Origin of the sequence: Lunatibacter salilacus, assembly GCF_009797935.1 — a bacterium.
GTDB lineage: Bacteria > Bacteroidota > Bacteroidia > Cytophagales > Cyclobacteriaceae > Lunatibacter > Lunatibacter salilacus.
The window spans coordinates 115,344-173,014 of the sequence record NZ_VOLC01000004.1; the positions used below are offsets into that span (position 1 = coordinate 115,344).

The following is a 57,671-nucleotide window of genomic DNA, read 5'->3' on the forward strand; positions in this document are numbered from 1 at the left end:
TAAGACCACTTCCGGAAACAAATGCCATAGCCACAGCCAATCCGAATCCTAACATATTTCCCACATACGGCATCAAGGATAGGACTGCTGCCAATACTGATATTAATAATGCCTGCTCTATTCCTGAAATGGACAATCCTGTTGTATACAAGATTGCGAGAAAAAGAATGAGTAGAAGTCTTCCAGAAAGATAGTTTTGTGAAATAAGAATGATTTCGCTTATGGTTGCTTTTGTTTTTTTTTGTTGATTGTCGGGAGCCATTTTCATCAATGAGGTAGTAAATTTTTTTCTATACAATAGAAAGAAAAAAACGTAAATAAAAGTCAGTATGAAATTCCCGAACACACTAAAAAAGGATATTGCATATTCACCTATGGATTTCACCGTGGACCCATCCAAACCCGTTGCAGAGGACTGCTCCTGTTCCTTTGAGGAATGATTTTGCGCTGACTCTCCGGTAGTTGATTCTGAGTTATTGCTTTCTTCTACGGACTGAGATTGTTGGGGGCCAAAGATTGTTTCTTTCTGCTCCTGGGGGGAAATCCCGGTTTTGTCTTCAACAAATGCCTGAAGCTGTTCTATCTTTGGATCGATCCGTTCTTTGATCTGTGGCCATTCGTTGGTAAAGTTCTTAACTTGCCAAGCTACAATGCCTATAATCACGACAAAAAATGATAAGATTAACGCAGTAGAAAAAAATGCTGCAAGTCCCCGTGAAATACTCTTTTTCTCAAGCCATTTAGAAACAGGTAATACCACCATTGTTAACAAAGCGGCTACCGTTAACGGAGCAAGAAAGGATTTGGCAGTGAAAATTCCCCAAAAAAATAGTGTAAGGCTAACCACAATCAGGGTAAAATAGAGTAGAATTCGTAACAGTTTGTTTTCCATAATGTCAAATAGATAGCATCTTTCTTCCTACAGGAAGCATTTTCGTTTAATCACTCAAAAATAAAGCCCTTCACAAGGTAAACCGAATATTTTTGTTTTTTTTGCATGGAATATGGTAATGAAATCAATTTGATTTATGATAAAAACTACACCCAAAAGCCAACCATTACTGTTTTGTCTTTTCTTGCTATTTCTGCTATCCTGTTCTAAAGCGAATTTCGAAAAACCGAAGGACCCACCCAGCAACAATAGGCTTAACAACCACCAAGATTGGGGGATCTACAGAGGACATTCTTCCGGTATCCAATACTCCAGCTTAGATCAAATCCACACCGGAAATGTTCAGCAGCTGCAAAAAGCCTGGGAATATAACCATGGAAATCCGGTAGGACCGGGCATGTACTCCAATCCCATTATCATTGATGGCCTACTATATTTCACCACTCCGGAGGTAAATGCCGTCGCATTAAATGCTGCCACGGGCAAGGAAGTATGGGTATTCCGCCCGGATGAGTACCGAAATGACGAAAGACCCTTCCGTGGCAGAAACAGGGGCCTTACTTACTGGGAAGATGAAAATGGGGAAAATAAACGGATTCTGAATTTTGTAAAAGACCGGGTATATGCCATTGATGCACTTACTGGTACCCTGATCACATCATTTGGAGAAAACGGGTGGATTGACTTACGAAAAAATTTACCCCAAGACCCTTCGGAGGTTGATTTTGAAGCTACCACGCAGGGGATGGTTTATAAAAATTATCTCATCATAGGAGGCAGGACCCCAGAAGGGGAACCTTCGTCACCTGGAGATGTGCGTGGCTATGATGCCCTAACCGGGGAATTCAAATGGATATTCCATACTATTCCCCAGCCGGGGGAGCTTGGATATGACACATGGGAATTTGAAGAAGGGGTGAGCTACGGTGGAACCAATCCCTGGGGTGGCTTAACCGTCGATGAGGAAAGGGGATGGGTTTTCTTCGCCACAGGTTCTCCCGCACCTGATTTTATTTATGGCGGCATGCGCAAAGGAGAGAATCTTTTTGCCAACTGCGTCATAGCCTTGGATGCCACAACGGGCAAACGAATTTGGCATTACCAAACCCTACGCCATGATATCTGGGATTACGACCTACCTCCGGCACCCATTTTGGCTACGGTGACTGCGGATGGGAAGACTAGGGATATCGTTGTGCAGTTGACCAAACAAGGCTTAACCTTCGTTTTGGATAGAGAAACTGGGGAACCGATTTTTCCGGTGGTCGATCTGCCTGTTCCCCCTTCCAAGGTACCGGGTGAGGAAGCTTGGCCCACCCAACCATTTCCCCTCAGGCCGCCCCCACTCAACCGAACGACGCTTCGGGAATCGGACCTAAGTAATATTACCCCCGAAACCCGGGAATATGTTTTAAACATCTTCCGGCAACATGAAACCGGGACCCTGTATACCCCCGCTTCTATGGCAGGTGTGATCACCATGCCCGGACATCAGGGCGGTGCCGAATGGGGTGGTGCGGCATTCGATCCGGCCACAAATGTGATGTTTGTAAATATCAATGAGGCCCCCACCATTCATAGCCTGGTACCCTTGGCCGGAAGTCTGGATACAGCATCTGCATCTCCATTGGACCGGGGAAAAATGATTTATAATACTGCCTGTACAGCCTGTCACGGGGTCAACAAGGTGGGCAACCCTCCATTATTTCCCCCACTTCAAAACCTAACTATAAGCAAAGATTCAATCAAGTCCGTATTGACCTATGGACGGGGAATGATGCCTGCTTTTAATCATTTTTCAGAAAAGCAACTGGATGATTTAGTGCTATATTTGGAAAACAAGGCCGTACATGTAGAGGAAATTCAACCTGATAATTCGGATACTGGATCTTCAAAAGCACCCCGTTATGCCAATGTGGCTCCCTTCTTTGTTGACCAGGATGGGTATCCCGCAATTGCGCCTCCATGGGGAACCCTAAATGCCGTGGATTTGGATAAGGGCGAGATTCTCTGGAAGGTCCCGCTGGGAGAATATCCTGAACTTGTCGCCAGGGGTATTCGCCATACAGGTTCCAAAAGCTTTGGTGGTCCTGTAGTGACTGCTGGCAATTTGGTATTTATTGCGGGAACCCCGGATGAAAAAATCCGGGCATTTGATACATTTACCGGACATGTATTATGGGAATATCAACTGCCTGCCGGTGGTTATGCCACACCCAGCGTGTACATGATTGATGGAAAGCAATATGTGGTCATTGCAGCCGGTGGTGGTGGAAAAAACGGAACCAAGCATGGAGATTCGGTTATCGCCTTCGCCTTGCCTGATTAATAATCGTAATGCTAATTAATAAAACGACATACCCAAAACCTATAGCCATGAAAAAATATAAGCTTCCTTTTATACTTCTGTTGTTTATCGTTTTTCAACCGTCATCTGTTAGGGCCCAGGAAGCCGCTTGGCGGAACCTTTTCAATGGGAAAGACCTCAGCGGCTGGAAGGAACTTAATGGAAAACATATCTGGGAAGTGAAAGACGGCATGATTATAGGCAGGACAGTTCCCGGTCAGCCAAATGGGTTTCTTTGTACTGAGGAGGATTTTGGTGATTTTGTGCTAGAATTGGAAGTGTCCATCGATACCTTGATGAATAATTCCGGGATTCAATTCCGTTCACAGAGTTATCCGGAATTCAAAAACGGCCGGGTACACGGCTATCAGATGGAAGTCGATCCAAAGCCCCAACAATGGAGTGGGGCCATCTATGAGGAGGGAGCAGAACGGGGTTGGATTTATCCACCGGAAAAGATGAGCCAAGCGGCTAAAGATACCTTTATCAGAGACAATAAAAAGGGCTACCAGTGGAATCACTACCGGATCGAAGCAGTAGGACCCATCATGCGGACTTGGATTAACGGCGTTCCGGTATCCCATCTTGTGGACGACCGATATCTCAAAGGATTTATCGGCCTACAATTGCATGCTAACAACGAAAACGATCCCCAAGGTAGTTTTTCCATCCGATTCCGGAACATCCGGATTCAACAGGGAGACTTGAGTCTATCTCCTTTAAATGATGGAGTGAATGTGGTAAACCTGCTTTCCAATTCAAGTATTCAGTTAAATAAAAGTCCCAACAAATCACTCCGCATCGTCCAAGATATTGATGCTAGCAGCATGGCTGTTTACTCTGAAAGTAGCCCCAAACCCATCCTTACCCAAATGGCAAAGCCGGATGAACGTCCATATATTCACCCCATTGTTGCACCAGATGGAAATGGCATCCTGACGGAATACCGCCCTGACCACCACCCACATCAAACAGGAATTTACTGGGGATTAAAACGGGTAAACGAACGGGACTATTTTATGCAATGGAACAAGGATTATTGGCGTGGGGTATCGGCAACCGTAATTGAAGGAAAGGGAGGGAAAGTAAAATGGCAGACTGTGTATGATATGCTTGACGAAAATGGCAAGACACTTATGGTGGAGACCCAAAACTGGACCATGCAGCAAGTGAATGACACCTATATAATGGACCTGGAATGGAAGGGTGAAGCAAAAGCTGATGTGGTAATGGGGAAGTTTTACGTGGGAGGACTTTTTATACGCATGCCCTGGATACCGGAAACAGTCGGTGAAATCATCAGCGCTTCAGGACATCAGGGAATGGAGCTGGAGGGGAACCGTGCGATTTGGAGTGATATTGGGATTAAATTGGATGGACGTGAGGATTTTGCCCATATAGCCATTTTTGACCATCCTAGCAACAAAGCTTTTCCAACACCCTGGCGGGTAGACAGCCAAATGGGTATGGGTCCATCCCGACAGATTTTGGGTGACTGGAAAATTGCCGCCGGCGAATCGGAAACGATCAGATATAGAATGCTGGTTTACAACGGGGAAATGGGCAAGGCAAAGTTGGTAGAAACTTGGAAAGATTTTTATAGAGGAAATTGATCTAAAATTCTTAAAAAAAATTAAAAGAATTTACTTAAATTCTGACGGATGTTTTCCCCCGAACAAGGGAAGTTTTACCACATAGTAACATAGTTCACATAGGGTTTTCCGAATAGATTATTTTGCTTTTGGATAGATACTTGGAGATATAAAGCTTAAAATGATTATCAGGTTTATAATTTCCGTGAGTTTGGTGATTCGCCGAATAGCGGTTTTTTTTATCTGCTCCATTTTAAAAACTATGTGGTCTATGTGCCCTATGTGGCAAATCAAACCTAACTGGTTTTTACCACATAGGAACATAGTACACATAGGGGTTAATATTCGCCTAGTCTATTTTACTTGATTTAACTTTTTAAATGAATTTATTTGAAATTTAATGAAGATCAACAACCATCGGGTTCTATGGAATAAGCAAGGTTGACAATTTTCCATCCCTCATTGGTCCTCAAAAACGTAAATACATCCACCCCACAGTGGGAAAACTCCTGGTTTACATGCAGCTTATAAGGTACCCAGGCTACGGCGATGTCATGATGTATTTTAATATCAAATCGCAGGGCACGTTCATAAATTATTTGCTTGGGGTCAAAGTGTTTTGTGTCGTCACTGTATTTTCGATGTCCAATCCGGACACTGTCCTGTTGCCTCCTCACCGTCCAAATCCCGGCATCCGCATAAGCCAAGCTATTAAATAAAGTGGTATCCTGCATTTCCAGGGCTTCAAAAAACCGATTGACCTTTTCAATTATCGCTTTTTCGCCAATATCTTTTGTTTCTTGGGCACGGCAGTAAAAACTTGCTAATAGCAAAACAACTAATATCGCATTTTTCATTTTCTTCCATTTTGCTTTAAAACTGCAAATTAATAATTGATCTTCAAGACGTTCAGGTCTACAATAAGTTGATAGGTCGATGGGTTGATAGGTTTATAAGTTGATAAGTCGATGAGTTTATAAGTTTATAAGTCTATGGGTGGAGTTATGGGTGATGGGTTATGAGTTATGGTAATTCGTAATTTGAATCCCTCCGACTCAAAACTCCCGTCTCAGGTCTTCAATCTCCCTTCTCTAAGTCCCATATCACCACCAATCCCCCATCCCTTCCCAACAAAGGATCATTTTCAGGTAAAGGTACCTTTGCAATGTTTTGATCCGCTTTTGGCCGTTCTCCTTCTTCACCTTTCATAAGGTCGGGCTGCATGCCATTGGGATAGGCGCCAACTACCGTAAATTGGCTATCGTGACTCAGGCATTTGTGTCCAACTCCGGCAGGTATGATAAGGACATCCCCGGGTTGTACTTTGACCTTCTCTCCTTTTTCACCTCCCAACAAAATCACCGCACTTCCCTGAAAAACCCCAAGAACTTCATGGGCGTTGCTGTGGTAATGGTGGAAGTCATACACCCCCCACCGCCAGCTATTTGTCCAACCATTAGAGGCGAATTTCTTCTCCAGCCAGGTAGCTGCTTCATTTCCAGTGGTGTCCAATACATTTTGGTAATAAAGCAATGGCAAAGGAGAATTGGGAATACTGCCATCATCGGTGAAAAAGAGTTTCTTAGGTGGATACATTGGATTATGGGTTTAATGATATGGAAGAACTATTTTCTTTTAAACTACCTATTATTCGGTAATAATCTTGATTTTCAATACCAATTTCAATTGTTTTTATTCATTTTTATTCAAAATAACCTGACTTATGGATTTATCCAAATCTGAGGATTGGTCCTATAAAGATAAACTTATCGCTTATTTTTAATCTCCTTCTGCATTTCCTTGACAGCCCTAATCAGCTGCTGAATGTCCGTTTCCGGTTCGGGGATTTCCCGGCTGGTGTAGGCGTGAAATTTCCAGATTTCAAGCACATCCCCCGCAGCTACGGTATAAGGTTCAAAGATAGGATTTAAAGACCTAAGCAAAAGCGTACCTTCCGCTTTGAACGTTACCAGCTTAAACACAAAGTCCTGCTGTCCGCTTAGAATAACAATGCAGGGGGTATTTGTTTTGAGCCCCGTCCAGTCTTCCACGTATTGGGTCACGATGTCACTTCCGCCAGGTATGGGCAGCATGGAGTCTCCAATTGTAGGAAAGATCCTGTAAGTACCCTGCTTGGGCATGTTGGGTAGGGAAAACTTGGGCAAGGAGGCAATAAACTCCGGGTCGTTATATCCAGCCATATATCCTGCCTTGGCTTTAATCGGTACATATTCCACATGCTCGTTGTTACCCTTGTCCACACTGATTGCCAACACCCGCAGGTTTCCACCCCGGATATAAACATCATTGCCTGCCTCCAGGTCCCGCAGCTTTAGCTCCCCAAGTCTGGAGAGATCCACCCGGATCAGACTGTCTATGCTGATGCCAAAAAATCCGGAAATACCCAGGAAATCCTCCGGGGAGGGAGCCTTGGTCTGTCCGGATTCCAGGGCATTGACCTTGGATCGAGTCAGGCCTAAAGATGTTGCCAGTTCCTGCTGCGTGAATCCCTTCCGCTCCCTGAGAAATTTTAGATTACTTGGGAAAAAGTTATTTGCCTTTTTCATGAATGTTTGTTATAATTAAAGTCAACAGTTTGACATTATTCGTGTCAAATATAATGCTTTTGCCGGAAATATGGAACTGACATGTGAGAAAATTGATCGGCTGCGCCAGTTAAGGAAAGATGTAATGGCGCTGGAGGGGTCTATTCCCAACAAGGGAACACGTGGCGACTTCTCTGTAAAGCTCGGCCCCATGGAAGCAGCTTTTCCGGGTCGTACATTTCCCTTGAGTGTTAACCATGAGTTTATAAGCACTACTGCTTCTGAGGCAGCATCCACCCAAGGCTTTGTGGCTGCCATGCTGGGGATGTTGTTGCGTAAAGGTGGCTATAGCCTTTGGATAGGCAATAGCAGAAAGGCTTTTCCTCCAGCCCTTGGACTCTTTGGCGTAACGCCTCAGCAGGTGATATTTGTGGATGTAAAATCGGAAAGGGATGTGCTTTGGACTATGGAGCAGGCACTCAAGTGCAATGCGCTTGTGGCGGTAGTGGGAGAATTGCGGGAACTTGATTTTGCCCAGTCGCAGCGACTGCAGCTGGCCGTGGAACACAGCAGGGTGACGGGTTTTATACATCGCCATCAGCCAAGGAGCCTGCATGCCTTAGCTTGTAATACCCGTTGGAAAATTTCCCCGATTGCCAGTCAACCGGAAGAGGGTATGCCTGGGTTGGGTTTTCCTACTTGGAATGTGGAATTGCTGAAGGTCCGCAACGGTAGGCCTGGTGCATGGCAAATGGAATGGAAAGAGCAAGGCTTCTGGCCACTTTCCGGGCGGAAACCTATTCCAATTAAAAAGGAGGAACGTCAATATGCATAAGCGATTTATGTCTATATGGTTTTGCCACCTGACCACGGACAGGCTGGTGATTAGAAGACCGGAGCTTAGGGGAAAACCCTTTATATTGGCTTCACCCCAGCGGGGTAGGACAGTGGTTCAGGCTTCTAGCAGGGAAGCCCTTGCCTTGGGCATCTATCCCGGCACGGCCCTTGCCGATGCCCGTGCCATCTATCCAACCTTAGACGTTTTTTCGGATAAACCCAATTTGAGGGATAAACTACTTTACCACCTTGCCGAATGGTGCATTCGATATACACCTCTTGCCGCCCCTGATTCTCCATCCGGACTGCTACTTGACATTAGTGGCTGTTCACATTTATGGGGTGGGGAAAAGGCATACTTGTCGGATATTTTGGCAGTACTGAGTACCAAAGGATACCGTGTACGTGCAGCAATTGCGGACACCATAGGCGCTGCATGGGCATTGGCCCGATATGGATCAAATAGCGATTTTATTGCGAAAGAAGGAAAACAGCGAGAAGCTTTGCTCTCCTTACCCCCCATTGCCCTACGGTTAGAAGCAAATGTATTGGAGGGGCTGGAAAAGCTGGGATTTCGCCAGATCAGCCAATTTATTGACATGCCGTCTGCTACATTGCGTAGGCGGTTCGGTGATGGCTTGCTGCTTCGCCTAGCGCAAGCGGTTGGTAGGGAGGAGGAAACCTTCAAGCCAATTCAGCCAAAGATCCCGTATGAGGAGCAATTGCCCTGCTTGGAACCCATCAGTACCGCAAAAGGAATTGAAATTGCGCTTCGCCATGTGTTGGAAAGGTTGTGCCTGAGATTGGCCAGAGAGGGTAGGGGACTGCGAAAGGCAATTTTCCGGGGGCTGCGCATAGATGGAATTACGGTAAAGATTGAAATTGGAACAGGTAGGGCATCCAATAACCCTGAGCACCTCTTCCGTTTGTTTGAGCTGAAAATCCCATTATTCGAGCCGGCTTTGGGAGTGGAACTGTTTACCCTGGAGGGCTTGCTGATTGAAAAAGTAAAAACCGCGCAGGAACAGCTTTGGCACCGATCAGGTGATCCTGCTGTAGTTGCCGAATTGCTGGATAGGGTAGAGACAAAGATAGGTCCCAACCGCATACATAGGTATTTACCCCAAGAGCACCATTGGCCGGAGCGTTCCATACGTGCTGCCCAATCGCTGGATGAGGAGCCCACTACTATCTGGCCCGAAAAGCCTCGTCCTCTACATTTGCTTCCTGATCCAGAACCCATTGAGGTGATGGTACCACTGCCCGATTACCCTCCCCTTCATTTTAGGCATCAGGGTAAAGTGATTCAGGTGTCCAAGGCCGATGGACCGGAGCGGATAGAACAGGAATGGTGGCTGGAAACGGGTCCGCCGAGGGATTATTACTGCGTGGAGGACACTTCTGGCGCAAGGTATTGGCTCTTTCGGTTGGGGCTTTATGGGAATGGTCAGCCCCGGTGGTTTTTGCATGGGTTTTTTCCATAAGCCGGTGTTTTCAAAAAATACATTTAGATTTTATCATGAACACAACTGATTACACGGAACTTCAGGTAACGACCAACTTCTCCTTTCTTCGGGGAGGTTCCCATCCGGAGGAGATGGTATGGAGAGCAAGCCAGTTGGGTTATGGGGCTATTGCGGTGACTGACCGCAATACACTGGCGGGGATCGTAAGGGCACATGCTGCAGTCAAAGATTCCGGACTGCGTTTTATTCCTGCATGTCGCCTGGATCTTCTGGACGGCCCAAGCTTATTGGCCTATCCTAAAGACCAGGAGGCATATGGACGTCTATCATCCCTACTTACGGTGGGCAACCTGAGAGCCGAAAAGGGAGTTTGTCACCTCTATAAATCTGATGTGTATGAACATGCCCGGGGAATTATATTCATGGTGGTGCCCCCAATTGGATTAAATGCCGCTTTGGATTTTGAATTGGACTTTTATACCGCATTAGGAGAATATAAAGAGGCTTTTGGAAATAGCCTTTATATGGCTGCGGCTTTTTACTATGCCGGCAGCGACCATAAAAGGATGTTCAGACTGTTGAAGGCTGAGAAAAAATTTGACATTCCAATAGTAGCCGTGAATGACGTCCATTATCACGGCAAGGGAAGAAGGGCACTTCAGGATGTGCTTACCTGCATTCGGGAAAAGTGTACAGTGGAAAGTGCGGGGTTTCGGCTCCATCCCAATGCCGAGCGGTACCTCAAGGACCGGGAGGAGATGTACCGTTTGTTTCGGGAATATCCCGATGCCCTAAAAAGGTCAATTGAAATTGGAGAATCCTGTCAGTTTTCGCTTGATCAGCTAAAATATCAATATCCAGAAGAAATCACCAGTGGGGGGCGCAGTCCGCAGGAAGAACTGGAGATGCTGACTTGGGAGGGGGCAAATGCCAGCTTTGGTGGAAAAATTCCCAAAACCATTTATGATACAATTGTTCACGAACTTGAATTCATCGCCCGAAAATCCTATGCCTCCTATTTTTTGACCGTGTACGACCTGGTGCGGTTTGCAAGAGAGCGGGGCATACTCTGCCAAGGTCGGGGCTCGGCAGCTAATTCAGTAGTCTGTTATTGCTTGGGTATTACCTCCGTTAATCCTTCTAAGTTTAAGTTGCTCTTTGCCCGCTTTATGTCCGATGCCCGTAATGAGCCACCTGATATAGATGTCGACTTTGAGCACGAGCGCAGGGAGGAGGTGATGCAGTATATTTATGAAAAATATGGCCGGGACAGGGCCGGGATTGTCGCTACAGTTACGCAGGTACACTGGAAGGGAGCGGTAAGGGATGTGGGCAAAGCCATGGGATTGTCACTCGATTCCGTGGATCGGCTGTCAAAATCAGGCCATGAACTTACAGAAGAATGGCTGGAAGGGCAAACAGTATCCTCCCATGGCTTTGATCCTAGTGATCCGCATCTGCGTAAAACGCTACGGCTTACCCGACAATATATGGGATTCCCGCGGCAGTTGGGTCAGCACACGGGTGGATTTGTGATTACCCGGGATAAGCTCTCCAACTTGTGTCCGGTGCTTAACGCCCGCATGGAAAACCGAACCTGTATCGAATGGGACAAAGACGACATCGATGCACTAAAATTTCTGAAAGTCGATGTGTTGGCTTTGGGCATGCTAACCTGTATACGCAAGGCCTTTGACATGGTCAGGGATCACTATGGAGTTCACCTCACGTTAGCAAACATTCCCCAAGATGATCCCGAAGTATATGAGATGATTTGCCAGGCGGATACCTTGGGTGTTTTTCAGATTGAGAGCCGGGCGCAGATGTCCATGCTTCCACGCCTACAGCCAAGAACTTTCTACGACCTGGTGATCGAGGTGGCCATAGTACGACCTGGGCCAATACAGGGGGATATGGTTCATCCCTATCTTAAACGGCGCAGGGGGGAGGAGCCCGTAGTTTTTCCTTCCCGGGAGTTGGAAGAAATTTTGGGTCGTACACTTGGGGTGCCGTTGTTTCAGGAGCAGGCCATGGAGATTGCTATTGTAGCTGCCGGATTTACTCCTGCTGAGGCAGACGGGCTCAGGCGCAGCATGGCCACCTTCAAGGCCCATGGGCTGGTGAGTCAATACGAAAAGAAACTGGTGGGGGGCATGGTTGCCAGAGGATACGAGGAAGATTTTGCCAAACGTGTGTTCCGGCAATTGGAGGGATTTGGCAGCTATGGTTTCCCCGAAAGCCATGCCGCAAGCTTTGCCCTGCTGGTTTATGTATCCTGCTGGCTGAAGTACCACTATCCGGACGTCTTTGCCGCTGCCTTGTTGAACAGTCAGCCCATGGGGTTTTACAGACCAGCCCAGATTGTGACCGATGCACGCAAACATGGGGTAGAGGTAAGGCCTGTGGATGTAAACCACTCGCAGTGGGACAATATCTTTGAGGAGAAACCGGGTAAATATTGGGCGATTCGGTTGGGGTTTCGGCATGTTAAGGGGTTAAACCAGGAGGATATGGAGAGCTTAGTAACTTGCCGGGATAAGCCTTATGCCCAGATCACTGAATTAATGATTGTTGGGGTTCCAAAAGGTGCGCTAGAGCGACTTGCGGATGCCGATGCATTTCGGTCTTTGGGGCTTCACCGCAGGCAGGCACTTTGGGATGTGTTGGCCTTACAGGGTAGGCCGGTCGGTATTTTTGAGGGTCAGGTTCAGGAAACGCCTTCCGAGAAGGAAGTGGTTCTACCTGAAGTATCTCAAATGGAGCACGTGATGCGGGATTATGCAGCCACCACACTTTCATTGAAATCCCACCCAATAAGCTTTGTTCGGGATCGGCTGGATAAGATGGGCGTAATACCCACAGCTCTATTGGGAAAAGCGAAAGACGGGGCATTTATCAAAGTAAGTGGACTAATTACGGTACGGCAGCGTCCGGGGACGGCAAAGGGTGTACTCTTTATCACCATTGAGGACGAGACAGGATTTGCAAACCTAGTAGTTTGGGCCAAAACCTTTGAGCAATACCGATCAGTAATATTACAGTCCAAGTTGCTGATGGTGGCAGGAAAGGTTCAAAAAGAGGGGCAAGTAATCCACGTAGTAGTACGCTCCTGCCATAATCTGAACAGCCTACTTACCGTTGATGCACAGGCACGTAATATAGGCTCGGTTGAAAAAAAGCCGAAGGTGACAGTAAAAAAAACCGTAGAAAGTACACCAATTTCCCCTACCGTAAAGGCCATGCAGGGCGAGTTATTCCCTTCAAGGGATTTTAAGTAGGTAATTAAACTTGTAGATATCAGTAAACAATTTGTGTATTTTTTCACCTCTAATTGTTGATAATAATAACACTTATTTATTATAAAATATAGTAAATTGATTAAAAATAGGTTATAGAATGATCTAATTATACTTTTAAAAGTTTGGCATAAATTATGAACATTGTTGATTAAATTGAGGTAGAAACCTACTTTAATTAAACTTAACCAATTTAATCATTTTATTAATCCAATTATTTTATGAAAACCAAATTAATAATTCCAGCAGTAATTGTAATGGGGCTTGCCTTTTCTCCCATGGCAGCTATGTCGAACACGATTGATCCTGTTACAGAAGTTAATTTCATTCAGGATACTGAAAAAACAAAAATTGAAAAAGAGAATTTGCCTGAAGTGGTAAAAGAATCTATCAAAAATGATGAGAAAACCCGTGATGCGGAAGTAAAAGAGGCTTGGCAAATGACGGGTGAAGATGGCAAAGTGTATTATGCTATCAAATTCGATCATAACGGTACAGAAATATCCAAAAAATATGACGCTACCGGCAAGGAAGTAAAAGAGAAGAAAGACTAAGGTTTTAACTTCACCAACAAAATAAAAAGCATCGATATTATCGGTGCTTTTTTTTTTTGTTTCGATCCAGAGTTTACAAAACTAGCATGACCAGAATACCGAATCAATCCGTTTCCAATTACAAATTGGAAGAAATATTCGGGTGTAGTTACAAGCTACACCCAGTTGGGAAATCAAAGGAAAACCAATACGATATATTGTCGTATATTTGTAAAAAACTTAATATATGAAAGTTACAGCTATAATTCCTGACGAAATGATATCCGAAGCGATGGCAATGTCCAAGACGAAAACGATCACGGAAACGCTAAAGGTTGCCTTAACTGCCTACATTAGATCGCAAAAGATCAAGCAGCTTGGATCCGCTGTTTTGAAAGAACCATTGGAATTCAATTATTCTGCTAAGCAACTGCGTAAGATAAATCGTGAATGAAAGGTTTAGTTTTCGATACTTCCATTTGGATTGAATATTTAAGAGGGAATCCTGAATTCTTTGATACTTGCCAAACGCTTCTTGAGAATGGAGAGGTATTCGGCCTAGAACTTATTTTTGCGGAATTATTGCAGGGTGCAAGAGGGAAAAGGGAGGTTGACCTCATCTTGGCGTATTTCTCTATAGTTACTTCTTTGGATGAACCTTTTCTGATTATTGAATCCGGTTTACTTTCCCACAAATCTGACTTTATCCATCATGGAGTTGGATTGATTGATGTGATCATCGTAAAGGCAGTTCAGAAAAATGATCTCTTACTATGGACCTTGGATAAGAAATTGAGGAAAATTGCGGGCTATGATTTTTTGTTTAATCCTTAAAAAAACAAGACTCCCTTCCCACCACCCTCCCCTAGGTTTAATATTTCACTACACTTTTCTATCTGAGATCTGCTTATGAAATTCAATCTTTCAAAAGCCATTTGCAATGGCCATCTACGAACCCAATTTCTGGACAACTGGAATAACTTGTTTTTTAATTATCCGCATTCCAAATGAAAGGGATATTTGTGTGTATTTGCATACTACACACAGTCCAGGCCAGTTAGCAAGTAAATTTTTAAAGCTTGGGTTCAATTATTTTTCCATTGCTTTTAGAATGTGTCAAATAAGAAACTACTACAATGGTTATCAAACCGGATAGCATGGCAAAGGTTCTAAAGGGAAACAGAATTCCTTCTACAGGATCATTCATAGGATAGGGTAGGAAAGGAGGGATGCCAAAGAGGGGTTCTCCACCTCCAAATCTTAACACCAAAGCCATCAGGATGCCTGCGACTGCCCCATATTGGTTACTTTTTTTGAAATAGAGAGCTAGTAGCAATTGCGGAAATAATATTACATAAACCAAGTCCGCACACAGGTACCAAAGGTCATAGACACTTTGCAAGGTCAAGGCCAACCAGGTGGCCACCGCCCCAGTGAATAAAATGGCCAATCTTATGGTCAACCGAATTTGTTTGTCCGTGCAGCCCGGGTTTATAAGGGGCCGGTATATATTCCAGGTAAACATGGAAGATGCAGAGAGTACGGAAGAATCAACAGAGGACATCACTGCGGCCGCTACGGCACCTAAGCCTAGAGCCGCCACAAGTGGCGGGGTCATTTCCAGTAACACATAGGGCAAGACCATGGTTGCTTCAGGTGCTGTACCCAACCCAGAACTACTCCAGTCAAACCCGGCCCCGGCAATGCCAATCCATATGGCTGGAATGGCCATCAAAGCACAACAAATCCCCCCGTAAATGGAAAGACGGACAGCAGATCGGTCAGATTTCGAAGAAAGTACTCTTTGGAAATACACCTGCCAGGGAATACCTCCCATAATCAGGAGAAGCGCAAAATCCATCCACACCCAAATTTGGTTGCCCCAATTGGGATCATTTCCTAAAAATGCCTGTAAAGGTGGGAAAAGGGTCAAGCCGTTTTTCATGCTCTGGTCATACAGGTCAAGTGCCATCTCAAAGCCGCCGATTTTTTGGATGGCAAAGGGAATGCTGATGCCCAAACCTACAAGGATAAAGACCAATTGAACCACATCCGTATAGGCCACGGACCATAGCCCCCCCACCATTGTATAAAGTATGGCAATGCCGGCAGAAACAAGGATGGAAGTTTCCAAGTCCAATTCAAAAATGGTGGCGAAGGTTATTCCCAAGGCAGCTAGTATGGCTGCACTCCAAAATATCTCCCCAACCAAGGCAGGTATGAATAGGACCGCAGCAGTTTTTTTTCCGTATTTCTGTTCAAAAACATCAATGAAGGTGGTAAAACCATAGCTCCGGATTTTTTTGGCAAAAAACAGACCGCCTAAAATAAGGCTCAAAGCATACCCCCAAGGTGCTTGGGCCCATACCAGGCCACGGGCACTGTCATAAACGGCCTCACTGGTACCGATGATGTAGCCGCCACCCACCCAGGTGGCCGTCATGGTAAATATCCCTATCCATGCCGGCATCCTCCGGCCTGCCAAGAGCAGTCCCTGGGCACTTTTGTCTCCCGATTCTTTCCTGCTGGCATAGATACCCGTCAGAAGGATCAGCAAATAAAAAAAGATGGTGACGATTATTCCGAGCGTCCTGGTATCGATAGCAATGGGGGTTTAGGATTTGCTTCCAAACCATTGCAATGGCTGGGGCTTAAAATTTTGATAGACGTGTTTAATTTCTGTATATTCCTCCAGGCCAATGCGGCCTAGCTCCCTCCCCACCCCGGACTGTTTATAACCTCCCCAGGGGGCTTGGGTAAAATAGATATTGAAGTCATTGACCCAAACGGTTCCAAAGCGGAGGGCCTTGCTGACCCTTTCGATTCTTTCCGGATCATTGCTCCAAAATCCCGCTGACAGGCCGTAAATGGTGTCGTTGGCATGCTGAATGACATCATCTTCTGTTTCAAATTGCTCAATGTGAATTACTGGACCAAAAACTTCTTCTCTAACAATGGACATTCCCGGATGGCAATCAGTAAGTAAGGTGGGTTCATAGAAAAAACCCTTTTTCAAGGATTTATCGGTGGGTCTTTTGCCGCCACATACCAGTTTGGCTCCTTCCCTCACCGCCAGATTTACATGTTCCTCTACTTTAAGAAGTTGGGCTTCGGAAATAAGGGGACCCATTTGAGTCCCCTCCTCCATGCCGCTTCCCAACTTGATTTTTTTTATCCGGTCGGCCAGTAAGGCGACCACCCTGTCATGTATGGAGGCTTCCAGCATGACCCGGGTTCCGGCAGAACAAATTTGTCCGGCGTGGAAAAACACGCCGTTCATGATAAAATCCACAGCCGTTTCCCAATCCGATTCGGCAAAAAGGATATGGGGGTTTTTACCCCCCAGTTCTAGAGCGATTTTCTTCACATTCCCTGCGGCGGCCTGCATGATTTTTTTCCCTGTTACTACCCCTCCGGTAAAGGAAATCATATCCACGTCAAGGCTTTCAGCCAGTTCCGCGCCAACAGATTCCCCGGGTCCTGTCACCGTATTTATCACGCCATGGGGGAAGCCGATTTCTTCCGTAAGTTTAGTAAATGCCAAAGTGGACAAAGGTGTCAGTTCACTGGGTTTTATCACCATGGTGCAGCCTGCAGCCAAAGACGGGGCTATTTTCCAAGCGGCTTGTAGTAGGGGATAGTTCCATGGACAGATCAGGCCTACTACGCCCACAGGTTCCCTTTCCAGACGGCTATGGCTATTGGGATTGGGACTTTGTATTACCTCTCCGCCGATCTTATCCGCCAATCCGCCATAATACCTGAATATCCCGGCAATGTCGTCCATATCCCATAGGCTCTCTGTATAGGTTTTACCGGTGTTTAGCGTTTCCATTTCAGCCAACTGGGATCTGTTTTTCTCAATTAGATCGCCCAGTTCATACACCATTTTCCCACGTTTAGTGGCTGAAACGCCGGACCATTCTCCTTGGTCAAAGGCCTTTCTTGCGGCATTTATTGCCTTTTTGGTATCCCCTCGGTCTGCCTCGGATACTTCTGCAATTATTTCTTGATTATAAGGATTGATGATACTTCGGTAGGCTCCTTTTAGAGCGGGAACCCAATTACCGTCGATGTAGATCTCATGATGCTCCATTTAATTGGAAAATTGGTTTTTTACTGTTATTTTATTGTGATGGTAAAAGGGGACTTCTTCAGGTGGTGCGGGTGTATTGCCCAGTAGAATGTCTGCAGCCTTTTCGGCGATCATGATTACGGGGGCATAAATGTTGCCATTGGTGACATAAGGCATTACTGAGGCATCCACTACGCTTAGGTTGGATATGCCATGGACGCTGAGGTTTTTGTCTACCACTGCCATATCATCGTAGCCCATTTTACATGTACAACTGGGATGGTAAGCACTTTCTCCTTCTCGCGCTACGAATTCCAGAATTTGTTCGTCCGTTTCTACAGCACTTCCGGGAGATATTTCGTCGCCTCTTAAGTCATCAAATGCCGGTTGGTTGATCAGGTTTCTTGTGCAACGGATGGCCTCTATCCATTCTTTTCTTTCCTGTTCTGTAGAAAGGTAATTAAAAAGTATGCTGGGATATTCGTTCGGATCTGCCGATTTGATTTTGACATGCCCTCTCACATCGGTATTCATGGGGCCCACATGCAATTGAAATCCATGCCCTTCATTAGGGGCTGACCCATCATAGCGGATGGCGATGGGTAAAAAGTGGTATTGAAGATTAGGGTAGGTCACATCGTCATTGCTTCTGATAAAGCCACCCGCTTCAAAATGGTTGCTAGCCCCTATGCCTGTTTTGTTAAAGAGCCATTCTAGTCCGATTTTGGGCTGGTTATAAAATTTTAGGGAAGGGTAGAGACTTACCGGTTTCTTGGCTGCCCACTGCACATATACTTCCAGATGATCCTGGAGGTTTTCACCCACACCGGGAAGGTCCGCCACAACTTTAATTCCATGTTGGCTGATCTCTTTGCCATTGCCTATGCCTGAAAGTTGCAGAACCTGCGGGGAATTGATAGCACCGCCACAGCAAACGACCTCGCCTCCATAGACTTTGTGGAGAGTTTTTCCTTTTTGGAATTCAACACCTATGGCTTTTTTACCTTCAAAAAGAATGCGTGTAACATTTGATTTCAGGCTGATGGTAAGGTTCTTCCGCTGCTTTACCGGATGTAAATACGCCCGAGCTGCATTCCACCTTTTGCCTTTATATATTGTGGCGTCAAATTTCCCAAAGCCCTCTTGCTGGTAACCGTTGACATCGTCCGTTAGGGGATAGCCAGCTTGCTGTACCGATGCGAAGAAGGCGTCAAACAAGGGATTGTCACATTTTGGTGTGGTAAGGTGAAGCGGCCCTCCCTGACCCCGGTATTTATCAGCACCGGCAAGTCGGTTTTCCAAACGCTTGAAGTATGGGAGGCAATGGCTAAAATTCCAATCTTCTAAGCCATCCTCTTCGGCCCACTTTTCATAGTCCAGCGGATTCCCACGGATGAAAATCATACCGTTAATGCAGCTTGATCCCCCCAATACTTTCCCTCTTGGTTGGTAAATTCTTCTACCTCCCATATAAGGCTCAGGATCTGACTCGTAGGCCCAATTGTAAAACGTGCCACTAAGGGGATAAGTCAGGGCTGCGGGCATGTGAATCCGGAAATCCCAAATATGGTCCATGCGTCCAGCTTCGATAACCAGGACATTGTTGTTTGGATCCTCGCTGAGCCTGTTGGCTAAAACACTACCGGCTGAACCGCCGCCAATAATAATAAAATCGTACTTTTCTTCAGGCATTATAATTCTATGTTCGGGCTGGCAATTGGTCGTTCAAAGTCTATTTGAACACCAACAGGTTTATGTGAATCCTTGCCAGTGATAAGGATACCGTTATATTTCTATAAACATATTTTCAGTGGAAAATTTGGAATAGTTGCTATAACAGTGAATAAAAGAGACCTCTAATTTAAACGTTAATTTCATCGGATACAAGTTTAGGGAGTGTAGCTCTGCATGACAATAGCCAGTTTTTGGTTTTCGTAGGAGATGGAAAGAACCGGGTAAATTTATTGGAATGCCTTCCTTATTTTTCTATCCGAATAGATTCCTAACCTAATAAAAGAAGACTTAAATTAATGGTTTTCAGTTGAATAAAAATATTTTGTTTCAAGTAGCAGGAAGCTCTGATAATTTATTTGGAGTAATAATGCAAGGAATTCCAGAAGCAAAAGTTCGGTTGACCTTTCAAAATCTTATTTGAGATCATTGGTGGGATAAACTCGTTTTGAGAAGGATTTAATTTCAGATGAAACAGTACGTTATTTTTTAATTGGTAGGTTAAATATGATATAAACAATAAATTTTATGCATTTTCATTCTTGTTTAAATTTTGATAGCTTTGCTATACTTACGTCAAACAAGGAATATATGCCCTATTTGTTATTTTTGATTTTGCTTTTCGGAAGTAACCTAAAAGCGGAAACAAAAAAGGATTCTTTAACCCACAGTAAGAGTAGGCAGTTTGTGGTAACTGGTCAGGATTATGGTACTAATAAAGGCACCCTTGAATTACCTGCCACAAGTCGTACTGAATTCCTAGATAGGGACACTACCTGGCTTAAAGTTGGAGGGGCTTTCCGGCTTAATAATATATATGCCCACTATGAAGGCCAGACTTTTCCATTAGGAACGTTTTTAAGAAACGAATGGACATGGGATACTTGGAGGTTAAATGTAGATGCGTATAGTGACGGCATTCAACTATCCTTCGAATACCGGTTTTACCCGACCTTTAATACACACTTCCTGAAATACGGTTGGCTGGGATACCGCTTCAATGAAAAGACCAGTTTTAAAATGGGTGTGACCCAAGTTCCTTTCGGGTTGTTAACGTATGCCTCGCATAGCTGGTGGTTTCAGTTGCCGTATTATCTGGGGTTAGAGGACGATCATCAGATGGGGTTTCACGTTTCCCATGAATGGGAGGGCTGGCTACTGGATGGAGCCTATTTTCTGTTATCAGAACCCAGAGGAACGAATGATGTTACCTTTGGGGCTTTTTCTACAGCTAGGTATTCCTATGACGTGGTCCCAATTCCGGGAAATTCAAATATTGAGCGGCATCAAATAAATCTCCGGGCAGTCCGAAAATTGCCCGGTCATGAACTGGGACTGTCCCTCCAAAGTCACGAATTGTACAATTTACAAACTAGTCATTCAGGGTACCAATGGGCAGCAGCACTTCACCACGAGGCGAATTGGGGTAAGTTGAACTTGAAATCAGAGGCAATATATTATACATATAATGATGTGAGAAATGATGACGGGATAGTGTTGGACGTGGTTCAAATGGGGGCTTATGGTTTTGGCACCTATGATGTCGCCAACAGAGCCGCACTTTATGTTATTGGTTTAGCCTACGACATTCCGCTTAGCTGGGGTCCGATACGCAATGTTCAGCTATACAATGATTATACGTTGATGCAAAAGTTAACCTCAGGCCAGGGAGGCCCTGTGTTTTCGTACAGGAAGTCTCAGCAAAATGTCTTTGGAGCGCTTGTTTCAGCAGGTCAGGTATATTCCTATTTCGATGTGGCAATGGGTTACAATCATCCTTGGATAACCGATGCTTTCGGAGGGAATGCCCTGGGTACCGGAAGAGGGATAGATTATAGGCAGCCTATATCGGTTCTCAATCCCACCGATTCGGATCCGGGTTGGAATACACGATTAAACATAAATATTGGCTATTATTTCTAAAAAAATAACTTTATGAAAAACAAATACTTTGACATTCATGCACCGGTATTTTGGCCTTCGGTAGTTTTGATAATTCTGTTTATTACCGTCACACTTTGGGTAGGGGAACCAATGGCACTGGTCTTTGCATCCAGTAAAGCATTTATTACTGAAAAGACGGGCTGGTTATTTATCATTGCGGTCAACGCCTTTATCGTTTTCTGCTTCTACCTTGGATTTAGCAAGTTTGGGGACATTCGACTTGGGGGCAAAGAGGCCCAGCCGGAGTTCTCAACTGGAGCCTGGTTTGCCATGCTATTTAGTGCGGGTATGGGTATTGGGCTTTTATTCTGGGGAGTAGCTGAACCCGTTTACCATTATGCCATTCCACCCTATGGAGAAGCCTATTCTCTTGAAGCCGCTAAACGGGCCATAAACCTTACCTTTTTACATTGGGGCTTTCATGCCTGGGCTATTTACGCAGTGGTAGGACTGGCTTTGGCTTTTTTTGCATACAACAGAAAGTTACCCCTCACCATTCGTTCCGTTTTTTATCCCTTGTTAGGTGATCGGATAAACGGATGGATGGGTGATGTCATTGACGTATTGGCCGTATTGGCAACGCTTTTTGGCCTGGCCACCTCTTTGGGATTGGGTGTTCAACAAGTCAGTGGAGGCTTGTTTTATCTATTCGGAATTTCCAATTCCGTAACTGTACAAGTGATTCTGATAGCAGGCATTACATTAATTGCCACTGTTTCTGTCATTTCGGGTATCGATAAAGGAGTAAAGTTTCTAAGCCAATGGAATGTAAGAATTGCGGCCATTTTACTGTTATTTGTATTGATCGTAGGTCCAACACTATTTATATTTCGATCCTTTGTACAGAACATGGGGAACTATTTGGGCAGTATTTTGGAAGTGTCTACCTGGACGGAAGCATACCGGGATAATGGCTGGCAAGGTGATTGGACCGTATTTTATTGGGCTTGGTGGATCTCTTGGTCTCCCTTTGTAGGGATGTTTATCGCGCGGATTTCCCGTGGACGCACCATTAAGGAATTTATCTTTGGGGTTTTGCTTATCCCTACCTTATTGACTTTTTTGTGGCTTACCGCACTTGGGGGTTCAGCCATTTATCTTGACATGCAGGAAGCAGCGCTTAGCGGCAGTCATGATTTGGCAGAAGCGATTACAGGAGATGTATCCATCGCTCTGTTCGTATTTCTTGAAAATTTCCCTTTCAGCGGAATTGGCTCAGTAATCGGAATTCTGCTAGTAACCAGTTTTTTCGTAACTTCTTCTGATTCGGGTTCATTGGTTATAGACAGCATTACCGCAGGCGGTAAGTTGGATGCGCCAGTGGGACAAAGGGTTTTCTGGGCAACGACCGAAGGAGCCGTAGCGGCAGTGTTATTGATAGGAGGAGGGTTGACAGCTCTTCAGACTGCAGCTATCATCACGGGGTTGCCCTTTTTGGTGATTTTGGTCATTATGTGTTACTCCCTGCATAAGGGACTGCGTAAGGAATATGCCAGGCTCAGCCAATTTGACAAGGATCTGGATCGTAAATCCTACGAAAAAAGATTGTCAGATGTCATTATGAAAAAACTGGATAAACAAAAGAAATCATGAGCACTTTAAAAAAAATCGGATTGTTTATAGACTTGTCCGATATGGACAAGCTATTGTTACAATACATTCAAAAACTGGATGATGTTTTTGATTTTGAACAGCTTACACTTATTCATTTTGTTGCGCTGGAAGAGATTTCCAAAGAAATAGGGGACATGCTACCCTATTTAGATAAATCACTGAATGAAATTTTGGAGGAGGAAGCGTTTGAAAAAGTGGAAATAGTCTTCGGGGAAAGAAAAAGTAGCATTCACGTGAAAATTTACTCAGGAGGTCAACTAGATCAGTTAATTGATTGGGTGGATGCGCAGAAATTTGATTTGGTTTTACTGGGGAAAAAATCAGTCCATGGAGGGTCAGGTGTTTTTAGCAGTAAGGTAGTGCGGTTGACCTCATCAAATACTCTTTTCATTCCCGAAACGTCAAAAGCATCAATTCAAAAGATCATCTTGCCGCTTGATTTTTCTAAATATTCTGAAAACCTAGCCTCCTTGGTCATATCATTATCAAAGCATACAGGGGCAGTTGTCCTGCCTGTTCATGTATTAAAAGTAGGCATGCAGTATTTTCCTTATATTAGGAAGCCCTCTGAATTTCAGGAGGCATTGGAAAAAAAGACGATATCCAACTACATAAAGCTTAAGAAAAAAACCGGATTGGAGGTAGATATGGAAATCATCAAAGGAGAGGATAAGCCGGTAGGCAGGAGTATTTACGATTATGCCATTCGTAAAGGCGCAGATCTGATTGTCCTGGGAAATAAGGGAAAATCGGATGATGATACCCTGTTGATTGGCTCGGTGGCGGAGCAGCTTATCGCTTCGGACAAACACCTGCCTGTACTGATTGTGAAATAGAAACTGGAATGGATAATACGATGCAGTTACAAATAATTTGGAAAAACAAAAAAACATTATTTACAAGGAGAATACCAAACTCCAGCTTCTCGATATTTTCCTGACGGCTCGATCCTTAAGTTTCTAAAAAAAACAACGTGAAGGGCATAAAATTTTCTCTAGGAAAAAACTGTCTTTAAAGAAATATCCGTTGAAGTACTATCTAACAAGGAACCATTTTCACACTTTAAAATCCGGTAGGGATATTTTTTTAGCAGGTCATAATTGTGGGTGGCCATTAGGATGGCAGTACCACGCTTGTTGATTTCTTGGAAAAGGCGAAAGATACCGTCTGAAACTTCGGGGTCTAAATTCCCCGTAGGTTCGTCAGCCAACAAGATAGATGGCTCATTTAGCAATGCTCGGGCTATAACGACGCGTTGCTGTTCACCACCCGACAATTGATGGGGAAATTTTGTGGCGGCGCCCCCTAAACCCACTCCCATGAGTACCTCAATCATACGGCTTTTCATTTTGGTTTTGTCCTTCCAGCCTGTGGCACGCATGACAAAGTATAGGTTTTCCGCAACCGTGCGGTCGGGAAAAAGCTGAAAATCTTGGAATACGATTCCGAGTTTTCTTCGTAAAAACGGTACTTGCTTTGATTTAATGCCATTTAGACTGTAGCCGGCAATTTCACCTTCCCCCATAATCAGAGGGAGATCAGCATATAGCGTTTTGAGGAGGGAACTTTTGCCACTTCCGGTACGGCCAATTAAAAAAACAAATTCACCTTTAGCTATCGAAAAATTGAGCTCTTTCAAAATCGTATTGATGCCCTGGAACACGCAGGCATTACTCATTTTCACGACAGGTTCATCCGTAAATACCATAATCAAAGGGATAATTTTTGAAGTTTGCCAAAAGGTAACTCTTTAATGAGCGATTCCAATTCCTGTTCTTTGCCCTCCAGACCGAATTTTTCAATATTTTTCAGGGGCCTGTCCGCTCTGAAGTAGGCGACCAAAACGAAATTTTCATCCCTGATCTGAATATAGTCGGGTATTTTTGCTTTTCCTTTGACTTTAATGATATACATGCAAGTTGCATTTGTTGGGTAGAAGACAAATAACGATACTCAGAAAATAAAAATGCACATTTTTGGTCAAAAAGTCTAAAAAAAACAAAAAAAGGGTAAAAACACATGGTCTTTACCCTTGCCAATGTAGTTATAAATGTTATTTGTTGCCTTTGGCATGATCAGCCAAAAACTGTGCCAGACCCTTGTCAGTCAATGGATGAGCAAGGAGTCCTGTAATTACATTTAGTGGACAGGTTACTACATCCGCACCGATTTCAGCACATTTGATAAGGTGCATGTAGTGACGGACTGATGCGGCTAATATCTCTGTTTCAAAACCATAATTGCCATAAATAAGAACAATTTGTTCGATAAGATCCAAGCCGTCAAAGCAAATATCATCCAATCTTCCTACAAAAGGAGAAAGATAGCTAGCGCCAGCCTTAGCGGCTAAAATTGCCTGACCTGCCGAAAACACCAACGTACAATTTGTGCGAATGCCTTCACTTGAAAAATACTTAATCGCTTTGACACCATCTTTGATCATTGGAATCTTAACCACGATTTTGTCATCAATCTTCGCCAAGGCTTTGCCTTCTTTAACCATACCATCAAAATCGGTAGAAATGACCTCAGCGCTTACGTTTCCGTCCACGATATCGCAAATGCTTTTATAATGTGCTAAAATATTTTCGGATCCAGTAATACCTTCTTTAGCCATCAGAGAAGGGTTGGTAGTCACTCCATCCAATACACCTAGATCGTAAGCTTCTTTTATTTCATTAAGGTTGGCTGTATCAACAAAGAATTTCATAATTTTTTGGGGGTTATATAGACGATCAAAATCTCACTAGTGTTCATGGCACGATATGCGATAGAAGAAGAAAAAAATAAGCGGCATCGCACCGCTACGACTGTCTACCCTTGCTTCCTTCCGGACCTGGGGGAGTTGACAGGAGCTGGTCGTGCCGCTCGATACAAAGGTACATATTTTGTCAACGGTAACAAGTTATAAGCGGGAGATTTCAAATTAAAATATTTAAAAATCTCATTTTCAACACAAAAAAAAATGGCAGCATTCTTGTGAGGCTCAATGTAAATTCATTTAAGAATTAAAACCACGTTTGAAAATTGGTTGAGTCTAATAAAATGGTTAAGGCAATTCTAATTTTAAGAAACCATTAAAAATTAATTGTATGAAAATCAAAAGTCTATTTCTAGTTTTGGGGTTGTTGTTTACCCTTGAGGCGTGTACTATTTTCCGACCGCGGATCCCCTATCAGATGGGCATGTCAGAAAGTAAATTTCTCCGCCAAAACCGGAAAGCTGTAATCAGTCAACTTGATAATGGAAGGAAAGTTTATCGGTTAATTACAGACGAAAGGTTTTATATGTTGGCCACCTTTGAAGATGGTGTTTTGACCAATTTGGAGGAAAGGGAAATTACCCCCCTTTGGCAGCAGCAGCGAATGATGGATTCGAATAACCCTAATTGACCCGGGAGTTATATGAATCCAAAAGAAATGTGATAAATCTTCCAAATAAAAAGTAGAATAATTTTTGTTAATTGGAAGCCATGCATATCTTTGTTTCATATTATGAAAAACAGCTCTAACGTACAAAACTGGTGGTGGTCTTTTAGCTTCTTTTAAGGGGAGTTCAGCTATCCATACCCTTTTGTTAAATTTATATTTAAGGCTTGCTGGACTCCAGTAAGCCTTTTTACTTTTAATCAGCTATTGTCCATGGAAAATTTCAAGATAAATACCCGATACAAAAAACTCCTTGCCGACACGTTGACGCCTGTCAGTGTTTATCTGCAGATCCGCGACAGGTATGCGAATCCAATTTTGTTGGAAAGTTCAGATTATCACGGTCACGACAACAGCTATTCCTATATATGCTGCGACCCAATTGCTACTTTTTCACTGGCCAACGGAACAATAAACCAAACCCTTCCTGATGGGAGTGCGTTATCGCATAAGCTGGAAAAAGGGGAAAAACTGGTTGATTATCTGCAAAAATTTTCCGCGAGGTTTGAGTCGGAGGACACGAGTTTTAAATTTATAACATCAGGCCTCTTCGGTTATATACAGTATGATGGAGTCGCCTATTTTGAGGATATTACGCTGACTAATACCAAGGCGTCTCAGGTTCCTCAGATGTATTATGCCGTCTACCGCAACATGATTGTGGTTGACCATTTCAAAAATGAACTGTATATTCTTGAGCATTATCTCGAAGGTGAGAATTTTGAGTCGGGAATTGACCGTATTGAAATGGTCCTCAATAATAAAAATCTGCCCAGCTATAGCTTCAAATTGGACGGAAAAGAAACATCCAACTACACCGATGTGGAGTTTTTGGATATCCTGAGCAAAGGCAGGGATCATTGCTTTAAAGGTGACGTCTTTCAGATCGTCCTTTCCAGGGCTTTTTCCACTGGGTTCAAAGGGGATGAATTTAATGTCTACAGAGCCCTGCGTTCAATTAATCCCTCCCCATACCTTTTTTACTTTGACTATGGGTCATACAAGGTCTTTGGAAGCTCCCCGGAAGCTCAAATTGTAATCAAAGAAAACCAGGCAACTATTTACCCCATTGCGGGAACATTCAAGCGGACCGGAAATGACAAGGCAGATGCTGAATTGGCCGTGAAGTTATATGATGATCCGAAGGAAAACTCGGAACATGTAATGCTGGTAGACTTGGCTCGAAATGATTTGAGTAGATCCTCGGAAAAGGTAAATGTAGAGGTGTTCAAAGAGATACAATATTACTCGCATGTAATTCATTTAGTGTCGAAGGTAACTGGTAAACTCCCCGAGGGCACAAACCCGTTGCAGTTGGTCGCTGATACTTTTCCCGCAGGTACCCTTTCTGGGGCACCAAAATACAGGGCTATGCAGCTAATCGATTCTTTGGAGAATACTTCCCGAAGGTTTTATGGAGGTGCCATTGGATTTCTCGGGTTCAACGGAGATTTCAATCATGCCATTCTAATTCGCTCCTTTTTGTCGGAAAATAATCAACTCCGCTTTCAAGCAGGGGCAGGGGTTGTTGCCAAGTCGTCTATTGAATCGGAATTACAGGAAGTGAGCAATAAGCTGGAAGCGCTACGTGTAGCATTGAAAAGCGCGGAGCAGATTTGATTTGAAAGTTCACCTCAGTTTCCAACACGATAAAACATCACTCAAATGAAAATACTAGTACTGGATAATTATGATTCTTTTACCTATAACTTGGTTTATATTATCCGGGATTTAGGGTATGGTGGGCAAATGGATATTTTTAGAAACGATAAGATATCTATTGATTCGGTCGAACAATATGATAAAATTTTACTCTCTCCCGGACCTGGAGTGCCGGAGGACGCAGGTATTATGCCGGAGCTTTTAAAGCGTTATTCCCCAACCAAGAATATTTTGGGGGTATGTCTGGGGCATCAGGCGATCGGAGAAGCTTTTGGTTCAGGTCTCATAAATTTAACTGAGGTTGTTCACGGTGTCGCCTCTAAGGTAAAGATTCAGCCGGATCCCCTTTTCGAAGGAATCCCTGAAACCTTTACTGTTGGTAGGTACCACAGTTGGGTGATTGATGAATCTACCCTGCCGGCCTCTTTGGAAGTCATTGCCAAGACACCGGACGGGCAAATTATGGCCGTTCGCCATACTTCCTTTAACGTGAAAGGGGTACAATTTCACCCGGAAAGTATCCTCACCGAACATGGAATACGCATGATGCAAAATTGGCTGGAGGGATGAACGATAACCTTCAAATTCCTTTGAAAAAAGATATTTCAATCACTTGTCAATATCCAAACTTAGAATAGAAGTTAATCAACAAATAATATGAAATCGAGCCTGCCTACCGGACAGGCAGGCATGACGAGAACGTCACACAATGGAATGAATATCATGGTGAGATTCCCAGTCTGCCGTCAGGCAGGCACCTGCCTGACGGCAATAAGGTCTGACCGCTGAAAAACAATTATAAACAGATAAAATGAAAGATATTTTAAACCTACTTATTGAGTACAAAACGCTAACACAGCAACAGGCTAAGGAAGCCTTAAAAAAAATAGCTGCCGGGGAATTTAATCAAAGCCAGATGGCTGCCTTTTTGACCGTTTTTTTGATGCGTAGTGTGCGGGTTGAGGAATTGATGGGGTTCAGGGATGGGCTGTTGGAACTATGCATTCCAGTAGACATTCCAGAATATGACGCCATTGACCTCTGTGGTACCGGAGGAGATGGAAAGGATACGTTTAACATATCCACATTGGCTTCTTTTATCGTCGCTGGAGCGGGACAGCATGTCGCCAAACATGGGAATGTTGGCGTTTCATCGATCTGTGGATCATCAAACCTATTGGCCCATTTTGGATATGAGTTTACGAATGATATCGGAAAGTTGAAAAGGAGCTTGGACCAGGCGAGAATCTGTTTTCTACATGCTCCGCTGTTTCATCCGGCAATGAAAAACATAGGGCCAATCAGAAAGGATCTTGGGGTAAAAACCTTTTTCAATATGTTGGGGCCAATGGTCAACCCCAGCTTCCCCAAAAAGCAACTAGTGGGCGTATTCAGTTTGGAGTTGGCTAGGATGTACGGATATTTGTATCAAAATAATAACATGCGGTTTAGCATCATTCATGCCTTGGATGGCTATGATGAAATTTCGCTGACAGGTAAATTCAAAATAATATCAAACCTCGGAGAGCGAATTCTTTCCCCAGGGGATATATCCTTACCAGTCCTTCATCCCAGTGAAATAAAGGGTGGAAAAACCATTGAAGAAAATGCAAAAATATTTGAAAAAGTACTCAAGGGAGAAGGATCAAATGCGCAGGAAGCGGTAGTCATTGCCAATGCCGCAGCGGCTTTGGAGACTTCTTATCCCAATTGGAGTTGTGACCAGGCAAGAGATGCGGCTGTTGAGTCTTTAAAAAGTAGACAGGCACTGCATGTCTTTAAAAAATTAATTGATCCCAAAACATTGGTGCCAGTAAGTTAACTCACATGAATATTTTAGATAAAATTATTGAGCGGAAAAAGCAGGAGGTAGCAGAGAGGAAATCACTTGCTCCTGAAAAACTTCTTCAAAAAAGCATGTTTTTTGATGGACAACCCGTATCCATGAAAAAATACCTGCTTAATCCGGAGAAAACGGGAATAATCGCTGAATTCAAAAGAAAATCACCTTCCAAGGGTTGGATAAACCAAACTGCTTCCGTAGAAAAAACAACGATCGGTTATATGCAGGCAGGAGCTTCTGCGCTATCTGTATTGACGGACACGGATTTCTTTGGCGGAAGTACGGAAGATCTGATGACCGCCCGGAAGTATAATTTCTGTCCCATTCTTAGGAAGGATTTTGTCATCGATGAATATCAGATTTTGGAAGCCAAATCGATGGGTGCAGATTGCATCTTATTGATTGCGGCGGTGTTAAAGCCCACCCGGTTGGAATCATTGGCTAAATTTGCGAGAGGTTTGGGGATGGAAGTGCTTATGGAGGTTCACGATAGGGAAGAGCTGGATCGTTCACTAAATCCCTATTTGGACGTGGTGGGAGTAAACAACCGAAACCTCAAGACCTTTGAGGTAAGTTTGGAGACTTCGCTAAGCTTGGTAGATTCCATTCCTGACGAGTTTGTTAAAATTTCAGAAAGCGGTATTTCCAAGCCAGAAACGTTGATCCAATTGAGAGTTGCGGGTTATCAGGGATTCTTGATTGGGGAGAACTTCATGAGAAGTATCCGTCCTTATCAGGCAGCCTATAATTTTATGAATGAATATAGGAAGTTGCTTACCGGACACATTTCAAAGTTGGCTATATGATAGTTAAGGTTTGTGGCATGAGGGAGGAAGAAAACGTGAAAAAGTTGATATCGGACGCAGCACCCGACCTTATGGGATTGATCTTCTATCCACCATCTGCGAGGTATGTGGAGCGGGACGATGTTCATCCTGAGTTTTATAAAGAGTTCTCTCAAAAAAAGGTGGGCGTGTTCGTCAACGAATCAAATGAAGAGATAGGGAAAAAAATCCAGACTTACGGACTGTCTTACGTTCAACTTCACGGAGATGAATCCCCAGAATTTATCGCGTTATTGAAGCAACATACCTCCGCTATAATCATTAAAGTGTTCCGCATTGGGCCTACTTGGAATTGGAAGCAGGTCCAGCCCTATGTCGGAGTGGCGGATTGGTTTTTATTTGATACCCAAACCCCCGATTATGGCGGTTCCGGCAAAACGTTTGACTGGGGGGTTTTGGAGAAATACCCCTATGACATGCCATTTCTCCTAAGCGGAGGCCTAGATGAAACGCATATTGATGCCATTAACTCCCTTGTTAAAAGGGTTCCCTACTGTGTGGGCGTCGATATTAACTCCAGGTTTGAAATTAGTCCGGGTCTAAAGGACATAGCCAGAGTTAAAACATTTATTAACAAAGTAAGATTAGATTAAAAGACTGCGTATTTCAGTCGTAAAAAACAATAGGATATGATCAGAATAGATGAAAATGGGTTTTACGGCAAGTTCGGGGGAGCATTTATCCCTGAGATGCTATATCCAAATATAGAGGAACTCCGGGAGAATTACCTTCCCATTATTAATTCAGAGGAGTTTCAGGTGGAATTCCGGCACCTATTAAAAGATTACGTAGGAAGACCAACCCCTTTATTTTTAGCTGAAAGGCTGTCTGAAAAATACAAGGCAAAAATATATCTAAAGCGGGAGGATTTGTGTCATACGGGTGCCCACAAGGTAAACAACACCGTAGGTCAGATTATTTTGGCTAAAAAGTTAGGTAAAAAGCGGATTATCGCCGAAACTGGTGCTGGGCAACACGGTGTAGCGACAGCTACTGTATGTGCGTTGATGGGCATGGACTGTACGGTGTACATGGGTGCCGTCGATATGGAGCGGCAAAAGCCGAACGTAGAGCGAATGCGGATTTTGGGAGCGAAAGTCGTTCCCGCCACTTCCGGCAGCCAAACACTGAAGGACGCTACAAACGAGGCCATGCGTCAATGGATCAATAATCCCGTTGACACGCATTATATAATTGGTTCGGTAGTAGGTCCCCATCCTTATCCCGAGATGGTGGCTAAATTTCAATCTGTAATAAGTGAAGAAATAAAGGCCCAGTTGCTGGAGAAAGAGGGCAGGGAAAACCCGGATATGGTGATTGCATGTGTAGGTGGAGGAAGTAATGCCGCAGGAGCCTTTTATCATTATTATAATGAACCATCAGTACGACTTATCGCCGTGGAGGCTGCCGGATTAGGTATATTTTCGGGCAAATCCGCAGCTACTACCAGTCTGGGTAAGCTCGGAATTCTTCATGGAAGCCGAACCTTGCTAATGCAGACGGAGGATGGACAGGTTGTAGAGCCCCATTCAATTTCAGCAGGATTGGATTATCCGGGAATCGGTCCGGTTCACGCCCACCTATTTGATACGGGTAGGGGAGAGTTTGTTGCAGTGGAAGACGAGGATGCTATGGTTGCTGGTATTGAATTAAGCCGATTGGAAGGGATTATCCCAGCCATAGAGTCCGCACATGCCTTCTCCGCTTTAAATCAGTTGTCGTATAATCCATCTGATATCATCGTAATAAACCTTTCAGGCAGAGGGGACAAGGACTTGGAAACATATATCAAATGGGGAAATTACTAAACGTAGCTGAAATGAACAGAATTGACGAACTTTTCAAAAAGAAATCCGAGAATATACTTTCCATATACTTTACAGCCGGATTTCCGTCCTTGGAAGACACGCTGCCTATTATGAAAGCCATAGAAGCAGCCGGAGCCGACATCATAGAAGTAGGCGTACCTTATTCAGATCCGATTGCGGATGGACCAACCATACAGGAAAGCAACTTGGTTGCTTTGAATAATGGAATGAGCCTGCGCAAACTCTTTGATCAGCTGGCGGATATGCGGAAAGAGGTGAATTTGCCTGTTATTCTCATGGGGTACTTAAACCCGGTAGTTCAGTTTGGTGTGGAGAAGTTCTGTCAGAAATGTCAAGAAGTAGGGGTAGACGGATTGATCTTACCCGATTTGCCGATGAGCCAATATCTTACAGAATATAAGGAGATCTTTGACAGGTATGAACTTCGTAATACCTTTTTGATTTCACCCCAGACCAGTGAGAAAAGAATTCGGGAAATCGACAGTCATACTGATGGATTTATTTATATGGTTTCCTCGGCTAGTATCACGGGTGCAAAGGCAGCTTTAAGTGCGGAACAGCTTGCCTATTTTGAGCGGGTACGATTGATGGGACTCAAAAACCCCAGACTGATTGGATTTGGGATTTCGGATAACGCAACCTTTAAAACAGCAGCGAGCTATTCCCATGGTGCCATTATAGGCAGTGCGTTTATCAACGTGCTAAAATCAGCAGAAGACCAGGAAAAGGCAGTTATCGAATATATCCAAGGTGTAATTAACAATTGATATCATGATTATTCAATTAAAAAAAGACCTCCATTCTTCTGATTTGGAGAATCTAATAGGGAAGATATCCAGCTTTGGTTATAAAATTACCCCAGTGTCTACTCAGGTCGGAGATTACCTTATCGGTATAGGTTCTAAAAATATAGATATCCGGAAAATTGGCCATCTGCGTGGAATCCAGGATATACACATGGTTTCTGATGATTACAAGCTGGTATCCAAAAAATGGAAAGTAAAACCTACTGTAATTGAGTTGGGTGATGGTATCGCAATTCAGGACGGTGAAATGGCTATTATTGCAGGACCTTGCTCCATTGAATCTGAAGAACAGATTATAAATGTAATTGGGCACCTTAAAGAAAGTGGGATTAAACTAATGCGAGGTGGTGTATTCAAGCCAAGAAGCAGCCCCTATGCTTTTAGAGGGTTGGGCATGGAAGGCCTGAAATTATGGTATAAACTGGCTAAGGAAGCAGGTATCAAAATCGTAACCGAGGTAATGCAGGTCTCCCAAATTGAGGAGATGCATGATTATGTGGATGTTTTTCAAGTCGGGGCAAGAAATACCCAAAACTTCAACCTGCTTGACGAACTGGGAAAGGTGGACAAGGCAGTAATGATCAAACGGGGGATTTCGGGTACCATCGAAGAATTGTTGCAATCGGCTGAATATGTTTTTTCAGGCGGAAATGAAAAAATAATCCTTTGCGAACGTGGTATTCGGACTTACGAACGGGCCAGCAGAAATACATTGGATCTAAATGCTATCCCCATCCTGAAAGCCAAGTCCCACTTGCCCGTGGTAGTTGATCCTTCCCATGGAATTGGAATCAGGGAATATGTACCCCAAATGGCTCTTTCGGGAGTTATGTCAGGAGCGGACGGCATCATCTACGAAACACACGAGAATCCGGATAAGGCGTATTCCGATGGGCAGCAAACCCTGAATTTTGAGCAAAGTGCCCTATTGGCAGAACAGATCCGGAAGACTTTCGCTCTACGTAAGACTTTCCCACTGTTGTAATTCTTTTTTTTAATTTATTATTTCCTCGTCGAATACGGTAGAATTTTATCTGTGTTACCTAAATTCATTTATTAGCGTAATATCATTACCATTTCATTAAGAAATCACCGCCCACTGATTTCCGATTGTAAATTTGAAAGAATAACGCTACCTTGTTTAGGTAAATTTTTTTCGGGTTAAAACCCATTTACATCCCCAAAACAATAGTTTATTCTGATGAAAGATTCAAGAAGAGAATTTCTTAAAAAAGCAGCCCTCGCCACTGGAGGAATCAGCTTGTGGAATACCCTACCTGCCTCCATCCAAAAGGCCATGGCGATTGACCCGGCGGTTGGAAGCACCTTTTTCGACGCCGAGCATGTGGTGATTCTCATGCAGGAGAACAGGTCATTCGACCATTGTTTTGGCAAGTTGAAAGGGGTGAGGGGTTTTAATGACCCCCGGGCCATACGCTTACCGAACGAAAACCTGGTGTGGCTACAAAGTGACAAAAAGGGAAACACTTACGCACCCTTTCGCTTTAACATCAAAGACACCAAGGCAACCTGGATGAAAGATATCCCACACTCATGGGAAAATCAGGTAGATGCCCGAAACGATGGCAAGTATGACGGGTGGATTGAGGCCAAGCGCTCCGGTAGGAAAGAATTTGCCCACGTCCCCATGACAATGGGCTTTTATGAGCGGGAAGATATTCCGTTTTATTATGCCTTGGCTGATGCTTTTACCGTCTGCGACCAGCATTTTTGTTCGGCACTCACAGGTACCACCACCAATAGAAATTATCATTGGGCGGGTAAGACTCACGGGGAACCAGGAGATAAACCCAAAGTGAGGAATTCGGATATTGGTTATTCCAAGGAGATAAATTGGAATTCATTTCCAGAGAGGCTGGAGGATAATGGAGTGTCTTGGAAAGTTTATCAAAATGAAGTCAGTCTCAAGACGGAACTCGAGGGAGAGGATGAATCACTTCTCTCAAATTTCACGGATAATAACCTGGAATGGTTCAGCCAATTTCGGGTTCGCCACACACCGGGACACTACAGTTATTTACAAAAAAGAAAAGGAGAAATTCCCGCTGAGATCGAAGTGCTGGAAAAAGAGATAACGACTGCCTCTCAAGATACAAAAGCCGTTTTACAGAAAACGCTGGAATCAAAAAAAGAAGAGCTAGAATGGGTACTCGAATCCTTGCAAACTTGGACACCGGATTCATTCGCAAAACTTTCGGACCGTGAAAAATCCCTGCATAATCGGGCGTTTACGGTGAATAATGCCGATCCGAATTATCATCGGACAGAAGAACTACATTATAAAGAAGCCGGGGAGGATAGAAGTACCAAAATTCCCAAAGGGGATATTTTCCATCAGTTTCGGGAAGATGTGACTTCTGGGAACTTACCCACTGTTTCTTGGCTGGTAGCGCCACAGAAGTTTTCAGACCACCCAAGTGCGCCTTGGTACGGAGCTTGGTATGTATCGGAAACACTGGATATTTTGACAAAAGATCCGGAGGTGTGGAAAAAGACGATTTTTATCCTCAACTATGACGAGAACGATGGATACTTTGACCATATTCCTCCATTTGTACCTCCTAAGCCGGGGGATAGTTCGACTGGAAAGATGTCCGATGGACTGGATGCAACCGGCGAATATGTGACTTTACAACAGGAGCTCGATACGCCGGGTATGAAGCCTGAGAATGCCCGCGATAGCCCGGTGGGACTTGGGTATCGGGTACCGCTAGTAGTTGCCTCACCTTGGTCTAGGGGCGGATGGGTCAATTCCGAAGTTTGCGACATCACCTCAGTGATCAAATTGATGGAGAATTTTATTGGCAAAAAAACGGGAAGGGCAATTAAGGAAACCAATATCAGTCCATGGAGGAGAGCTATTTGCGGTGATTTAACATCTGTATTCCGACAATATGACGGAGAAAAAATCAGTTTACCTGACTTTGTTGATAAGGAATCGCATATTAAAACCATTTACAACGCAAGCTTCAAAGATATTCCCGACAATTTTAAGGCACTAAACCGCGCCGAAGTAGAGCAAGTTAATACCAATCCAAATCTTTCGAACTGGATGCCTAAACAAGAACCGGGAACCAAACCTTCGAATGCGCTTGCATACCAACTGGAAGTGGATGGAAGTTTAGAAAAAGAAACCGGACAGGTAGGTATAACCTTTCATGCAAGTAGGGAGCTTTTTGGGAAAAAAGCTTTAGGGGCTCCATTCCAAGTATATGCCCGGAATTACAGGAAACTTGATTCATTCGAGTCGGTTCAGGTCTGGAATTTTGCAGTTAAGTCAGGGGATGCATTCCAACATAACTGGGATATGGATCGGTTTTTCCAAAAAGCATATGACCTGGAAGTATATGGGCCAAACGGATTTTACCGACGCATTAGCGGACAACATAGCGACCCGCGTCTTAGTATCGTGGCTACTTATCAGCCTGACAATCGATTTGCAGGTACTGGAGCTGTAAAATTGCACATGCGCAATCAAGAGTCCCAATCAGTTACGATGGGGGTTAAGGATAATGCATACCAGGACGGTGAGTCCCTATTTACGATTGCACCCAAAGCCGATAAAACATTGTTAATCCGTACCGAAAAGAATTTCGGGTGGTATGATTTTTCAGTTTTCCTGAAAGGGAACAAATCATTCGAAAGAAGATTTGCGGGTAGAACGGAATTTGGAACCCATAGCAGAACTGATCCATTTATGGGGAGAGAACTTCCGTCTTTTATCGGATAGAAATTGCTCAATTTTCCAAAATTCAATAGTGTCATGCGTTATTGAAAAGTAAGACCAAAGGATCCATTCCTTTGGTTTTCTTTATTTTTATCCTAGGTTTATTTAAAACCAAACCAATTATCTCTATCTTTAATTTTTTAATATCTCCCCTGATCGTCATGGTTTGAGCGTGAATTTGATCATTGACTAGGGTGTAGGTTAATAAAAGAAAAACAAGCGGAATAAGAGATAGCGAAAAAATACTAAAAATGGACACATTGGTATGGTAAGGTTTATAAGCTGTGATTGGGGTACTTCTTCTTTTCGGCTTAGGCTGATTGACACGGCGGATCTTAAGGTTGTGGGTGAAGAAAGAAATCAACGTGGCATTTCGGTCGTATACAGGCAATTTTTAGAGTTAAAGGAAAAGTCGCCTTCCATTCGGGAATCTTTTTATAAGCAAGTCATTTCCGAAGGTGTGGAGGCATTGGAAAAATCCTGCAAGGGGGATTTATCCGGACTTATGATTATTTGTTCGGGTATGGTAACCTCCAGCATAGGATTAAGAGAAGTTCCTTTCACCCCTTTGCCCTTCGATGTTTCGGGGAAAAATCTGGGAATGGATTTCATCGGTGCTTCGGTGGACTTTGGTCATCCGTTATTACTTCTTTCAGGGCTTCGTAGTGATACCGACGTGATGCGGGGTGAAGAGTCGGAATTGGTAGGTGTTATTCAAATGTTGGATGACTTTTCCGGGGAAGGTTTATTCATTCTACCCGGTACCCATTCTAAGCATGTGCGTGTGACTGGCTACCAAGTATCAGAATTTACCACATTTATGACGGGTGAGTTTTTTGATTTGCTTTGCCAGCAAAGTATATTGAAAGACAGCATTAGCAGTGATGACACCTTTGATTTCACTCGTTCCGGGGAGTCGTTTAGAAGCGGGGTGAAGGCAGGTCTCTCAGGCTCATTGCTGTCACAGGCATTTTTAGTTCGGACAAGAGTGCTCTTCGGTAAGGCTAATAAAACCGACAACTACCATTACCTAAGCGGGCTGCTGATAGGAAATGAATTAAAGGAGCTTACAAACTCTGGGAATTTGCCGATTTATTTGTGCTGTACTTCTCATCTGGAAGCTCAATACAGACTGGCTCTTAAAACACTGGGGATAGATGTGATGATTATTCCCGCCGCTACCATGGATCAGGCTGTGGTTCGGGGTCAATTTAAAATTTACAATCAAAACCTAAATCATGAACGGAGCATTTTCTTGGGAAGCTTTTGATAAAGCACCAATAGTTGCTATTTTAAGAAACCTACCTGCAAGCAGTTTACTATCCATTGCGAAATGTATGGTAACTTCGGGGATTTCCACTATGGAAATCACCATCAATACTCCCGGAGCGTTAGAATCAATCCAGTCCCTTCGTGAAAACTATGGGGATAAATTGAATATAGGAGCAGGTACTGTCTGCAATCTCAGCGACATGCACGGGGCCTTGGATGCTGGGGCGCAATTTATTGTAATGCCCGTCTGTGAAGAAGACGTCATCAACTATTGTGTCATTCATAAGATACCAGTGTTCCCAGGAGCTTATACACCCACTGAGATATATAAAGCATGGCAATTGGGAGCTACCATGGTCAAGGTCTTTCCCGCCAGCGACTTGGGTCCATCCTACATAAAGGATGTCTTGGCTCCTTTAGATGGCATCAAACTGATGCCTACCGGAGGGGTGACTTTGGAAAACCTAGGTTCATTTTTCGAGGCTGGTGCCAAAGCTGTTGGAATAGGAGGGGGGATTGTTCCCAAGAAGCTCATAGAAACAGAAGATTGGAAAGCCCTTGAAAAACTTATGTCCAACTTTATCCGGGCTTATAACAAAAGTACACTTTAAAACAATAATAGCAGACATTGTCAAATTGACTTTTAAATCACCTTTAGACCCAAAAAATAAGCCCTCGGATGGATCAAACCATATATCTACTGATAATAACCACTCTTTCAATTTTACTTTTACTGGTGCTTGTAATGAAACTAAAGGTTCACGCCTTTATCTCATTGTTGCTCGCCAGCACCTTTGTGGGTTTGGCTTCCGGCATGCCTTTTTTGGAGCTTATTGCAAATTTGCAAAAAGGGATGGGAGATATCCTGGGATTTATTACAATAGTCGTTGGATTGGGAGCCATTTTGGGCAAGTTGTTGGAAGTTTCAGGCGGGGCGGAAACTCTTGCCCACTTTATTATTAAGGGATTTGGGGAAAAGCGCACTACTTGGGCGCTGATGTTGACAGGATTTATTGTTTCCATCCCAGTTTTTCTTGATGTGGGGTTTATTATCTTGATCCCGCTTATTTATGCCCTTACAAAAAAATCAGGCCTTTCTCTTTTGCATTATGCCATTCCCTTACTCGCTGGTATGGCAGTCACCCATGCCTTTATTCCTCCTACTCCAGGTCCTGTAGCCGTCGCTGAGATTCTAAATGCCAATCTTGGATGGATGATTGTCTTTGGGGTAGTGGTCGGATTACCCTGTTCCATTATCGCCGGACCGTTGTTCGGTAATTATATATCAAAGCGGATATTCGTTCCTGTACCGCAGCATATTGAATTTGCAGCTAGCAAGGAAACTCCCAAGAAAAGTGATTTTATGATGATTGCCTTTGTCATAACCTTACCTTTGGTGTTGATTTTATTGTCAACTACCAGTGGCATGTTGGTGAGTATGGACTATTTTGACGCGGATAATTTCACCATTAACCTGCTGCAGTTTATAGGTCACCCATTTATGGCACTTACCATTGCTACCCTGATTGCCTCTTATTTTTTAGGATTTAAAAAAGGCTTCAACGCCAAGCAACTCCTGGAATTCTCCGACAAAGCGCTTGCTCCTGCCGGCTTGATAATCGTTATTACAGGAGCCGGGGGTATGTTTAAGCAGATTTTGGTAGAAAGTGGAGCGGGAGAGGCCCTGGCGCAGGTATTTATAGATTATAATGTGGCCCCAATTGTCATGGCCTATGTCATTGCGGTTGTGATTCGGGTCATTCAAGGCTCGGCGACGGTAGCCATGGTAACCGCTGCTGGGATGATATCCCCAGTCTTGATGGGTATGGAGTACTCAGAACCCATGAAAGCCTTGATAGGTATTTCGATCGCCTCCGGATCCTGCATACTTTCCCACGTCAACGACAGCGGGTTTTGGCTGGTAAAAAAATACCTTGATATCTCCGAGAAACAGACCCTTCAAACCTGGACCGTTATGGAGACGATCATCTCCGTTAGTGGTTTTGCAATTGTCATGTTATTGTCTTTATTTATTGCTTAATCGAAAACAATCATAACCTAAAAATAAAGCCTATGAAACTTTACAGAACGCATCAAGGAATTGTTGTTGAGCAAGCAGCTCAATTTTATCTAATTAAAGATCACTCTTGGGACTCATTCATCAATGACGATCACCTGATCGAAAAAATCAATGGGCTTATACCACTTCTGGATCCATCCGAAGGAGCAAGAGAAGCCATTATTGAAGGCCTGCTGCCTCCTGTGGAGAGTCAGGAGATCTGGGCGAGCGGTGTTACCTATTTTAGAAGTAAACTGGGAAGACAGGAAGAAAGCAAGGATAGTGGAGGTGCTACTTTTTACGAATTGGTTTATCATGCCGACCGGCCGGAATTATTTATGAAAGCTACCGGGCAACGTGCGGTTGGCCATGGAGGCTTGGTGCGAATCAGGAAGGATTCCACCTGGGATGTTCCTGAGCCGGAACTTACACTGGTCATCTCATCCACGGGCAAAATCATCGGCTATACGATTGGTAACGATATGAGTTCCCGGAGCATAGAAGGGGAAAATCCACTTTATCTCCCCCAAGCTAAAATCTATGACGGAAGTGCTGCTGTAGGACCTTGCATTTTGGTAACAGATAAGCCTCTGTCTCCGGATACCCAAATCAGTTTGATAATAAAAAGAGCTTCACAGGTGGTTTTTGAAGACACCATTCCCATTTCACAAATTAAACGTAAATTTCAGGAGCTAGTGGACTACCTGTATGCGGAATACACCTTTCCTCATGGATCCCTTTTGATGACAGGAACAGGGATAGTGCCTGACAGTAGTTTTACCTTAGCATCAGGTGATGAGGTCAGTATTTCCATAACTGGAATCGGCACATTGACAAATACTGTAGCTTAGGGTGATTAAAAACGGATTGGGGAACATTGGGCGTAGATTACTCATGTTTTAGCGATCCGTTTTTCTAGTTCCATTATTTTTTTAAACTGGCGTATAGCTTAATAAGCTCTATAGTATGTTATTTACCCGGCAGCAGGTATCTCCTTGACCTGTTATTAGGTCAGGCGTGATTTTTTGGAGGGTTTGCTGCTTTCTCAAATAGCACTTTTTTTCCTATAGCCATTATACTGCTGACATCTTCCTTGCATTTGTAAACCATTCTTATTCAGTGTACAGCAAGCATCGTAATACTGTTTAATTCCCATTGGAATTGTTTAAGGATAATTTTTCTGTTAAAATCTTTAATGCAACTTAGTTGCATTAAAGATTTTCGACGCTATATTTGCCCCAGCATTAACCTTATAAAACATGAGAAAATTACCGTATTTGTTGAGCTGTCTCGTAGTGGCAGCAATTTTCAGCTGTAAAAATGATGACGAACCCTTGGCGGAGGACCCAACTCCAACGTTCGAAGAGACAGAAAGTGAATGGATTCGAGTGGCGGCTTGGGATAGTCAGTCCAAAATATCCAAGATTAACCCTACCGCAGGTTCCACTGACACCCCGGATGTATCCCCATTCGTTGAGGGGAGTGCAAACTATTTAAGTACATCCGGCAGGTTTATAGTTTCAATAGACCGACCAAACGGAAAAGTCAGATTTTTTGACACTGGCCTTGAAAACCACGGAGACCACGGTCATGAATATTCAGCAAAATGGTTGAACGGTGAACTGGAAGCACCGTTGCCGACGCATTTTTCAGCGAGCATGGGAAATATTGTGATATTTAATGACGGCGACGGATCAATAGCTTTGTTGAAGGAGTCTATAATGGAAACACCTTCGTTCCAACCCAGTTTAATATATCCAGAGGGAATCACAACTCACCACGGTGCCGGCGTTTGGCTAATTGGTGATAAATTGGCGATTTCCTATCAAGCACCTGACGAGACAGGTTCCCTGCCCCAATTGGTGAAATTGTTGGATCTGCAAGGAAAAGTTATTGCGGAAGATCCATCTGTTCGGGTCACCAATATACATGGCGATGCTTCTAACGGAAAGGTGGGTGTGTTTGGGGCTACGGAAGGGATTTTGGCTGTTACCGCATCCAATGAATTTAAACTTATTGATAATATTGCCCCTTTGGAACCTACTTCCGGCAATTGGATGGGAACCGTAAAAGGTCATGATAACTTAAATGTATTCTACGGATGGGCTAGAAATCTCGGTATTTTTAAGATCAATCCGGCCACAAACGGGATGGAACGTGTTTATGAGGGAAATGATGTAATTTCGTATTTCTTCAGTGCTGACGGGACTCATCTGATCATTCAAAAAACAAACCATGATGTTTTGGTTTTAAAAGCTGATACTGGAGTTCAATCAATTTCTAAGAACATTCAAGCGGCTACCAATGGAAATCCGGCGGCAAGAGAGCGGATGACGGAGTTTGAGGCTTATCGAAAAATGGCTGAGGAAAATCCGGTTCTCTCCGCATCTGAAAAATTCCTTTATATCTTAGAGCCGAGTAGAAACAAAATTACGGTAAGAGATATTCAGACCTTGGAAAAAGTTCACGATCTTGATATCCCTGAAAACACCCAAAATATCATGAGAATAGGTTTTCAGACTAAATAGTCCGAAGTGAACCAAACTTTAAAAAGGCCTTAAGCAAAAATGTTTAAGGCCTTTTACAAATTGCAGCCGAAATTGACAATTTTCCCAGGTCTGATAATTTCCGTTCTTAGGAATTTAAGATATTCAGCGTTCATATAGAGTCTATTTATGCTGGTTTTTAATGTCGATCTTTCAATTTTATTCAATTAACTATCAATCCGTTTCGATTTTTTTATTTGAAGATACTCCACAGACAGGAACCGAATGAACGTTCGATTGGTTGATTTAACATGGAAGAAATTTCCGATAAGAAAAAAGCGATTCTTGAAGCTACCTTAGAATTAGTAGGGGAATACGGCTTTCATGGAACGCCCATGAGCTTAATTGCAAAAGAGTCCGGGGTGGCTGCAGGTACAATTTATCATTATTTTTCCGGCAAGGAAGAGTTGTTAAACGAACTCTATTTATACATTAAACAAAAACTGGTTCACTACGTGGATTCGAAAATTCAGGATGAACTGAGCTACAAAGAAAAATTTATACGACTTTGGATTGACCTGCATGAATTTTATTCAACCCACCCCAGCATCCTTTTCTTTTTTGAGCAATATGTGAATTCTCCATACAACAAAGAAAGAAGCCCCCATCATTTTCAGGGTAAATTCTTTCAATTTCTCCAATCAGGTATTGAGGAAGGTCAATTAAAACCAGTTAAGCCGGAGATTCTTCTGGCCTTATTTATAGGAGCTGTAATGGCAAGTTCAAAAATAAGAGTTTTTGGAAGTATTTCTTTTTCCGATGAAGATTTGAACCAAGCCGTAGAAATGTTGTGGAGTACCATGGCACTTGCCAAAAAGTAGATTTCCTTAAATATAAATAGAAACCAATCCTTTATCTAATTAGAAATAGTATTGCTCATTAACATAGTCCATGAAATTAACATACACATTTCTCATTTCTCTGTTTTTTTTGGCCTCCTGTTCAACTGACAAGCCTGTAGGCAATCAGCAAAGGCCGCTAACTTATCCTGTATTAGAAGTACCACGGAAGACCATTTCTGGGTATAATTCTTACCCGGCAAGTATAGAAGGGACAATCAATAGTGCCGTACGGGCAAAGGTTCCAGGATATATTTTGGAAGTTTTGGTCGATGAAGGGCAGCCCGTGCGGAAAAATCAGGTACTCTTTCGACTGGAAACCCAGTCGCTCAATGAAGATGCTGGTGCCGCAAGTGCAAATGTTAATGCTGCAGAGGTTGAGGTGAATAAGCTTACTCCGCTGGTAGAAAAGGGAATTATCAGCAACGTGCAGCTAGAAACGGCCAAGGCAAGATTGTCCCAAGCGAAGGCAGCCTACAACGGTATCGTAGCCAATATCAACTACGCTACTATCCGAAGTCCTGTAGACGGAAATGTGGGGGCCATACCGTTCAGGGAAGGCGCCTTGGTAAGTCCAAGTGACCCAGTTCCATTGACCACAGTCTCAAAAGTGGAGAAAGTATTTGCTTTCTTTTCTCTCAATGAACGGGAATATCTAAACATCCTTCAATCTACCGAGGGGTCTACGCTGGAAGAAAAGATTAGCCACATGCCTAAAGTTTCACTGGAATTGGTGAATGGGAAAGAATATGAACACCCTGGTGAAATAGTTACGGTAACTGGTCAGGTAAATCCAAGTACAGGGACAGTTAGTTTTCGGGCAACATTTCCAAATCCGGATCGAATTCTATCGACGGGGAACAGTGGCCGGGTTCGTGTCCCCAAAGTGTTTGAGGATGTAGCTGTGATACCCGAGGTTTCCACATTTGAGCAGCAGGGTAAAACATACGTTTTTAAGGTTACTTCAGATAGCACTGTCGTTTCCACGCCCATTGAAATTCAGGATAGAATAGACCAACTGGTTGTGATTTCATCCGGATTGGAACCGGGGGATCGGGTAGTTTATGAAGGGGTTGGAAAGCTTCAAAATCAGAATTCCATTATTCCTGAGCCAATAGCTTTTGACAGCGTTGCCCAATCATTAAAGGTCGTTTTTAAATAAGAAATATCATGTTAAAAGACTTTATAGATCGGCCTGTCTTATCGACGGTAGTCTCTGTGTTGATTTTGATATTAGGTGCGTTGGGACTAAGTAATCTTCCTGTCACCCAATATCCAGATATCGCTCCACCTACGGTCCAAATCATGGCCAATTATCCCGGAGCAAATGCCGAGACAGTGCTCGAAAGTGTCATTATACCGATAGAGGAACAGGTTAATGGTGTGGAGGATATGGATTATATTACCTCTACAGCCAGTAACAACGGGTCAGCTCAGATTCAAGTTTTCTTCAAGCAGGGTGTTGACCCGGATATTGCTGCTGTGAATGTTCAGAATAGGGTTTCTAGGGCAACCCCTTTATTACCCCGTGAAGTAGCCCAAGCTGGGGTGATAACCCAAAAGCAACAAACCAGTTCACTGATGTTCTTTACGCTGCTCTCTGACAATTCGGAATATGATGCAACGTTTATTCAAAATTACCTTAACATCAACGTCATACCTGAGCTGAAGCGGATTGAGGGAGTGGGAGATGTAAACGTTTTTGGGTCGAAAAACTATGCCATGCGAATATGGCTAACTCCAGAAAAACTGGCTGCATATAACCTTATGCCGTCTGACGTTACGGCAGCCATCAATGAGCAGAGTTTGGAGGCAGCAGCTGGTTCATTGGGTCAAAATAATGCCGAGGCGTTTGAATACGTCATCAAGTATGGTGGACGCTTCAAGACAGAAGATCAATATAAGAGTATTGTCATTAAAGCCTTGGGTAACGGACAGTTTCTGACCTTGGGAGATGTTGCGGAAATTGAAATGGATGCGGAGGGTTATACAGTTATGTCCTTTACAAACGGAAAGCCAGGAGTAAGTATGGCAGTGTACCAAACTCCCGGATCCAATGCACAGGAGATTATCAATAATGTAAAAGCGTCCCTGATTGACATGGAGACCCGGTTTCCACCGGGATTGTCTATTTTTATCAATTTTGATACAAACGATTTCCTAAATGCTTCTATAAATAAAGTAGCCGTCACGTTAGCAGAGGCTTTTCTTCTTGTCTTTCTTGTTGTATTTATCTTTTTGCAGGATTTCAAGTCAACTCTTATACCGGCGATAGCTGTACCTGTTTCTATCGTAGGTACGTTTTTCTTCTTGAATTTATTTGGCTACTCGGTAAATTTGTTGACATTATTTGCACTAGTATTGGCTATAGGTATTGTCGTTGACGATGCTATTGTTGTAGTAGAAGCTGTTCATGCCAAATTGGAGGAGGGAGCTAAAAGTGCTCGGAAGGCGACACATAAAGCGATGGAAGAAATTACCGGCGCTATTATCTCAGTGACATTGGTTATGGGTGCGGTATTTATACCTGTGACGTTTATTACCGGCCCTACAGGCGTATTTTACGAGCAGTTTGGTGTTACACTAATGGTGGCAATTGGTATTTCTGCTGTTAACGCACTGACACTGAGTCCCGCATTATGTGCTATTTTATTGAAGCCTCACAAGGATGAGCATGGAAAGAAACGCAGTTTTCTTCAACGATTTTTTGACGCCTTCAATGTTGGTTTTGACGTCACAACTAGGAAATATATAAAATCGCTCGGTTTTCTGTACAAGCATAAATGGATAACGGTCGTAATTCTGCTTGGGTCTGTAGGCGCAATTGTATGGGCATCTGCCAATACCCCAACGGGATTTGTGCCGGACGAAGACCGGGGTATGATTTTTATCAATGTGGAATTGCCCCCAGGAGCGTCTTTGGATAGAACTGTTTCCGTTACGGACGAGCTGTATGCCAAAATAAGTGAAATACCCGGCGTAATGGGAGGATCCATGGTAAATGGGTTCAGTTTGATATCAGGGGCGGGGAGTAATTTTGCACTGGGCTTTATCCGGTTGGATAACTGGGATGATCGGAAAGAAGACTCCAAATCATCTACAGCCATTACTGCCAAAATGTTCCAGATTTCACAGGATATTCCCGGTGCCAACATGCTGTTCTTTGCGCCACCCAGTATTCCGGGGTTTGGAGTGTCTTCGGGTTTCGAGCTGAAATTCCTTGACAGATCTAGCGGCAACTTCACTGATTTGGATCAAAATTCAAAGGAGTTTATGCGGACTTTGATGAGCAGACCGGAAATTCTATATGCCCAAAGTGCCTTTAGCACTGGCTATCCCCAGTACAAATTGGACTTGAATGTACCGAAGGCAAAGGAAGCAGGGGTGTCAATCAGCGATGTATTGGGAACTTTACAAGGTTACATAGGAAGTATTTATGCTGCGGATTTCTCAAGGTTTGGCAAGCAATATCGTGTGTATGTCCAAGCTTTGCCGGAGGATAGGTCGACTACCGATGATTTAAGTTCTTTGTTCGTGCGAAATGCAGCCGGAGAAATGGCCCCAATTACAGAATTTATCCACTTGGAGCGTGTATTTGGACCGCAGGCTGTTACCAGATTTAATCTTTTCAATTCTGTATCCGTAAACGGTGCCGCAGCACCCGGATATTCCTCTGGAGACGCCATTAAGGCTGTACAGGAGGTGAGCGCAACTTCATTACCGAATAATTATTCTGTTGACTACTCGGGACTTACCCGGGAGGAAATAAGCGCAAGCAGCCAAACATTATTCATTATAATGCTAAGTGTTTTGTTTGTCTATTTTATTCTGGCCGCACAATATGAAAGTTACCTCATTCCATTTGCGGTTTTGTTGTCCCTACCGGTAGGAGTGATGGGAGCGTATTTGACAACGAAATTTGCCGGCCTTCAGGCAAATATTTATTTTCAAATAGCCCTGGTAATGCTCTTGGGATTACTCGCGAAAAACGCAATTCTTATCGTGGAATTTGCTATGCAGCGTAGAAAGGCCGGACTTTCCATCGTTGATGCGGCGTTTGAAGGCGCCAAAGTAAGGTTGCGTCCTATATTGATGACGTCATTTGCCTTTATTGTAGGCCTGCTTCCATTGGCTTTTTCAGGCGGAATTGGCGCAGCTGGAAACCGATCTATCGGGATGGGAGCGGTTGGGGGCCTATTGGTAGGAACCGTTATCGGTGTTTTTGTCATTCCCATTTTATATATTTTCTTTCAGTGGCTACAGGAAAAGATCGCCACTAGACAGGAAGAGGAAGAAGAGGAGGAAATATATGTATAATTTTAGTAATCCATTAATGAACACACGTGCATTAACAAAATTGGTATATATTCCAGTACTCGTAGTCGCCATGTCTTCCTGTTTTACAGCCAAAACATATGATAGGCCCCAAGTAGTGGAAGAGGCCAATTTCCGAACCGACAAGCTTTCCCAAGATAGTTTGAATATTGCGCAACTTTCGTGGAAAGAGCTTTTTCTCGACGAAAAATTGGTGAATTTGATAGAGTTGGGGCTCCAAAACAATCTTGATGTGAGGATTGCATTGCAGCAAATATTGGCTGCTGAATCGTATTTTAAGCAGGGTAAAGCTGGAAATATTCCCATGCTTTCTCTTAATCCACAGGTGACTCATCAGGAACTTTCCCGAAATAGCCAGTTCGGTGCCTTCTTTGACGGAGGAATCACTCAGTACGAGATTTCCGCAAACCTTTCATGGGAAGCAGACATTTGGGGTAAAATAAGAAGTACTCGCAGGGCTTTTGAAGCCGGCTATTTGCAATCCGTTGCAGCCCATCAAGCTATCAAAACTGAATTGATCTCTAGAATTGCCACCCACTACTTTCAGTTAATGGCATTGGATGAACAGCTGAAACTTACTAAGGAAACCATAGCGAACAGAGAAATCGCATTGGAGACAACCCAAGCCCTAAAGGAATCTGGGATTGTAACAGAGGTCGCCGTGAAGCAAACGGAAGCGCAGCTACATACAGCGAGAGTCCTGATGATTGACCTTGAATTGGAGATAAAATTACTGGAAAATACGTTGTCTATTCTAATAGGAGATGAACCCAAAGCGATTCAGCGAGCAAGTTTCGACGAACAGGAAATTAATCCGGAGTTGGGAATAGGGTTTCCTCTGCAGTTGTTGAGAAACCGGCCTGATGTGATTGCCGCGGAGTTTGGACTGGTGAATGCATTTGAGCTTACAAATGTAGCGAGAAGCAGTTTTTACCCCAGTCTCACCATTTCGGCAACTTCCGGTTTACAAAGTTTGCAGTTTGATCGATTGTTCAGTCTTAATTCTGTTTTTGCGAGCTTTATTGGGGGACTGACGCAACCCATCCTCAATGGAAGAAGAATACAAACGGCGTATGAGGTTTCCCTCACACAACAGGAACAGGCTTATCTGGAATTTAGACGGACCATATTATCCGCCAGCAAAGAAGTTTCAGATGCCCTGTATACCTTTGAAGCTTCTGAGCGAAGGATAAGTGCGAAAAATTTAGAATTCCAAGCCTATGATATCTCTATAGAATATTCGGAGGAATTATTGGACAATGGGATAGGGAATTTTCTGGAAGTCCTGACGGCGAGAGAAAATGCGCTGAATTCGGAATTGGGACTTATCAATGCGCGATTAAGCCAATATGGAGCGATAGTTGAGCTGTATCGGGCACTAGGTGGAGGTTGGCAATAATTTTAATCTTTGAAAACAATGTCGATAAATTATTTTTTTTGTTGATGATGAACGTGATCTCCCGACTAGAAATGGCCGGGAGATCAGTTTTTAGCATGGAATCTTAACTAAGAACTTGCCTACCTGAAAACGCATGCATCATTTCTGACAATAACTCATATGATCTTAGCCTGTCTTCTTGATTGTAGATATTGGTAGTGACCATCAACTCATCAATTCCCGATTTATCCATGAATTTTTCCAATTGACTTTTTACAGTGGCTGGACTACCAATGAATGTATATGCCATCATTTGTTGAATTGCTGCCGCCTCTTCTCGGGACCAAATACGATCCATGGATGTCACGGGTTTTTTCAGCGGGTAAGATCTACCTCTGATAATTCCCAGCGCCATCTGATAAAAGGAGGTCGCCATGAAATGCGCTTCCTCGTCTGAATCTGCTAAAATTATGTTTACACATGAAATGAAATAGGGAGAAGACAACTGCTCCGATGCTACGAAGTTCTTCTTGTAGTAGTCAGCTGCCTGTATGAAATAAGTTGGTGCGAAATGGCTTGCAAATACATAGGGCAATCCCCTTTCGGCTGCCAAAACCGCACTGCTCATACTGGATCCCAATAGGTACATGGGCACATTCAAACCTTCCGCCGGAAAGGCACGTACGGGAGCATCAAAATTATCATCCGAAAAAAAACGTTTAAGATCTTCCAAGTCCTGCGGAAACTCTTGTACGCTTTCCATCCTTCCCCTTCGAAGAACGGCTGCGGTACGCTGGTCAGTTCCCGGCGCACGTCCCAATCCAAGATCTATTCGACCGGGATAGAGGGTTTCCAAAAACCCAATTTGTTCGGCAACCATCAATGGGCTGTGGTTGGGAAGCATAATTCCACCGGATCCTATCCGTATGCTCTTTGTTCCCTGGGCAAGGTAGCCCATAAGCAGGGTAGGAGCGGAGCTGCCTACATAAGCCATGTTGTGATGTTCGGCTACCCAAAAACGGTTATAGCCCCATTTTTCAGCATGTTGGGCAAGTTCCAAGCTTCTTTTATAGGCATCTTGGGCATTGTGATCTTCTTTGATAATGGCTAAATCAAGGATGGAATAGGGTATAGGCATGTTATAATTTTCAGGATTGTCTTGGAGATAAAACCGGAGGAAAGGTAAATTCGTTCCTGAAAATTATTTCATCTTATTAGGACAATTTTTCGATGTAGCGCAAACCGATCACCCTGTTCAATAGAACGTGTTTATATGAGTTCTACTATTCCATATATATATAAAATTGTATTATAGAAAGTAGAGAGATTTCTTGTGCTAAGTTCCGGCAAAACCCAGTTATAAAAGTAAGTTACTACAAAATTAAATTTTAATAATTTAAAATTTCCTGTTGAAAATTCTTCTAGATTTTTTTATCCAAAAGATCTAATTTGAATTAAAGTTCTTCTTAACCTTCTATATATCAATATAATATATAGCAAATGAATGGTGCTGAAAACTCTCATGTATTTTACTGACTTTGGTCATGTTTCAGGGGGATTATCCTGCCTAATTTTGATTCATAATTTGATAGTTGAGAAAAAATAGCTCATTGATCAGATTAAATTTCATATGTTTCACCTAATCCGACATAAATATTATGCAATTTTTAAGACACATATTTCTTATAGCCCTGACTATGGGAATCGTCCTCTCAGGGTTTTCACAGCAAGAATACCGAATAGAAGGTAAGCCGAATTTGAAAGTTTCTGGAACTTCAACACTCCACGACTGGGATATGATTTCGGAGCAGGCAAGCGGAAATGCAAAACTAACAGTAAGTGGGGGAAACCTAAGTGCTATACAGGCAGCGAACTTTTCCATGCCGGCGGAGTCTATCAAAAGCGGGAAGCGACAAATGGACACGAACGCATATAAGGCACTTCTGACCGACAAACACAAGCAAGTCAGTTTCGTAATGACTGAGGCAAAGAAGGACGGAAACAAGTGGCTGATTTCAGGAATGTTGGAACTTGCGGGAATGAAGAAACCCGTAACCTTTACTGCTGACACAAAGGCGAGTGGCAACCTGATCACATTTACTTCGGTCACCTCCTTCAAATTAACAGCCTTTGGAGTTGAACCGCCTACAGCGATGCTGGGAACCATCAAAACAGGTGATGATGTCACCTTAACCGTAGAAATGACTTTAAAACCAATATTATAGAACTATTTTATGAAAAAGAGCGCGTTATTATTCGGACTAGCCGGACTTTTGTCCACAGGCTTAATGGCCCAAAACGACAGGGATATGCAGTTTTGGAGATCCTATGACCAACGGGGGATCAATGTTTTTGAAACTGGTAAAGCGGATACTGTGGCTTTTGACGGGGTGAAAGTACGGCTTGGAGGCGCTTTTGCACAGCAGTTTCAGTCACTCAGTCATTCCAATAGTGCAACAGTAATACGAAATGACAATGGTGTCAACGTCAATCAATTGATGGATATTGGCTCGGGGTTTAATTTGGCAACGGCCAACCTCAATATCGACGTCGCACTGGCAGACGGGATACGGTTAAATTTGGTGACCTACCTTTCCTCTAGACACCATCCAGAATCATGGGTAAAAGGAGGTTATCTGCAGATAGACAAGTTGCCCTTCCTCAACAGTGAAGTGTTTGACCAAATCATGGAGAAAGTCACTGTTAAGGTCGGCCACATGGAAATCAACTATGGTGATGCCCATTTTCGCAGATCTGATAACGGTAATGCCTTTTACAATCCGTTTATCGGCAACTATATTATGGATGCCTTTACTACAGAAATTGGCGGCGAAGTTATATTCCAAGACAACGGGTTTATAGCCGTAGCGTCCTTGACCGGCGGAGAAATACAGGGCGGTGTAACCAATCCTGGTGTCAGAAGGGCAAGTTTTATAGGCAAATTAGGCTACGACAAAGCACTTAGTGATGACCTAAGGGTGAGATTGACTGGGTCCATTTATACAACAGGAGGCTCAGTTAACAATACCCTCTGGTCTGGAGACCGAGCAGGCTCAAGGTATTATATGGTAATGGAGAACACAATGGCCACCACTGCGGCACAATTTACTTCGGGAAGATTTAATCCCGGAATGAGAAGCAATGTAACAGCGCTGGTTTTAAATCCCTTCGTGAAATTCCAAAAGTTGGAATTATTTGGTAATATTGAACAGTCCAAAGGCAAAGCAGCCAACGAATCCACCGACAGAACCTGGAATCAATTGGGGGTGGATGCTGTTTATCGGTTTGGCTTGGAAGATATGTTCTATGTGGCGGGAAGGTACAATGAAGTCAGCGGTTCATTACCAGGCGGCATAGAATCCAGCATAAACAGGATCCAAGTCGGTGGAGGTTGGTTTATCACCAAAAACATACTTGCCAAACTTGAGTATGTCAACCAAATTTACAGCGACTTCGCGACAACGGATATCCGCAACGGAGGTAAATTCAGCGGTCTAATGATTGAAGGCGTGATAGCGTTCTAATAATTAACTAAATACAAATGCGTATCGCTTGGTTTTTCATTCTCGGAATCTTAATTATGGCAAATGCTCCGGTAGATGAGCAGTTTGTCATCAAACAAAGGGAAATCAAAGTGAAGGGAATTACTTCCTTCGGTAAATTTGAGTGCTCCTACGGAAATGAAAAGCTTGGCGATACGCTTTATACAGGTGAAGTTCCAAAATCAAAACGAATACATTTTGTCATCGAAGTAGAAGATTTTGGTTGCGGAAATTTTTTATTAAATAGGGATTTCAAAAGCACCATAAAAGCGTCAGAGCACCCAACCTGCCTAGTGACAGTAAACGCTATGTACCGTCAACGCCAACATTTTTTAAGTAATATAGAAGTCAACTTGGCTGGTAAGTTCCTCTCTTTGGAGGATGTTGTGTTTACTCAAAAAAATAAGGAGCTTACAGGTGAAATTAGTCTTTCTTTTGATCAATTGGACCTAGTGGCACCAGCAAAGTTTGGAGGTTTAATCCAGGTAGATGACAACCTTGTCCTTGAAATTATATTGGGGATATAGCCCATTCCAAATAGTCTGCGTTGAACGGCTAATAGATTTGGATTATTTTTTCTTTTCGTACTGAATCAATTGAAGTTTTCCCCCATTTAGTAATTGTTACTTTATAGGCTCCTTTCAGTACTGGTATGGGAATAGTTATATTCTCATTTCCCCCTTTCAAGGTGAGCGTTTTCCATAGTAAAAGACTCCCCAACGAGGAAAGTTGTTGATCTACTGGGGCATATTCAATAGGAGTCAATGGAAATTGGATGCCTTTATAAGCAAGAAAAAGCGCATTTTTTGGAAGGTCATATTTTCCAAAATCATTATCAAAGGATGTCAGTGCAATGGCGCCTTCAAAAAGTTTGTGATTCAAATATAATTCCCTGTTTAGAATTTCCATCTGCTTTATCCCCAACGGATTAAATTTGGAGAAGGCATCATTATCTAAGATGGGTAGCCCATCAATTAGTATTAGCGGATTCATTTTGAAAACCTGATTCGCCGGTTTGTTGATACTTCTAAAGACTGTTTTCCGATCCTCCCTTCGTACCAAAACCTCTGGAACATATTCCCGGATCACCGTGGCCATATCGTCAAAACGGTTGTAATCGTCCAAAAGATAGGACCTATCTGGTAGAAAAAGCCTTGGATTGGAAGGAATGGGCTCAGGAGACCAGTATTGAAAGTAGGATGCGGCTTGACTAGCTACCATTCTTTCCTGAAGAAAACTCAATGAAGATTCTGAAAAACTCAAATAGGGGATTATAAATTCTTCTGTGGGTTTTTGTTGCCAGAATGGAGATTCCACCACAAAATTTAATTGTTCTTTATCGGCGTCAGACTGGACGATGACATAATTAAAATGAGAAAAATCCCCAGTTTCAAAAAATACATCTCCAGTAGAACGGGCCTTTCCGATTATAAACTTAGATTCCAGACCATGCGCAGAAAGAAAAAACGTTTCTGTGGTATCGATCACGCGCTCCAAGCTTTTGCCATGAATGATATGTCCAAATATTTCGGAAATATAGTTTTTCGGTTCAGGCTGTGCGTCGTAAAGTTTTTCTTCCCTTAGCGTTGGAATAAGTGGAAACTCTCCTTGATATGAGATGGATGTGGTCAACACATCCGAAGGTTGTCCCAGCAATTGAAGGCTTATCTTTTCATCATCCAATGTGTGTTCAAATAGTTGCGAACTATTGTCGGAAATAGCGGTGCTTGCCTTTGAAAGAAAAGTATCATTTACAGGCTTTGCTCCAGATACTGGGGGAATAAGTGGATTTACAATACCGATAAGTTGGTGGAAAACTCCATTTTGAGGAGAATAATACGGGCTGTTTCGGGTATAAATACGTAGTAAATAATAGTCGGAAGGTAGGTTGTCCGGTATGGTAAGATACCCACCGGCCTGGCCAAATCTTAATGCCGTCAATTCTTGGACTACAGGTACATAATCCCTATTCAATAGTTCCATGTAGGCTACTTTGGAAGGAGTGGGTCTACCTTCATGGGTAGCCATAATCTGGACCCATAGCTTCTCATTGGGCATGAGGTATTCTTCTGAAATGGTAGCCGTCACGGTTTCCTCAAGCGTGATTTCTTGGGAGTAACTGGAAAGAAAAGGCATAATCCATATGCCCAAAAGACAAAGTATGCAGTTTAGCCTATGACACAACGTTTTTTTCATGGTTCGTTAAAATTCATATTCTTCCCAAAAAGATGGGGGATTAGCATTACCCCTTAGCCTGCAGTCAGTGCAATTGACCGTGGTTGACAGGTAGGTCGTACATATCGGCCCGTCACAAACGGGTAAGACGGGGACATAATTATTGAGAACAAAATAATCATTATAGTCATCCCTGATTACTGTATCCAAGGCACAATTTTGGTATTCCGGTATGAAAACCCTCCAAGGACCGAGGTCCCTACTATCAATGTACATCCGTTTTTCTATGGTTTGTCCGGCACTGATATATCCAATTACAGGTTGTTCTGGGTTTGTTAAATTATTTACATTACTGTTAATTAAAGAAGGAAGCGGACTGAAAATGCCTCCAATATCGTCTGAGTTTTTACGCATACCATCCCAAAAAATAAACGCATCCTGGTCTATTGCCCGTTGTTTGACAAGTATGCTGTACCGTTGACCCAATTTTTCGGAGAGAGAATCTATCCGCTGGATTTCTTTTTTGGAAATTCGGTTTCCCTGAAACCTATCTGCGGATTCTAATATAATGCGAGTGGAAACATCACTTTGAAAGCAACTTAAAACAATTTGGCTAAAGGGAGTGGATAGAACGGTTCTTCTTTCTGAGTCATAATAATAGAAGTTTTGATAGGGACTTCTATATTCCCAATCCTCCTCATATTCCCATACAAAATACCGCACATTTTCTGTGCCTGTAGTGCTGGCATATATACTGACTCCTCCGTCTCTACGTTCGTAATTCAACTCCATATCTGCCGGCGTATCCATTGGATTGATTTCATCAGAAAGGTACTCAGCCGTCGGTGTAGTTATCCGAACCCGATAGTTTTGGTTGGCGGGAAGCTCGTCGTTTAGAAGATATTCACCCAAGAACCGCTGGAAAAAAACCCACTTACCAGACTCTGTCCCTTCCACTTCGACTATCGCATTCGAAACAGGCAAAGCGCGGATATCGCTATAAATCGGAGTAGTCCGACTAAGGGAAATTTTACTGCCTGAGGAACCCACTTCCAGATACCCTTCCACCACCAAGAGTTGGTAGTCTATTTCTGTTACAGCAGGCTCAAACGGCTCTCTACAACCTACGATGCAAAGCCATAGAATCGCAAAAAGAAATATGCCGGATGAAATACCTTTCATGCTTTTAAAATTTAAAATTGTATGTAATAAACGGAATAGGCTGCGCAAATATGGAGAGTTGATATCCTTGTAAGACACCCTGAACAGGTGCAAAATAAACCGAGTATGGGTTGCTTCTGCCCAGGAGATTGTATATGCCCAGTGACCAGGAAGCGTGGGCAAGCTTACGAATGCGGTGGTTTCCTTCAATGTTTACGGAAAAATCTACCCTGAAGTAATCCGGTATCCGGTGTTCATTTCTATCTGAGTAAAAAACCCTGTCAGAGCCACCGTATTGGAATTTGGCAATGGGTAGCGTTATGGGTCTTCCAGTACTGTAATTGGTGTTTAGCGAGGTATTGATCCGCTTAGTAAATTCAAAGTTGGCAGCGACCATGATATCATGGGGTTGGTCAAAATTGCTCGGATAGAAGGCTCCGTCATTGATTTGCTCACCGATTTCGTCTACCGATGTTCTCAACTGAGAGCGGGAATAGGTGTAGCTAACCCATCCGTTGAGTTTTCCTACCGTTTTCTTTGCCATAAATTCCACGCCATATGCTTTTCCTGTTGTATTCAAAATGTCCTGCTCTATAGCTTGGTTCAGCAGTAAAGTTGCTCCGCTTCCAAAATCCACCAGATTGCGTAGGCGACGATAGTACACTTCCACGGATGTTTCGACGGTATTGTTTTTTAGATTTTTGAAAAACCCTACAGAAACCTGTTCCCCCAACTGAGGAGCTACGTGGGGATCACTTAGCTTCCAAGTGTCTGTTGGGGAAATGGCTGCGGTATTGGTGAGCATGTGTAGGTGTTGCCTACCCGTATTGAATCCTGCTTTGATGGATGTGAAATTATCGATTGCATAACGGGCGGAAATTCTTGCCTCCGGTCCATGATAGGTATGTATGATATCCCCTGCCTGGTAGGTGTCTTGACCGTTTATAGTGGATTCTGATCTGATTTCTCCGGGAATATATCTGGTGACTTCCTGAGGTCCGAGGTAATTATAGATGACATACCGAACCCCATAGTTGACCATCCAGTTGGAGTTAATTTCGAATTCGTCACCTATATAAATAGCTGATTCCAAGCTTTGTTCGGGCTGAACTTCTTCCGGCAACACTAAGGATTCCTCTCCTTTAGGTACTAGGGTACCGGCTGCCAATTTATACCTGACATGATTCATCCCAAAACTCAGTCGGTGCTTGTCATTTAATTCATAGGTAAAATGGTTTCTCCAATGGCTTTGATTCATGGAAAATCCATAATCAAACGCATTCAAGGGATCTAAATCTCCGTTTATATTGAATCCATAATAATCATGGCC

General features: G+C 43.4%; 48 protein-coding genes and 1 other RNA gene (2 of these 49 cut by a window edge). 34 read left to right on the top strand and 15 right to left on the bottom strand.

What is annotated here, in order from left to right; all coding sequences use genetic code 11:
* Positions 1–892 carry the 5' portion of an AI-2E family transporter gene (locus FQ608_RS07210; protein ID WP_158857152.1) on the bottom strand. 320 nt of this gene lie to the left of the window's left edge, so only the first 892 of its 1,212 coding nucleotides appear in the window; the start codon lies at positions 890–892; its stop codon lies off the left edge, out of view.
* A 136-nt stretch (positions 893–1,028) separates the two neighbouring features.
* Between FQ608_RS07210 and FQ608_RS07215 the strand changes: the two genes are divergently transcribed.
* Together FQ608_RS07215 and FQ608_RS07220 are read left to right on the top strand one after the other, a co-directional pair.
* Positions 1,029–3,221 (top strand): outer membrane protein assembly factor BamB family protein, encoded by a 2,193-nt coding sequence (locus FQ608_RS07215; RefSeq protein WP_158857153.1) that lies wholly within the window; start codon positions 1,029–1,031, stop codon positions 3,219–3,221.
* 47 nt (positions 3,222–3,268) lie between these two features.
* Positions 3,269–4,852: a DUF6807 family protein gene (locus FQ608_RS07220; RefSeq protein ID WP_158857154.1), complete on the top strand. Its 1,584-nt coding sequence runs from the start codon at positions 3,269–3,271 to the stop codon at positions 4,850–4,852.
* Positions 4,853–5,238: 386 nt separating this feature from the next.
* Here FQ608_RS07220 and FQ608_RS07225 read toward each other — a convergent pair whose 3' ends face one another.
* From FQ608_RS07225 to FQ608_RS07235, 3 genes are all read right to left on the bottom strand, one after another.
* Positions 5,239–5,688, bottom strand: coding sequence for a nuclear transport factor 2 family protein (locus tag FQ608_RS07225; RefSeq protein ID WP_158857155.1), 450 nt, complete (start codon positions 5,686–5,688; stop codon positions 5,239–5,241).
* 220 nt (positions 5,689–5,908) lie between these two features.
* Entirely contained in the window at positions 5,909–6,427 is a 519-nt protein-coding gene (locus FQ608_RS07230) for a cupin domain-containing protein (RefSeq protein ID WP_158857156.1), read from the bottom strand.
* Between the two features lie 170 nt (positions 6,428–6,597).
* Positions 6,598–7,398 carry an XRE family transcriptional regulator gene (locus FQ608_RS07235; protein ID WP_158857157.1) on the bottom strand — a complete coding sequence of 267 codons (801 nt, stop codon included), beginning with the start codon at positions 7,396–7,398 and terminating at the stop codon, positions 6,598–6,600.
* A gap of 70 nt (positions 7,399–7,468) precedes the next feature.
* On the opposite strand from FQ608_RS07235, the gene FQ608_RS07240 reads away from it, so the two are divergent.
* The 6 genes from FQ608_RS07240 to FQ608_RS07265 all read left to right on the top strand — a co-directional run bounded on the left by FQ608_RS07240 (position 7,469) and on the right by FQ608_RS07265 (position 14,343).
* Positions 7,469–8,212, top strand: a complete 744-nt coding sequence (locus FQ608_RS07240; protein WP_158857158.1) for an ImuA family protein — start codon at positions 7,469–7,471, stop codon at positions 8,210–8,212.
* The gene (locus FQ608_RS07245; protein ID WP_199856333.1) at positions 8,205–9,698 is read left to right on the top strand and encodes a Y-family DNA polymerase; all 1,494 of its coding nucleotides are present in this window, start codon (positions 8,205–8,207) and stop codon (positions 9,696–9,698) included. Before FQ608_RS07240 ends, FQ608_RS07245 begins: the two co-directional genes overlap by 8 nt.
* Before the next feature lie 35 nt (positions 9,699–9,733).
* Positions 9,734–12,958, top strand: coding sequence for an error-prone DNA polymerase (locus FQ608_RS07250; protein ID WP_158857159.1), 3,225 nt, complete (start codon positions 9,734–9,736; stop codon positions 12,956–12,958).
* A 239-nt stretch (positions 12,959–13,197) separates the two neighbouring features.
* Positions 13,198–13,530, top strand: a complete 333-nt coding sequence (locus FQ608_RS07255; protein WP_158857160.1) for a hypothetical protein — start codon at positions 13,198–13,200, stop codon at positions 13,528–13,530.
* A 226-nt stretch (positions 13,531–13,756) separates the two neighbouring features.
* Complete coding sequence (locus FQ608_RS07260; RefSeq protein WP_158857161.1) at positions 13,757–13,963, top strand: type II toxin-antitoxin system VapB family antitoxin; 207 nt, start codon at positions 13,757–13,759, stop codon at positions 13,961–13,963.
* Positions 13,960–14,343, top strand: coding sequence for a PIN domain-containing protein (locus tag FQ608_RS07265; protein ID WP_158857162.1), 384 nt, complete (start codon positions 13,960–13,962; stop codon positions 14,341–14,343). Before FQ608_RS07260 ends, FQ608_RS07265 begins: the two co-directional genes overlap by 4 nt.
* A 238-nt stretch (positions 14,344–14,581) precedes the next feature.
* On the opposite strand, the gene FQ608_RS07270 is transcribed toward FQ608_RS07265, so the two are convergent.
* Genes FQ608_RS07270 through betA form a run of 3 tightly spaced genes read right to left on the bottom strand, consistent with a single transcriptional unit; the run spans position 14,582 to position 19,276 of the window.
* Positions 14,582–16,066 (bottom strand): sodium:solute symporter family protein, encoded by a 1,485-nt coding sequence (locus FQ608_RS07270; protein ID WP_158857163.1) that lies wholly within the window; start codon positions 16,064–16,066, stop codon positions 14,582–14,584.
* A 57-nt stretch (positions 16,067–16,123) separates the two neighbouring features.
* On the bottom strand, positions 16,124–17,605 hold the full coding sequence (locus FQ608_RS07275; RefSeq protein ID WP_158857164.1) for an aldehyde dehydrogenase family protein: 1,482 nt from the start codon (positions 17,603–17,605) through the stop codon (positions 16,124–16,126).
* Complete coding sequence (gene betA / locus FQ608_RS07280) at positions 17,606–19,276, bottom strand: choline dehydrogenase (RefSeq protein WP_158857165.1); 1,671 nt, start codon at positions 19,274–19,276, stop codon at positions 17,606–17,608. It abuts the gene before it with no gap.
* 630 nt (positions 19,277–19,906) lie between these two features.
* Here betA and FQ608_RS07285 point away from each other — a divergent pair.
* The 3 genes from FQ608_RS07285 to FQ608_RS07295 are packed head-to-tail and all read left to right on the top strand — an operon-like array spanning position 19,907 to position 23,709.
* Complete coding sequence (locus tag FQ608_RS07285) at positions 19,907–21,238, top strand: hypothetical protein (RefSeq protein ID WP_158857166.1); 1,332 nt, start codon at positions 19,907–19,909, stop codon at positions 21,236–21,238.
* Between the two features lie 12 nt (positions 21,239–21,250).
* A complete protein-coding gene (locus FQ608_RS07290; RefSeq protein WP_158857167.1) occupies positions 21,251–22,852 on the top strand; it encodes a BCCT family transporter in 1,602 nt (533 codons plus the stop codon).
* Entirely contained in the window at positions 22,849–23,709 is an 861-nt protein-coding gene (locus FQ608_RS07295; RefSeq protein WP_158857168.1) for a universal stress protein, read from the top strand. Before FQ608_RS07290 ends, FQ608_RS07295 begins: the two co-directional genes overlap by 4 nt.
* A gap of 158 nt (positions 23,710–23,867) precedes the next feature.
* On the opposite strand, the gene FQ608_RS07300 is transcribed toward FQ608_RS07295, so the two are convergent.
* The 4 genes from FQ608_RS07300 to ffs all read right to left on the bottom strand — a co-directional run bounded on the left by FQ608_RS07300 (position 23,868) and on the right by ffs (position 25,744).
* Entirely contained in the window at positions 23,868–24,581 is a 714-nt protein-coding gene (locus FQ608_RS07300) for a cell division ATP-binding protein FtsE (RefSeq protein ID WP_158857169.1), read from the bottom strand.
* Positions 24,582–24,583: 2 nt separating this feature from the next.
* Positions 24,584–24,787, bottom strand: a complete 204-nt coding sequence (locus FQ608_RS07305) for a fructose-6-phosphate aldolase (RefSeq protein ID WP_158857170.1) — start codon at positions 24,785–24,787, stop codon at positions 24,584–24,586.
* Between the two features lie 139 nt (positions 24,788–24,926).
* Positions 24,927–25,583 (bottom strand): fructose-6-phosphate aldolase, encoded by a 657-nt coding sequence (gene fsa / locus FQ608_RS07310; RefSeq protein WP_158857171.1) that lies wholly within the window; start codon positions 25,581–25,583, stop codon positions 24,927–24,929.
* Positions 25,584–25,657: 74 nt separating this feature from the next.
* An RNA gene (ffs, locus tag FQ608_RS07315) (signal recognition particle sRNA small type) lies at positions 25,658–25,744 on the bottom strand.
* A 221-nt stretch (positions 25,745–25,965) separates the two neighbouring features.
* On the opposite strand from ffs, the gene FQ608_RS07320 reads away from it, so the two are divergent.
* The 20 genes from FQ608_RS07320 to FQ608_RS07410 all read left to right on the top strand — a co-directional run bounded on the left by FQ608_RS07320 (position 25,966) and on the right by FQ608_RS07410 (position 49,484).
* Positions 25,966–26,265: a hypothetical protein gene (locus tag FQ608_RS07320; protein WP_158857172.1), complete on the top strand. Its 300-nt coding sequence runs from the start codon at positions 25,966–25,968 to the stop codon at positions 26,263–26,265.
* A gap of 249 nt (positions 26,266–26,514) precedes the next feature.
* On the top strand, positions 26,515–27,921 hold the full coding sequence (locus FQ608_RS07325; RefSeq protein WP_158857173.1) for an anthranilate synthase component I family protein: 1,407 nt from the start codon (positions 26,515–26,517) through the stop codon (positions 27,919–27,921).
* A gap of 45 nt (positions 27,922–27,966) precedes the next feature.
* Positions 27,967–28,533: an anthranilate synthase component II gene (locus tag FQ608_RS07330; RefSeq protein ID WP_158857174.1), complete on the top strand. Its 567-nt coding sequence runs from the start codon at positions 27,967–27,969 to the stop codon at positions 28,531–28,533.
* Positions 28,534–28,620: 87 nt separating this feature from the next.
* Positions 28,621–28,752, top strand: coding sequence for a hypothetical protein (locus tag FQ608_RS27755; RefSeq protein ID WP_262885477.1), 132 nt, complete (start codon positions 28,621–28,623; stop codon positions 28,750–28,752).
* Between the two features lie 22 nt (positions 28,753–28,774).
* A complete protein-coding gene (gene trpD, locus FQ608_RS07335) occupies positions 28,775–29,785 on the top strand; it encodes an anthranilate phosphoribosyltransferase (RefSeq protein WP_158857175.1) in 1,011 nt (336 codons plus the stop codon).
* A gap of 5 nt (positions 29,786–29,790) precedes the next feature.
* Positions 29,791–30,612 carry an indole-3-glycerol phosphate synthase TrpC gene (trpC, locus tag FQ608_RS07340; protein ID WP_158857176.1) on the top strand — a complete coding sequence of 274 codons (822 nt, stop codon included), beginning with the start codon at positions 29,791–29,793 and terminating at the stop codon, positions 30,610–30,612.
* On the top strand, positions 30,609–31,244 hold the full coding sequence (locus FQ608_RS07345) for a phosphoribosylanthranilate isomerase (RefSeq protein WP_158857177.1): 636 nt from the start codon (positions 30,609–30,611) through the stop codon (positions 31,242–31,244). Before trpC ends, FQ608_RS07345 begins: the two co-directional genes overlap by 4 nt.
* Positions 31,245–31,280: 36 nt before the next feature.
* Positions 31,281–32,459 carry a tryptophan synthase subunit beta gene (gene trpB / locus FQ608_RS07350; RefSeq protein ID WP_158857178.1) on the top strand — a complete coding sequence of 393 codons (1,179 nt, stop codon included), beginning with the start codon at positions 31,281–31,283 and terminating at the stop codon, positions 32,457–32,459.
* Between the two features lie 11 nt (positions 32,460–32,470).
* Positions 32,471–33,247, top strand: a complete 777-nt coding sequence (trpA, locus tag FQ608_RS07355) for a tryptophan synthase subunit alpha (RefSeq protein WP_158857343.1) — start codon at positions 32,471–32,473, stop codon at positions 33,245–33,247.
* A 4-nt stretch (positions 33,248–33,251) separates the two neighbouring features.
* On the top strand, positions 33,252–34,271 hold the full coding sequence (aroF, locus tag FQ608_RS07360) for a 3-deoxy-7-phosphoheptulonate synthase (protein WP_158857179.1): 1,020 nt from the start codon (positions 33,252–33,254) through the stop codon (positions 34,269–34,271).
* Between the two features lie 216 nt (positions 34,272–34,487).
* On the top strand, positions 34,488–37,037 hold the full coding sequence (locus FQ608_RS07365) for a phosphocholine-specific phospholipase C (RefSeq protein ID WP_158857180.1): 2,550 nt from the start codon (positions 34,488–34,490) through the stop codon (positions 37,035–37,037).
* 262 nt (positions 37,038–37,299) lie between these two features.
* Positions 37,300–38,304 carry a 2-dehydro-3-deoxygalactonokinase gene (locus FQ608_RS07370; RefSeq protein ID WP_158857181.1) on the top strand — a complete coding sequence of 335 codons (1,005 nt, stop codon included), beginning with the start codon at positions 37,300–37,302 and terminating at the stop codon, positions 38,302–38,304.
* Positions 38,273–38,917 (top strand): bifunctional 4-hydroxy-2-oxoglutarate aldolase/2-dehydro-3-deoxy-phosphogluconate aldolase, encoded by a 645-nt coding sequence (locus FQ608_RS07375; RefSeq protein ID WP_158857182.1) that lies wholly within the window; start codon positions 38,273–38,275, stop codon positions 38,915–38,917. The genes FQ608_RS07370 and FQ608_RS07375 overlap by 32 nt, the downstream gene beginning before the upstream one ends.
* A gap of 68 nt (positions 38,918–38,985) precedes the next feature.
* A complete protein-coding gene (locus FQ608_RS07380) occupies positions 38,986–40,347 on the top strand; it encodes a GntP family permease (protein WP_158857183.1) in 1,362 nt (453 codons plus the stop codon).
* A 32-nt stretch (positions 40,348–40,379) separates the two neighbouring features.
* Positions 40,380–41,216, top strand: a complete 837-nt coding sequence (locus FQ608_RS07385; protein WP_158857184.1) for a fumarylacetoacetate hydrolase family protein — start codon at positions 40,380–40,382, stop codon at positions 41,214–41,216.
* Between the two features lie 408 nt (positions 41,217–41,624).
* Positions 41,625–42,893, top strand: coding sequence for a hypothetical protein (locus tag FQ608_RS07390; RefSeq protein ID WP_158857185.1), 1,269 nt, complete (start codon positions 41,625–41,627; stop codon positions 42,891–42,893).
* A 269-nt stretch (positions 42,894–43,162) separates the two neighbouring features.
* The gene (locus FQ608_RS07395) at positions 43,163–43,732 is read left to right on the top strand and encodes a TetR/AcrR family transcriptional regulator (RefSeq protein ID WP_158857186.1); all 570 of its coding nucleotides are present in this window, start codon (positions 43,163–43,165) and stop codon (positions 43,730–43,732) included.
* 70 nt (positions 43,733–43,802) lie between these two features.
* Complete coding sequence (locus FQ608_RS07400; protein WP_158857187.1) at positions 43,803–44,912, top strand: efflux RND transporter periplasmic adaptor subunit; 1,110 nt, start codon at positions 43,803–43,805, stop codon at positions 44,910–44,912.
* An 8-nt stretch (positions 44,913–44,920) separates the two neighbouring features.
* Positions 44,921–48,067 carry an efflux RND transporter permease subunit gene (locus tag FQ608_RS07405; RefSeq protein WP_158857188.1) on the top strand — a complete coding sequence of 1,049 codons (3,147 nt, stop codon included), beginning with the start codon at positions 44,921–44,923 and terminating at the stop codon, positions 48,065–48,067.
* A 16-nt stretch (positions 48,068–48,083) separates the two neighbouring features.
* Positions 48,084–49,484, top strand: coding sequence for an efflux transporter outer membrane subunit (locus tag FQ608_RS07410; RefSeq protein WP_158857189.1), 1,401 nt, complete (start codon positions 48,084–48,086; stop codon positions 49,482–49,484).
* 103 nt (positions 49,485–49,587) lie between these two features.
* On the opposite strand, the gene FQ608_RS07415 is transcribed toward FQ608_RS07410, so the two are convergent.
* A complete protein-coding gene (locus FQ608_RS07415) occupies positions 49,588–50,601 on the bottom strand; it encodes an LLM class flavin-dependent oxidoreductase (RefSeq protein WP_158857190.1) in 1,014 nt (337 codons plus the stop codon).
* Between the two features lie 520 nt (positions 50,602–51,121).
* Here FQ608_RS07415 and FQ608_RS07420 point away from each other — a divergent pair.
* The 3 genes from FQ608_RS07420 to FQ608_RS07430 are packed head-to-tail and all read left to right on the top strand — an operon-like array spanning position 51,122 to position 53,532.
* A complete protein-coding gene (locus FQ608_RS07420; RefSeq protein WP_158857191.1) occupies positions 51,122–51,688 on the top strand; it encodes a YceI family protein in 567 nt (188 codons plus the stop codon).
* 9 nt (positions 51,689–51,697) lie between these two features.
* Positions 51,698–52,987: a hypothetical protein gene (locus FQ608_RS07425; protein WP_158857192.1), complete on the top strand. Its 1,290-nt coding sequence runs from the start codon at positions 51,698–51,700 to the stop codon at positions 52,985–52,987.
* A gap of 17 nt (positions 52,988–53,004) precedes the next feature.
* Positions 53,005–53,532 carry a hypothetical protein gene (locus FQ608_RS07430; RefSeq protein WP_158857193.1) on the top strand — a complete coding sequence of 176 codons (528 nt, stop codon included), beginning with the start codon at positions 53,005–53,007 and terminating at the stop codon, positions 53,530–53,532.
* A gap of 28 nt (positions 53,533–53,560) precedes the next feature.
* Here FQ608_RS07430 and FQ608_RS07435 read toward each other — a convergent pair whose 3' ends face one another.
* The 3 genes in view from FQ608_RS07435 to FQ608_RS07445 are tightly spaced (at most 6 nt apart) and all read right to left on the bottom strand, a layout consistent with a single transcriptional unit that may run on beyond the window.
* Entirely contained in the window at positions 53,561–55,201 is a 1,641-nt protein-coding gene (locus FQ608_RS07435) for a hypothetical protein (RefSeq protein ID WP_158857194.1), read from the bottom strand.
* Positions 55,202–55,207: 6 nt separating this feature from the next.
* Complete coding sequence (locus FQ608_RS07440) at positions 55,208–56,362, bottom strand: DUF4249 domain-containing protein (protein WP_158857195.1); 1,155 nt, start codon at positions 56,360–56,362, stop codon at positions 55,208–55,210.
* A gap of 4 nt (positions 56,363–56,366) precedes the next feature.
* A protein-coding gene (locus FQ608_RS07445; protein WP_317168902.1) for a carboxypeptidase-like regulatory domain-containing protein crosses the window boundary here: on the bottom strand, positions 56,367–57,671 show its final stretch. Its footprint extends 1,461 nt past the window's final position; only the last 1,305 of its 2,766 coding nucleotides appear in the window; its start codon lies off the right edge, out of view — the gene reads right to left on this strand; the stop codon is at positions 56,367–56,369.

Bases quoted from the DNA above. Each gene is read 5' to 3' on its own strand.
- FQ608_RS07215 (WP_158857153.1), top strand. From the start codon at position 1,029: ATGATAAAAACTACACCCAAAAGCCAACCATTACTGTTTTGTCTTTTC.
- FQ608_RS07220 (WP_158857154.1), top strand. From the start codon at position 3,269: ATGAAAAAATATAAGCTTCCTTTTATACTTCTGTTGTTTATCGTTTTT.
- FQ608_RS07225 (WP_158857155.1), bottom strand. From the start codon at position 5,688: ATGAAAAATGCGATATTAGTTGTTTTGCTATTAGCAAGTTTTTACTGC.
- FQ608_RS07230 (WP_158857156.1), bottom strand. From the start codon at position 6,427: ATGTATCCACCTAAGAAACTCTTTTTCACCGATGATGGCAGTATTCCC.
- FQ608_RS07235 (WP_158857157.1), bottom strand. From the start codon at position 7,398: ATGAAAAAGGCAAATAACTTTTTCCCAAGTAATCTAAAATTTCTCAGG.
- FQ608_RS07240 (WP_158857158.1), top strand. From the start codon at position 7,469: ATGGAACTGACATGTGAGAAAATTGATCGGCTGCGCCAGTTAAGGAAA.
- FQ608_RS07245 (WP_199856333.1), top strand. From the start codon at position 8,205: ATGCATAAGCGATTTATGTCTATATGGTTTTGCCACCTGACCACGGAC.
- FQ608_RS07250 (WP_158857159.1), top strand. From the start codon at position 9,734: ATGAACACAACTGATTACACGGAACTTCAGGTAACGACCAACTTCTCC.
- FQ608_RS07255 (WP_158857160.1), top strand. From the start codon at position 13,198: ATGAAAACCAAATTAATAATTCCAGCAGTAATTGTAATGGGGCTTGCC.
- FQ608_RS07260 (WP_158857161.1), top strand. From the start codon at position 13,757: ATGAAAGTTACAGCTATAATTCCTGACGAAATGATATCCGAAGCGATG.
- FQ608_RS07265 (WP_158857162.1), top strand. From the start codon at position 13,960: ATGAAAGGTTTAGTTTTCGATACTTCCATTTGGATTGAATATTTAAGA.
- FQ608_RS07275 (WP_158857164.1), bottom strand. From the start codon at position 17,605: ATGGAGCATCATGAGATCTACATCGACGGTAATTGGGTTCCCGCTCTA.
- betA (WP_158857165.1), bottom strand. From the start codon at position 19,276: ATGCCTGAAGAAAAGTACGATTTTATTATTATTGGCGGCGGTTCAGCC.
- FQ608_RS07285 (WP_158857166.1), top strand. From the start codon at position 19,907: ATGCCCTATTTGTTATTTTTGATTTTGCTTTTCGGAAGTAACCTAAAA.
- FQ608_RS07290 (WP_158857167.1), top strand. From the start codon at position 21,251: ATGAAAAACAAATACTTTGACATTCATGCACCGGTATTTTGGCCTTCG.
- FQ608_RS07295 (WP_158857168.1), top strand. From the start codon at position 22,849: ATGAGCACTTTAAAAAAAATCGGATTGTTTATAGACTTGTCCGATATG.
- FQ608_RS07300 (WP_158857169.1), bottom strand. From the start codon at position 24,581: ATGGTATTTACGGATGAACCTGTCGTGAAAATGAGTAATGCCTGCGTG.
- FQ608_RS07305 (WP_158857170.1), bottom strand. From the start codon at position 24,787: ATGTATATCATTAAAGTCAAAGGAAAAGCAAAAATACCCGACTATATT.
- fsa (WP_158857171.1), bottom strand. From the start codon at position 25,583: ATGAAATTCTTTGTTGATACAGCCAACCTTAATGAAATAAAAGAAGCT.
- FQ608_RS07320 (WP_158857172.1), top strand. From the start codon at position 25,966: ATGAAAATCAAAAGTCTATTTCTAGTTTTGGGGTTGTTGTTTACCCTT.
- FQ608_RS07325 (WP_158857173.1), top strand. From the start codon at position 26,515: ATGGAAAATTTCAAGATAAATACCCGATACAAAAAACTCCTTGCCGAC.
- FQ608_RS07330 (WP_158857174.1), top strand. From the start codon at position 27,967: ATGAAAATACTAGTACTGGATAATTATGATTCTTTTACCTATAACTTG.
- FQ608_RS27755 (WP_262885477.1), top strand. From the start codon at position 28,621: ATGAAATCGAGCCTGCCTACCGGACAGGCAGGCATGACGAGAACGTCA.
- trpD (WP_158857175.1), top strand. From the start codon at position 28,775: ATGAAAGATATTTTAAACCTACTTATTGAGTACAAAACGCTAACACAG.
- trpC (WP_158857176.1), top strand. From the start codon at position 29,791: ATGAATATTTTAGATAAAATTATTGAGCGGAAAAAGCAGGAGGTAGCA.
- FQ608_RS07345 (WP_158857177.1), top strand. From the start codon at position 30,609: ATGATAGTTAAGGTTTGTGGCATGAGGGAGGAAGAAAACGTGAAAAAG.
- trpB (WP_158857178.1), top strand. From the start codon at position 31,281: ATGATCAGAATAGATGAAAATGGGTTTTACGGCAAGTTCGGGGGAGCA.
- trpA (WP_158857343.1), top strand. From the start codon at position 32,471: ATGAACAGAATTGACGAACTTTTCAAAAAGAAATCCGAGAATATACTT.
- aroF (WP_158857179.1), top strand. From the start codon at position 33,252: ATGATTATTCAATTAAAAAAAGACCTCCATTCTTCTGATTTGGAGAAT.
- FQ608_RS07365 (WP_158857180.1), top strand. From the start codon at position 34,488: ATGAAAGATTCAAGAAGAGAATTTCTTAAAAAAGCAGCCCTCGCCACT.
- FQ608_RS07370 (WP_158857181.1), top strand. From the start codon at position 37,300: ATGGTAAGGTTTATAAGCTGTGATTGGGGTACTTCTTCTTTTCGGCTT.
- FQ608_RS07375 (WP_158857182.1), top strand. From the start codon at position 38,273: ATGAACGGAGCATTTTCTTGGGAAGCTTTTGATAAAGCACCAATAGTT.
- FQ608_RS07380 (WP_158857183.1), top strand. From the start codon at position 38,986: ATGGATCAAACCATATATCTACTGATAATAACCACTCTTTCAATTTTA.
- FQ608_RS07385 (WP_158857184.1), top strand. From the start codon at position 40,380: ATGAAACTTTACAGAACGCATCAAGGAATTGTTGTTGAGCAAGCAGCT.
- FQ608_RS07390 (WP_158857185.1), top strand. From the start codon at position 41,625: ATGAGAAAATTACCGTATTTGTTGAGCTGTCTCGTAGTGGCAGCAATT.
- FQ608_RS07395 (WP_158857186.1), top strand. From the start codon at position 43,163: ATGGAAGAAATTTCCGATAAGAAAAAAGCGATTCTTGAAGCTACCTTA.
- FQ608_RS07400 (WP_158857187.1), top strand. From the start codon at position 43,803: ATGAAATTAACATACACATTTCTCATTTCTCTGTTTTTTTTGGCCTCC.
- FQ608_RS07405 (WP_158857188.1), top strand. From the start codon at position 44,921: ATGTTAAAAGACTTTATAGATCGGCCTGTCTTATCGACGGTAGTCTCT.
- FQ608_RS07410 (WP_158857189.1), top strand. From the start codon at position 48,084: ATGAACACACGTGCATTAACAAAATTGGTATATATTCCAGTACTCGTA.
- FQ608_RS07415 (WP_158857190.1), bottom strand. From the start codon at position 50,601: ATGCCTATACCCTATTCCATCCTTGATTTAGCCATTATCAAAGAAGAT.
- FQ608_RS07420 (WP_158857191.1), top strand. From the start codon at position 51,122: ATGCAATTTTTAAGACACATATTTCTTATAGCCCTGACTATGGGAATC.
- FQ608_RS07425 (WP_158857192.1), top strand. From the start codon at position 51,698: ATGAAAAAGAGCGCGTTATTATTCGGACTAGCCGGACTTTTGTCCACA.
- FQ608_RS07430 (WP_158857193.1), top strand. From the start codon at position 53,005: ATGCGTATCGCTTGGTTTTTCATTCTCGGAATCTTAATTATGGCAAAT.
- FQ608_RS07435 (WP_158857194.1), bottom strand. From the start codon at position 55,201: ATGAAAAAAACGTTGTGTCATAGGCTAAACTGCATACTTTGTCTTTTG.
- FQ608_RS07440 (WP_158857195.1), bottom strand. From the start codon at position 56,362: ATGAAAGGTATTTCATCCGGCATATTTCTTTTTGCGATTCTATGGCTT.